This is a genomic window from Thalassotalea sp. Y01 (genome assembly GCF_012932945.1).
In the GTDB taxonomy this organism is placed as follows: Bacteria; Pseudomonadota; Gammaproteobacteria; order Enterobacterales; family Alteromonadaceae; genus Thalassotalea_A.
Genome location: NZ_JABBXG010000013.1, coordinates 1 through 57,671 on the forward strand (window position 1 = coordinate 1; position 57,671 = coordinate 57,671).

General features: G+C 43.7%; 48 protein-coding genes. 13 read left to right on the top strand and 35 right to left on the bottom strand.

Features of this window, described 5'->3' with window-relative positions; all coding sequences use genetic code 11:
- Positions 1 to 437: 437 nt before the first annotated feature.
- From gmhB to HII16_RS15525, 7 genes are all read right to left on the bottom strand, one after another.
- A complete protein-coding gene (gene gmhB / locus HII16_RS15495) occupies positions 438 to 971 on the bottom strand; it encodes a D-glycero-beta-D-manno-heptose 1,7-bisphosphate 7-phosphatase (RefSeq protein WP_169131573.1) in 534 nt (177 codons plus the stop codon).
- Positions 972 to 1,099: 128 nt separating this feature from the next.
- Positions 1,100 to 1,861: an SDR family oxidoreductase gene (locus HII16_RS15500; protein ID WP_135439735.1), complete on the bottom strand. Its 762-nt coding sequence runs from the start codon at positions 1,859 to 1,861 to the stop codon at positions 1,100 to 1,102.
- A gap of 15 nt (positions 1,862 to 1,876) precedes the next feature.
- A complete protein-coding gene (mmsB, locus tag HII16_RS15505) occupies positions 1,877 to 2,764 on the bottom strand; it encodes a 3-hydroxyisobutyrate dehydrogenase (RefSeq protein ID WP_169131575.1) in 888 nt (295 codons plus the stop codon).
- Between the two features lie 50 nt (positions 2,765 to 2,814).
- Positions 2,815 to 3,933 carry an enoyl-CoA hydratase/isomerase family protein gene (locus HII16_RS15510; protein ID WP_169131577.1) on the bottom strand — a complete coding sequence of 373 codons (1,119 nt, stop codon included), beginning with the start codon at positions 3,931 to 3,933 and terminating at the stop codon, positions 2,815 to 2,817.
- An 8-nt stretch (positions 3,934 to 3,941) separates the two neighbouring features.
- The gene (locus tag HII16_RS15515; RefSeq protein WP_169131579.1) at positions 3,942 to 4,718 is read right to left on the bottom strand and encodes an enoyl-CoA hydratase; all 777 of its coding nucleotides are present in this window, start codon (positions 4,716 to 4,718) and stop codon (positions 3,942 to 3,944) included.
- A gap of 8 nt (positions 4,719 to 4,726) precedes the next feature.
- On the bottom strand, positions 4,727 to 5,884 hold the full coding sequence (locus HII16_RS15520) for an acyl-CoA dehydrogenase family protein (RefSeq protein ID WP_169131582.1): 1,158 nt from the start codon (positions 5,882 to 5,884) through the stop codon (positions 4,727 to 4,729).
- 113 nt (positions 5,885 to 5,997) lie between these two features.
- The gene (locus HII16_RS15525; RefSeq protein WP_169131584.1) at positions 5,998 to 7,182 is read right to left on the bottom strand and encodes an acetyl-CoA C-acyltransferase; all 1,185 of its coding nucleotides are present in this window, start codon (positions 7,180 to 7,182) and stop codon (positions 5,998 to 6,000) included.
- 404 nt (positions 7,183 to 7,586) lie between these two features.
- Here HII16_RS15525 and HII16_RS15530 point away from each other — a divergent pair, with 404 nt between their 5' ends.
- The 6 genes from HII16_RS15530 (at position 7,587) to HII16_RS15555 (ending at position 14,788) form a co-directional block, all read left to right on the top strand.
- Positions 7,587 to 7,994: a MerR family DNA-binding transcriptional regulator gene (locus HII16_RS15530; protein WP_169131586.1), complete on the top strand. Its 408-nt coding sequence runs from the start codon at positions 7,587 to 7,589 to the stop codon at positions 7,992 to 7,994.
- A gap of 104 nt (positions 7,995 to 8,098) precedes the next feature.
- Positions 8,099 to 9,268 carry an isovaleryl-CoA dehydrogenase gene (locus tag HII16_RS15535; RefSeq protein WP_135439728.1) on the top strand — a complete coding sequence of 390 codons (1,170 nt, stop codon included), beginning with the start codon at positions 8,099 to 8,101 and terminating at the stop codon, positions 9,266 to 9,268.
- Between the two features lie 111 nt (positions 9,269 to 9,379).
- Positions 9,380 to 10,987: a carboxyl transferase domain-containing protein gene (locus HII16_RS15540; protein ID WP_169131589.1), complete on the top strand. Its 1,608-nt coding sequence runs from the start codon at positions 9,380 to 9,382 to the stop codon at positions 10,985 to 10,987.
- Between the two features lie 14 nt (positions 10,988 to 11,001).
- A complete protein-coding gene (locus tag HII16_RS15545) occupies positions 11,002 to 11,817 on the top strand; it encodes an enoyl-CoA hydratase/isomerase family protein (protein WP_169131591.1) in 816 nt (271 codons plus the stop codon).
- 20 nt (positions 11,818 to 11,837) lie between these two features.
- Entirely contained in the window at positions 11,838 to 13,844 is a 2,007-nt protein-coding gene (locus HII16_RS15550) for an acetyl/propionyl/methylcrotonyl-CoA carboxylase subunit alpha (protein ID WP_169131595.1), read from the top strand.
- 11 nt (positions 13,845 to 13,855) lie between these two features.
- Positions 13,856 to 14,788, top strand: coding sequence for a hydroxymethylglutaryl-CoA lyase (locus HII16_RS15555; protein ID WP_169131597.1), 933 nt, complete (start codon positions 13,856 to 13,858; stop codon positions 14,786 to 14,788).
- A 130-nt stretch (positions 14,789 to 14,918) separates the two neighbouring features.
- Here HII16_RS15555 and HII16_RS15560 read toward each other — a convergent pair whose 3' ends face one another.
- From HII16_RS15560 to HII16_RS15570, 3 genes are all read right to left on the bottom strand, one after another.
- Positions 14,919 to 15,584 carry an OmpA family protein gene (locus tag HII16_RS15560; protein WP_135439723.1) on the bottom strand — a complete coding sequence of 222 codons (666 nt, stop codon included), beginning with the start codon at positions 15,582 to 15,584 and terminating at the stop codon, positions 14,919 to 14,921.
- Between the two features lie 130 nt (positions 15,585 to 15,714).
- The gene (locus HII16_RS15565) at positions 15,715 to 18,747 is read right to left on the bottom strand and encodes an efflux RND transporter permease subunit (RefSeq protein WP_169131599.1); all 3,033 of its coding nucleotides are present in this window, start codon (positions 18,745 to 18,747) and stop codon (positions 15,715 to 15,717) included.
- On the bottom strand, positions 18,747 to 19,808 hold the full coding sequence (locus HII16_RS15570) for an efflux RND transporter periplasmic adaptor subunit (RefSeq protein WP_169131601.1): 1,062 nt from the start codon (positions 19,806 to 19,808) through the stop codon (positions 18,747 to 18,749). Before HII16_RS15570 ends, HII16_RS15565 begins: the two co-directional genes overlap by 1 nt.
- Before the next feature lie 220 nt (positions 19,809 to 20,028).
- Here HII16_RS15570 and HII16_RS15575 point away from each other — a divergent pair, with 220 nt between their 5' ends.
- A complete protein-coding gene (locus HII16_RS15575) occupies positions 20,029 to 20,601 on the top strand; it encodes a TetR/AcrR family transcriptional regulator (protein ID WP_169131603.1) in 573 nt (190 codons plus the stop codon).
- A 24-nt stretch (positions 20,602 to 20,625) separates the two neighbouring features.
- Here HII16_RS15575 and HII16_RS15580 read toward each other — a convergent pair whose 3' ends face one another.
- From HII16_RS15580 to HII16_RS15595, 4 genes are read right to left on the bottom strand one after another with little or no spacing between them, the layout of a single operon-like run.
- A complete protein-coding gene (locus tag HII16_RS15580; RefSeq protein ID WP_169131605.1) occupies positions 20,626 to 21,861 on the bottom strand; it encodes a HAMP domain-containing sensor histidine kinase in 1,236 nt (411 codons plus the stop codon).
- A gap of 32 nt (positions 21,862 to 21,893) precedes the next feature.
- Positions 21,894 to 22,598: a response regulator transcription factor gene (locus HII16_RS15585; protein ID WP_169131608.1), complete on the bottom strand. Its 705-nt coding sequence runs from the start codon at positions 22,596 to 22,598 to the stop codon at positions 21,894 to 21,896.
- The gene (locus HII16_RS15590) at positions 22,586 to 23,527 is read right to left on the bottom strand and encodes an alpha/beta fold hydrolase (RefSeq protein ID WP_169131610.1); all 942 of its coding nucleotides are present in this window, start codon (positions 23,525 to 23,527) and stop codon (positions 22,586 to 22,588) included. Before HII16_RS15590 ends, HII16_RS15585 begins: the two co-directional genes overlap by 13 nt.
- Positions 23,527 to 24,657, bottom strand: a complete 1,131-nt coding sequence (locus HII16_RS15595; protein WP_169131612.1) for a type 1 glutamine amidotransferase domain-containing protein — start codon at positions 24,655 to 24,657, stop codon at positions 23,527 to 23,529. Before HII16_RS15595 ends, HII16_RS15590 begins: the two co-directional genes overlap by 1 nt.
- A 203-nt stretch (positions 24,658 to 24,860) precedes the next feature.
- Between HII16_RS15595 and HII16_RS15600 the strand changes: the two genes are divergently transcribed.
- Complete coding sequence (locus HII16_RS15600; protein WP_169131614.1) at positions 24,861 to 26,018, top strand: patatin-like phospholipase family protein; 1,158 nt, start codon at positions 24,861 to 24,863, stop codon at positions 26,016 to 26,018.
- Positions 26,019 to 26,282: 264 nt separating this feature from the next.
- Here HII16_RS15600 and HII16_RS15605 read toward each other — a convergent pair whose 3' ends face one another.
- The 3 genes from HII16_RS15605 to HII16_RS15615 form a co-directional block, all read right to left on the bottom strand.
- Positions 26,283 to 26,489: a DUF4345 family protein gene (locus tag HII16_RS15605; RefSeq protein WP_169131616.1), complete on the bottom strand. Its 207-nt coding sequence runs from the start codon at positions 26,487 to 26,489 to the stop codon at positions 26,283 to 26,285.
- A 127-nt stretch (positions 26,490 to 26,616) separates the two neighbouring features.
- Positions 26,617 to 27,645: an RDD family protein gene (locus tag HII16_RS15610; RefSeq protein ID WP_169131618.1), complete on the bottom strand. Its 1,029-nt coding sequence runs from the start codon at positions 27,643 to 27,645 to the stop codon at positions 26,617 to 26,619.
- Positions 27,646 to 27,817: 172 nt separating this feature from the next.
- On the bottom strand, positions 27,818 to 29,785 hold the full coding sequence (locus tag HII16_RS15615) for a cation:proton antiporter (RefSeq protein ID WP_169131621.1): 1,968 nt from the start codon (positions 29,783 to 29,785) through the stop codon (positions 27,818 to 27,820).
- Positions 29,786 to 29,995: 210 nt separating this feature from the next.
- On the opposite strand from HII16_RS15615, the gene HII16_RS15620 reads away from it, so the two are divergent.
- Entirely contained in the window at positions 29,996 to 32,437 is a 2,442-nt protein-coding gene (locus HII16_RS15620) for a tetratricopeptide repeat protein (RefSeq protein WP_169131623.1), read from the top strand.
- Positions 32,438 to 32,539: 102 nt separating this feature from the next.
- Positions 32,540 to 33,037, top strand: coding sequence for a hypothetical protein (locus HII16_RS15625; protein WP_169131625.1), 498 nt, complete (start codon positions 32,540 to 32,542; stop codon positions 33,035 to 33,037).
- A gap of 1 nt (position 33,038) precedes the next feature.
- Here the strand turns inward: HII16_RS15625 and HII16_RS15630 are convergent, their stop codons facing one another.
- The 4 genes from HII16_RS15630 to HII16_RS15645 form a co-directional block, all read right to left on the bottom strand.
- Entirely contained in the window at positions 33,039 to 33,689 is a 651-nt protein-coding gene (locus HII16_RS15630) for a hypothetical protein (RefSeq protein ID WP_169131627.1), read from the bottom strand.
- A 17-nt stretch (positions 33,690 to 33,706) separates the two neighbouring features.
- Positions 33,707 to 34,999, bottom strand: coding sequence for a DEAD/DEAH box helicase (locus tag HII16_RS15635; RefSeq protein ID WP_169131629.1), 1,293 nt, complete (start codon positions 34,997 to 34,999; stop codon positions 33,707 to 33,709).
- A gap of 118 nt (positions 35,000 to 35,117) precedes the next feature.
- Positions 35,118 to 36,542, bottom strand: coding sequence for an alanine/glycine:cation symporter family protein (locus HII16_RS15640; protein ID WP_169131631.1), 1,425 nt, complete (start codon positions 36,540 to 36,542; stop codon positions 35,118 to 35,120).
- Between the two features lie 150 nt (positions 36,543 to 36,692).
- Positions 36,693 to 37,520 carry an ion transporter gene (locus HII16_RS15645; RefSeq protein WP_135439707.1) on the bottom strand — a complete coding sequence of 276 codons (828 nt, stop codon included), beginning with the start codon at positions 37,518 to 37,520 and terminating at the stop codon, positions 36,693 to 36,695.
- Positions 37,521 to 37,809: 289 nt separating this feature from the next.
- Here HII16_RS15645 and HII16_RS15650 point away from each other — a divergent pair, with 289 nt between their 5' ends.
- Positions 37,810 to 38,694: an EamA family transporter gene (locus HII16_RS15650; protein WP_169131633.1), complete on the top strand. Its 885-nt coding sequence runs from the start codon at positions 37,810 to 37,812 to the stop codon at positions 38,692 to 38,694.
- A gap of 8 nt (positions 38,695 to 38,702) precedes the next feature.
- Here the strand turns inward: HII16_RS15650 and HII16_RS15655 are convergent, their stop codons facing one another.
- Both HII16_RS15655 and HII16_RS15660 read right to left on the bottom strand, forming a co-directional pair.
- Complete coding sequence (locus HII16_RS15655; protein ID WP_169131635.1) at positions 38,703 to 39,866, bottom strand: GNAT family N-acetyltransferase; 1,164 nt, start codon at positions 39,864 to 39,866, stop codon at positions 38,703 to 38,705.
- Positions 39,838 to 41,133: an amidohydrolase family protein gene (locus tag HII16_RS15660; RefSeq protein WP_169131637.1), complete on the bottom strand. Its 1,296-nt coding sequence runs from the start codon at positions 41,131 to 41,133 to the stop codon at positions 39,838 to 39,840. Before HII16_RS15660 ends, HII16_RS15655 begins: the two co-directional genes overlap by 29 nt.
- Before the next feature lie 114 nt (positions 41,134 to 41,247).
- On the opposite strand from HII16_RS15660, the gene HII16_RS15665 reads away from it, so the two are divergent.
- Positions 41,248 to 41,922, top strand: a complete 675-nt coding sequence (locus HII16_RS15665; protein WP_169131639.1) for a porin family protein — start codon at positions 41,248 to 41,250, stop codon at positions 41,920 to 41,922.
- A 69-nt stretch (positions 41,923 to 41,991) separates the two neighbouring features.
- Here HII16_RS15665 and HII16_RS15670 read toward each other — a convergent pair whose 3' ends face one another.
- The 4 genes from HII16_RS15670 to HII16_RS15685 all read right to left on the bottom strand — a co-directional run bounded on the left by HII16_RS15670 (position 41,992) and on the right by HII16_RS15685 (position 46,406).
- A complete protein-coding gene (locus HII16_RS15670; RefSeq protein ID WP_169131642.1) occupies positions 41,992 to 42,474 on the bottom strand; it encodes a peptidylprolyl isomerase in 483 nt (160 codons plus the stop codon).
- Between the two features lie 37 nt (positions 42,475 to 42,511).
- Positions 42,512 to 43,345: a glutamate racemase gene (gene murI, locus HII16_RS15675; RefSeq protein WP_169131644.1), complete on the bottom strand. Its 834-nt coding sequence runs from the start codon at positions 43,343 to 43,345 to the stop codon at positions 42,512 to 42,514.
- 140 nt (positions 43,346 to 43,485) lie between these two features.
- Positions 43,486 to 44,862 (bottom strand): Re/Si-specific NAD(P)(+) transhydrogenase subunit beta, encoded by a 1,377-nt coding sequence (gene pntB / locus HII16_RS15680; RefSeq protein ID WP_135439700.1) that lies wholly within the window; start codon positions 44,860 to 44,862, stop codon positions 43,486 to 43,488.
- Between the two features lie 5 nt (positions 44,863 to 44,867).
- Positions 44,868 to 46,406, bottom strand: a complete 1,539-nt coding sequence (locus HII16_RS15685; RefSeq protein WP_169131647.1) for a Re/Si-specific NAD(P)(+) transhydrogenase subunit alpha — start codon at positions 46,404 to 46,406, stop codon at positions 44,868 to 44,870.
- A gap of 409 nt (positions 46,407 to 46,815) precedes the next feature.
- On the opposite strand from HII16_RS15685, the gene HII16_RS15690 reads away from it, so the two are divergent.
- On the top strand, positions 46,816 to 47,301 hold the full coding sequence (locus tag HII16_RS15690) for a hypothetical protein (protein WP_169131649.1): 486 nt from the start codon (positions 46,816 to 46,818) through the stop codon (positions 47,299 to 47,301).
- Between the two features lie 126 nt (positions 47,302 to 47,427).
- Here the strand turns inward: HII16_RS15690 and HII16_RS15695 are convergent, their stop codons facing one another.
- The 8 genes from HII16_RS15695 to HII16_RS15730 form a co-directional block, all read right to left on the bottom strand.
- Complete coding sequence (locus tag HII16_RS15695) at positions 47,428 to 47,712, bottom strand: hypothetical protein (RefSeq protein ID WP_169131652.1); 285 nt, start codon at positions 47,710 to 47,712, stop codon at positions 47,428 to 47,430.
- A 32-nt stretch (positions 47,713 to 47,744) separates the two neighbouring features.
- Complete coding sequence (locus tag HII16_RS15700; RefSeq protein ID WP_169131654.1) at positions 47,745 to 48,395, bottom strand: hypothetical protein; 651 nt, start codon at positions 48,393 to 48,395, stop codon at positions 47,745 to 47,747.
- Positions 48,396 to 48,620: 225 nt separating this feature from the next.
- On the bottom strand, positions 48,621 to 51,743 hold the full coding sequence (locus HII16_RS15705) for a multidrug efflux RND transporter permease subunit (RefSeq protein ID WP_169131656.1): 3,123 nt from the start codon (positions 51,741 to 51,743) through the stop codon (positions 48,621 to 48,623).
- An 8-nt stretch (positions 51,744 to 51,751) separates the two neighbouring features.
- Entirely contained in the window at positions 51,752 to 52,906 is a 1,155-nt protein-coding gene (locus tag HII16_RS15710) for an efflux RND transporter periplasmic adaptor subunit (RefSeq protein WP_169131659.1), read from the bottom strand.
- A gap of 228 nt (positions 52,907 to 53,134) precedes the next feature.
- Positions 53,135 to 54,445 (bottom strand): sugar MFS transporter, encoded by a 1,311-nt coding sequence (locus HII16_RS15715; RefSeq protein ID WP_169131661.1) that lies wholly within the window; start codon positions 54,443 to 54,445, stop codon positions 53,135 to 53,137.
- Positions 54,446 to 54,560: 115 nt separating this feature from the next.
- Positions 54,561 to 55,697, bottom strand: coding sequence for an N-acetylglucosamine-6-phosphate deacetylase (nagA, locus tag HII16_RS15720; RefSeq protein WP_169131663.1), 1,137 nt, complete (start codon positions 55,695 to 55,697; stop codon positions 54,561 to 54,563).
- A 22-nt stretch (positions 55,698 to 55,719) separates the two neighbouring features.
- Complete coding sequence (locus HII16_RS15725) at positions 55,720 to 56,727, bottom strand: SIS domain-containing protein (protein WP_169131699.1); 1,008 nt, start codon at positions 56,725 to 56,727, stop codon at positions 55,720 to 55,722.
- 16 nt (positions 56,728 to 56,743) lie between these two features.
- Positions 56,744 to 57,628: a BadF/BadG/BcrA/BcrD ATPase family protein gene (locus HII16_RS15730; RefSeq protein ID WP_169131666.1), complete on the bottom strand. Its 885-nt coding sequence runs from the start codon at positions 57,626 to 57,628 to the stop codon at positions 56,744 to 56,746.
- Between the last annotated feature and the right edge of the window lie 43 nt (positions 57,629 to 57,671).

The window sequence follows — 57,671 nt, forward strand, 5'->3', positions numbered from 1 at the left end:
ACTCATCAAGTAAAGTCTTAAAAAGACTTAATGGTAAAACCATCTTATCTTGTGAGTGCTCACACAAATTGCATGATAACTAATTGTTAAAGAACGTTCTGATTAAAGAACTAAGCAGTAGTCTCATTCGCTAGTGCTTGTTGCTCCAGGCCTTGCCTGAAGCGAGATGCGCATTCTACGCAACTCAGTTTCGATGTCAACAATTAAATTCAAAAATCTTCAAATTAATTGTTGTCGTTTGTAACCTTTAATATAAGGGTTGCAAACCTAAAACCGACCTTCCAAGTTATCGAAGATAACCTTTTGGTAACTTCGGCTAGTACCGCTGTTCCCGTGGAAGTGGATGCGCATTTTAGGGATTTTTTCGGAAGCGTCAACACGTTTTTTCAATTTTTAAAAAAAAAACGTTTAACCGTTCAAATTATAGACAAGAATAACTAAAAACGCTCAATAAATGCGCACAAGTTCGCAACTTTTATTGCGTCGATATCGTCGTCTTGATGATAACGACTTGAAACCAGAACTCGAGATTCTATACCTGCACGCTGTGCAGCCACCATATCTGAGGTTTTATCACCTATAAATATGCTGTTTTGTAAATCAATATTATGTTGCTGTGCGGCTTTTAATATCATTCCAGGTTCAGGTTTTCGACATTGACACTGCTTTTTATACGGGGCGTTGCCTTTTACTGGGTGATGTGGGCAAAAATAGACATCTTTAATAATGACGTCATGCTCGGCAAAGCGCTCGCTCATCCAACGACTCAACTCAAAAAAATCTTGTTCGCTGTACAAACCTCTGGCGATACCGGACTGATTGGTTATCACAAATATGTCATAGCCTTTTTCGTTTGCCTTTTGGCAAAGCGTAAAGATACCGTCAACAAACTCAAAGTCTGCGGCTTTATATACATAGCCATGATCGACATTGATAATGCCATCTCGATCGAGAAATAAGGCTTTGTTCATTTAATATCTGCCCTTTAATGCGCTACTAGTGTGCTAAATAAAAAGAGCGAATCATCATTCGCTCTTTTATCAATATGACATATTACTATGTTGTCGATAGTAAACAACAATACTATGACATTGATAAACTACATTGATAAGCCACCGTCGATTTCGACGACGCGACCAGTGAAAAATTCATTTTCAAAAATATACTTAGCGGTATGCGCAATCTCTTCTGGACTACCCAAACGACCAACCGGTTTCATTTTCTCTAAACGCTCACGCATTTCAGGTTTCATTGCATCGGTCATTGCGGTTCGAATAACACCTGGGGCGATTGCACCAACGCGAATACCAAAACGACCCAGTTCACGTGCCCAAGTAACTGTCATCGCAACGACACCGGCTTTAGACGCAGAGTAGTTGGTTTGTCCCATATTACCCTGGCGAGCAATAGACGACATATTGATGATCACACCTTTGCGCTTGTACTTGATCATTTGGGCTGCCGCTTCACGACCACATAAGAATACGCCAGTTAAGTTGACATCAATAACCGACTGAAACTGCTCCAGTGACATCTTCTTAACGATTTCACCGTCTTTAACTTTAATAAACATACCGTCACGTAAGATACCGGCATTGTTTACCAAACCATCAATGCCATCAAAGTCGGCTGCGATTTTCTCGAAAGTTGACTCAACACTTTGCTCATCAGTAACGTTGGCAATATATACCTTCGCTTGACCATTAACCGCCTCAACTTCAGCTAACGTCGCAGCAAGAGCGTCTTCACCAAGATCAACCAAGGCAAGTTTAGCGCCTTGCTTTGCAAAATCCACCGCCATAGAACGACCTAAACCGCCACCAGCACCGGTTATAACGATTACTTTATTCATGATATCCATGTGATTACCTTTCAATTATTCTTTATCAAACATCTTAAAGATGCTGCTAAAATCTTTTTTACCGTTGCCTTGACCGGCATGAATCGCAAATAAGCTGCGCGCTAACGCCCCCATAGGGGTTGATGATTGACTGTTAACAGCGGTATCTAATGCCAGACCTAAGTCTTTCGCCATTAAGTCAACCATAAAGCCACCCTCATAGTTATTGCTTGATGGTACATTCTCAAGAACATCTGGACACGGGTTATAAAGTTCTAGGGTCCAGTTACGACCAGAGCTTTGCAACATGATCTCGGACAATTTCTTAGGATCCAAGCCATTGGCAATACCAAGTTGCAATGCTTCCGATGTACCCGCCATTAAAATACCTAACAGCATGTTGTTACATACCTTGGCGATTTGGCCTGCACCGTAAGAGCCGGCATGGAATATATTTTTACCCATATTATCGAGTAATGGTTTCGCTGTAGCGAAATCAGCGTCTTCACCACCAACCATAAAGGATAACGTACCGGCAATCGCACCACCAACACCACCGGACACCGGCGCATCAACAAAGTTAATGCCCTTTTCGGCTAAAGCCGATGCCACATTAACAACGGTTGGCTTATCAATTGTAGAAGAGTCAATAACCAACGCGCCGGGCTTAATATAATTAATTAGACCATCTTCACCTAAATATAAACCTTCAACATGCTTACCCGCTGGTAGCATGGAAACGATGAAGTCTGCACCGTCAACCAATTGCTGATTTGAGCTTGCGGTGGTTGCTCCTTGCTCAAGCAACTGTTGTACTGCCTGATCATACAAATCAAACACTTTGACACTATGACCGGCCTTTACTAAGTTGGCAGCCATTGGGCCACCCATGTTACCTAAACCAAAGAAAGCTACATTTGCCATGTAATACTCCTAATATAATTCTTGTTTCGTTATATCTCGTCAGTGAACACTTATAAGTGCCCTAGAGGATGTGCGCTTTCAATGTAGTCACTGGTAAAGAACCAATCGATAACGTCTTGCTCAACGCTTGCAACATCTGGGTATTTCCACTGCGGATTATTATCTTTTTCTATTAATAAGGCGCGGACACCTTCTTTGAACTCACCAAACTCGCCACATTTTTTCGAGATGGTCAGCTCCATACGAAAACACTCAGCTAACGACATGTTTTTTGATTTTTGTATTTGGTTGTAAGTTAACTGCACACTCAATGCACTGCCGTGGGCAAGCGATTTCTGTGCTCTGTTAAACCATTTGTCTTCGATGTCAGCATTTTTAATATTGGCAACGATTTGGCTAATATTATCGGCTGCGGTTAATTCATCAATCAGCAACTGATGACCTTTTATATTAGATACCGGCGCCATTGTTTTACTTTGCTGCTCAAACGCTAATAACACATCACTAAGCTTATCTTCATTAAGCGCTTTGGTGCCGCCCCAATTAACCTCCGCTAATGCATTAAGTACGTCTTGCTTATGAGTGTGAGCAATAAAGTGATCGGCTAGTGATACATATTTGGCATCGGTAGCATTTATGGCAGCACCCGTTAAGCCTAAAAATAAACCGGTATTGTTCGGCATCTTATTAAGAAAATAACTGCCGCCTACATCCGGGTATAAACCAATGCTAATCTCTGGCATGGCAATACGGGTATTCTCGGTAGCGACACGATGGCTAGCACCCGCCATTAAACCAAGACCGCCGCCCATAACAATGCCATTACCCCAAACAATAAATGGTTTATTGTAGGTATGAATCATATGATCAAGCTCATACTCATCTAAAAAGAATTGCTCAATTTTAGGTGCCGGGTCACCATTAACATCTGGCAAATTATTATATAAATAAACAATGTCACCGCCAGCACAAAACGCCTTATCACCGGCACCTTGTAAAAACACAGCAACAATGTCATCGCGCTCTTGCCATGCTTTTAACTTTGGTTTGATCTCATTGACCATTGCATGACTTAACGCGTTTAGCGACTTTTCAGAATTTAATGTGATTAGCGCCAATTTTTTGTCATTACGACATTCCAGCTCGTCAAATAATACGATATCAGACATAACTTACCTTACTCATTACGCCATTGCGGCTTACGTTTTTCTATAAAGGCATTGACGCCTTCCGCCTGGTCTTTGCTATCGAATAGATCAACAAAGGCATCGCGCTCTTGCGGTAATGCCTCGGTAATAGGCATTGAACGGTTTTTCTGGATAAGCTGTTTACATGCCGCCACCGCAACAGGTGATTGCTTAGCAACTCTCGCGGCTAATTCAATGGCTTTATTCAGGCCTTCACCTTTACTAACGACGTCTTCAACAAGACCAATACGCAATGCCGTTGGCGCGTCAACACGCTCACCGCATAAAATCATACGTTTTGTCCAACCTTCGCCAACTAATATATGTAAGTTTTGCGTACCACCGGCACATGGCAATAAACCAACCGATGCTTCAGGTAGAGCCATTACCGCATGTTCTTCGGCAATACGGATATCACACGCTAATGCGACTTCTAGACCACCACCCATGGACCAACCATTGATTGCCGCAATTGAGACACCACGAAATGCTGATAAGGTTTCAAATGCTTGACCAAATACTTCCGCCATTTGACGAGCAACGGATTTGTCACCATCGGCAAATACATTCAAATCAGCACCGGCGGAGAAAAACTTCTCACCGCCGCCGGTTAACACCAGCGCATAAACGTCTTTATCTTGATTTAACTGCAAGACTAAATCGCGCAAACCGGCCAAACTTTGCTGGGTCCAAGTGTGAGCTGGTGGATTATTAAAGGTAATAATCGCGGTATTACCTTGTTTTTCTAATTTCAATAAATCTGTCATTGTCATTCCTACAGCAACTCTGCCGCACCTTCTGTTAATAGGCGGCGAGCGATAATCAAACGCATGATCTCGTTAGTACCTTCAAGAATTTGATGAACACGGACATCTCTAAAATGACGCTCAAGTGGATACTCTTTGATGTAGCCGTAGCCACCATGAATTTGCAGCGCAGCGTCACATACTTCAAAACCTACGTCGGTTGCAAATTGTTTGGCCATCGCACAATAGGCGGTTTTTTCTGGGTGATTAGTGTCTAGTTTATAGGCTGCTAAGCGAACCATTTGACGTGCAGCGACAAGTTTGGTCGCCATATCAGACAATTTAAATTGCATACCTTGGAATGCCGCAATTGGTTTACCAAATTGCTCACGCTCTTGCATATAGACCATGGCGGTATTCAGTGCTTGTTGCGCAGTACCGATAGAACAAGTGGCGATATTAATACGACCACCGTCTAAGCCTTTCATGGCAATTTTAAAGCCTTCACCTTCCGCGCCCAATAAATTCTCACATGGGATACGCACATCTTCAAAGGTGATCAATCGTGTTGGTTGAGCATTCCAGCCTAACTTCTCTTCGGCTTTGCCGTAAATAACGCCTTTAGCGTCAGCAGGGATAACAACCGCAGAAATGCCTTTTGCCCCCTCACCGCCAGTGCGCACCATAGCGACCAGTACGTCGGTATCACCAGCGCCAGAAATAAACATTTTTGAGCCGTTGATAACATATTCATCACCGTCTTTTTTTGCTGACGTACGCAAAGATGCAGCGTCAGAACCAGCACCAGGTTCAGTTAAACAGTAAGACGCCAATCGCTGGCCTGATATCAAACCGTCACACCAAGTTTGTTTAACTGACTCAGTCCCCCAAGTCGCGATCATCCAGGTTGCCATATTATGGATGGTGATCATCGCCGTCGTCGCGGTACACCCCATAGACAACTGCTCAAAGATAATTGATGAGTCCAAGCGAGAAAGGCCTAGACCACCAGCATCTTCAGGGCTGTAAAGACCACAAAAGCCTAACTCTCCGGCTTTAGCGATAACATCTTTTGGGAAAATATGTTCTGCATCCCAACGCGCAGCGTTTGGCGCGAACTCAGCTTGAGCAAACTGATTGGCCATATCAGCAAACATTTGCTGATCTTCGGTTAAATCAAAATTCATGTTGTATGGTCCCCATCAACAATACCTATATGTCATTTTTTATTGGTAACGTTTATATTGGTATCGTTTAAAAAGCAAAACCGCAGCGATGCTGCGGCTTTTTGATTATTTTATTAAAGCATTTCAACGGCAATGGCAGTTGCTTCACCACCACCAATACACAGACTGGCGACACCTTTACTTAGCCCTTTATTTTTCAGGGCATGGATAAGCGTAACCATGATACGAGCACCACTGGCACCAATCGGATGACCCAGTGCACACGCACCACCATTGACGTTCACCTTGGCGTGATCAAGTTGCAGCTCTTTAACAGCCAACATGGTTACCATGGCAAACGCTTCGTTGATTTCATATAAATCAACGTCATCTTTACTCCATTCAACTTTATTGAACAGTTTTTCCATTGCGCCAACAGGAGCAACGGTAAAATCACTAGGTTGTTGTGCATGAGTTGCATGACCAACCACTTTACAAAGCGGTGTTAAACCGCGTTTTTCGGCTTCAGACATACGCATCATAACCATAGCCGCTGCACCATCAGAGATTGAGCTAGAGTTCGCTGCGGTGATTGTTCCGTCGCGTTTGAATGCAGCGCGTAGGCTAGGAATCTTTTCAGGTCGGGCGTTGCCTGGTTGCTCATCAATAGCAAATGTAACGTCGCCTTTGCGTGTTTTGAATGTTACTGGAACAACTTCATTGTTAAAGGCGCCAGATTCAATGGCTGCATTAGCACGTGAAAGTGAGGTTAATGCAAACTCATCCATTTGTTCACGGCTGAACTCAACATCATCGGCAGTATCTTGCGCGAAACAGCCCATCGCCATACCATCGTAAGCATTTTCAAGACCGTCCATCATCATGTGATCTTTGATTTCACCATGGCCCATGCGCATACCACCACGTGCTTTAGGTAAAATGTATGGTGCATTACTCATGCTTTCCATACCACCAGCAACGGCAACATCAATACTACCTGCCGCCAATGAATCATAAGCAAACATGGCCGCTTTCATACCTGAACCACACACTTTGTTGATCGTGGTACAAACCGTTGATAAAGCCAATTCAGCACCTAATGCTGCTTGACGAGCTGGGGCTTGCTTTAAGCCAGCAGGCAATACACAGCCCATAATTAATTCGTCTACCTGATCGTTACCAATACCGGCATGTTCGACAGCGGCTTTAACCGCGGCACTGCCAAGTTCGGTTGCGGCAACTGCACTTAAGCCGCCCATAAATCCGCCCATTGGCGTGCGCATTGCGCTAACAATTACGATAGGATCATTTAAAGACATAATTTATTCCTGAAATTAGTGTTGTAATAGAGTGATACCAACTTTATCAGACCATCTCTATATCGAGATGTTCATTGGCATGCTATTAGAGTGTCTCAAGACTACCGCAAAATTTTAGTTTACGCCAACGTAAAGCAATTTTAAACAGAGAAAATTGTAATCTTAAATTGCCACTTCTATTTAGACATCCGTGCTATCGCTTAACGCCAAAGCGCTACAGGCAGAACTAGGTTATTACTGAGCTGGTTAATCGTCAGTTTTTGTGTACAGATAGATTCAAGCTTAACATTGCCCTAAACACACCAGCTTTACCTTTACGTAAACTTCCACTAAAGTGGTAACATAAAATAATCCATGGTTGGACCGATCTAGCCTAAACAGCGCAACCTTCGAATAGGAAAATAATGGATCAAATACAACAGCAATTTAGCATTAGCGAATTGGCAAGAGAGTTTGCTATCACTACCCGTAGTATCCGATTTTATGAGGATCAAGGGTTGATCACGCCAAAACGTAAAGGCCAAACCCGCATCTACAGTCGCCGTGATCGTGTGCGCTTGAAGCTGATATTGCGTGGCAAACGCTTAGGCTTTTCTCTTGCTGAAACCGGCCGCTTATTTGAGCTATACGATGCAGATAAAACCAGTACCAGTCAGCTTGATACCATCATGCAATTAATCGCTGAAAAGCAAAGCGCCCTGCATCAACAACTTGAAGATATTAAAGTGGTGTTAACCGAGTTAACCACCCTTGAACAACGTTGTGCACAGGCTCGTGACGAGCTAACCCATGCACAACAAATAAACGAATAAACGAATAAACGAATAAACGAATAAACGAATAAACGAATAAACGAATAAACGAATAAACGAATAAACGACTCATTTAAAACAAATTTTAAAGCAAAGGTAATATTATGATTTCTCAATTTTCTTCACTGAACTTTAACCTTGGCGAAACCGTTGACATGATCCGCGATCAAGTAAACGCCTTCGCCCGTGATGAAATTGCGCCTCGCGCAGAGCAAATTGATATCGACAACGAATTCCCAAGTGATTTATGGCGCAAGTTCGGTGACATGGGTTTGCTAGGAATGACCGTAGATGAGCAATACGGTGGTAGCGGTTTAGGTTACCTAGAGCACATGATTGCCATGCAGGAAATCAGCCGTGCATCGGCGTCTGTTGGTTTAAGTTACGGCGCTATGTCGAACTTATGTCTAAACCAATTAAACAAAAACGGTACGCACGAGCAAAAAGCTAAATATTTACCAAAGCTTTGTACTGGTGAACATATCGGTGCTTTGGCAATGAGTGAGCCAAATGCGGGTTCTGATGTTGTAAGCATGAAATTACGCGCCGACAAACAAGGTGACAAATACATTCTTAATGGCAACAAAATGTGGATCACCAATGGTCCAGACGCCCATGTATACGTGATTTATGCAAAAACCGACACCAGTGCAGGTTCAAAAGGGATTACTGCCTTTATCGTTGAACGTGATTACCCAGGTTTCTCGCGTCACCAAAAACTCGACAAATTAGGGATGCGTGGTTCTAACACCTGTGAATTGGTATTTGAAAACTGTGAAGTACCTGCCGAAAACATTTTAGGTGAAGAAGGCAAAGGCGTGCGCGTTCTAATGTCTGGTTTAGATTACGAACGTTTGGTTCTGTCTGGTGGTCCTTTAGGTATTATGGATGCGTGTATGGACTTAGTTGTTCCTTATATCCATGACCGTAAGCAATTTGGCCAGTCAATCGGTGAGTTCCAATTGGTTCAAGGCAAGATTGCTGACATGTACACACAAATGAATGCTGCAAAATCATACGCTTACATGGCGGCACAGGCCAGTGACCGTGGTGAAACGACTCGTAAAGACGCCGCAGGTGTTATTTTGTACTCTGCCGAACTGGCAACAAAAATGGCATTAGATACCATCCAATTGTTAGGCGGTAACGGTTATATCAATGAGTTCCCAGCAGGTCGTTTATTGCGTGATGCAAAACTATATGAGATCGGTGCTGGTACATCAGAGATTCGTCGTATGTTGATTGGTCGTGAGTTATTTAACGAGTCAAACTAAGCCGACGTTAAGGGCAGTTTACTGCCCTATTGCTATTGCAAAAAATTACAACTCAATGAATAGAACAACGTAGCAAAAACTTAGCAAAATTGCACAAATAGAGGACATCTTGTGGCGGTTATTAACAGTAAAATAAATACGCGCAGTCAAGAATTCAGTGAAAACGCTGAACATATGCAAGCGCAAGTGGATGATCTGAATAAACTTGTAGAAGAAATTAAATTAGGTGGTGGCGAGAAATCAAGAGAGCGCCACTTATCTCGGGGCAAACTATTACCTCGTGATCGTGTATATCACTTACTTGATCCTGGCTCACCATTTTTAGAAATGTCGCAATTAGCGGCACACGATGTATATAAAGATCATGTTCCTAGTGCCGGCATCATTACCGGTATTGGTCGTGTTAGCGGTCAAGAATGTGTGATTATCGCTAACGATGCGACGGTTAAAGGTGGTACATATTATCCACTAACGGTAAAGAAACACATTCGTGCGCAAACCATTGCAGAAGAAAACAACTTGCCTTGTATTTCATTGGTTGATTCTGGCGGTGCAAACCTACCAAATCAAGATGAGGTATTCCCAGATCGGGAACATTTTGGTCGCATATTCTTTAATCAAGCCAACATGTCAGCGCAAAATATTCCGCAAATTGCCGCGGTTATGGGTTCATGTACCGCAGGCGGTGCGTATGTACCGGCGATGGCAGATGAGTCGATCATCGTTAAAGACCAAGGTACCATTTTCTTAGCCGGTCCGCCGTTGGTCAAAGCCGCCACAGGTGAAGAAGTATCTGCTGAAGAACTTGGTGGTGCAGATGTTCATTGTCGTACCTCAGGTGTTGCCGATCATTACGCGCAAAATGACCAACATGCGTTAAAATTGGTGCGAGACTCTGTTGCCAATCTTAACCGCTTAAAGCCTAAACAACTTGCAACCAAAGACGTTGTTGAACCTAAATACGACAGCAAAGACATTTATGGCATTGTGCCAAAAGATTCACGTCAACCATTTGACGTTCGTGAAATTATTGCCCGTATTGTTGATGGCAGCGAATTCGATGAATTTAAAGCCCTATATGGCACCACGCTTGTCTGTGGTTTCGCTCATATCTTTGGTTACCCGGTGGGTATTGTCGCCAATAATGGTATTTTATTTGCTGAATCTGCGCAAAAAGGAGCTCACTTTATTGAGCTGTGTGCACAGCGCAAAATCCCTCTAATTTTCTTACAAAACATCACCGGCTTTATGGTTGGTAAGCAATACGAAGCTGGCGGTATCGCCAAGCACGGTGCGAAGATGGTAACCGCCGTTGCGACAGTAAAAGTACCTAAATTCACAGTATTGATAGGCGGCAGCTTTGGTGCCGGTAACTATGGTATGTGTGGCCGAGCTTATGATCCGCGTTTCCTGTTTATGTGGCCAAATTCTCGTATCTCCGTTATGGGCGGTGAACAAGCCGCAGGCGTATTAGCGCAAGTAAAACGTGACCAGAAAGACAAACGTGGCGAGCAATGGAGCAGCGAAGAAGAGCAAGCATTCAAGCAACCAATTGTTGATGTTTACGAAAAGCAAGGTCATCCATACTACGCCTCAGCAAGATTATGGGATGACGGTGTCATCGATCCGGCGCAAACTCGAAATGTGCTAGGCATGGCGATTTCCGCATCACTTAACAAAGACATCGAAGACACCAAGTTCGGTGTGTTTAGAATGTAATGGGGGTGGAAAACATGACGATTGAAATTCCTTTATCTGAACGGTTTGTTGACCTCGCGATTGACGCGCGTGGTGTTGCTACGGTAACCCTAAACAACCCAGAAAAGCACAATGCCTTTGACGATGCGGTGATAGCTCGACTAACGCAAGTCTTTACTTACTTGCATGGCCATGACAATGTTCGCGCGATGATTCTTGCCGCCAATGGCAAAAGCTTCAGTGCCGGTGCCAACCTTGGCTGGATGAAACGCATGGCAGATTACAGCTTTGACGAAAATCTGCACGACGCCAACGCCCTTGCCAACATGCTAAAAGCCCTGAACTTTATCAATAAACCGACCATCGCCAAAGTACAAGGTGCAGCATTTGGTGGTGCGGTAGGCTTGGTGAGCTGCTGTGATATCGCTATTGCCAGTGACAAAGCCAGCTTTTGTTTATCCGAAGTAAAATTAGGCCTTATTCCAGCAACGATCAGCCCTTATGTGGTTCAAGCTATAGGCGTTAAAGCCGCCCGTCGTTATTTTCAAACTGCTGAGCGATTTTTTGCCAACAAAGCATTAAACATCGGCTTAATTGATGAAGTGGTTGCCATTGATGAGCTGGATAATGCCACAGAGGCGATGGTTGACACAATACTAGCCAATAGCCCAGCAGCGGTAGAACAAGCAAAACAGTTGGTGTTTGATGTTGCATTTAAAGATGTCGATGAGGCATTACTGCAAGATACCAGTGAGCGTATTGCCAGCATTAGGGTAAGCGCTGAAGGTCAGGAAGGATTGCGTTCATTTTTTGAAAAGCGCCAGCCAGCCTGGATCACCAAACAACAATAATTGCCAACACAGGAATACTCATGTTTAAAAAGATACTAATTGCCAACCGAGGTGAAATTGCTTGTAGAGTGATCCGCACGGCAAGAGAAATGGGCATTTTAACGGTTGCAGTATATTCGGACGCCGACCGTGACAGCCTACACGTAAATATGGCGGATGAAGCAGTTTACATTGGTAATGCGCCGTCACGTGAATCGTATTTGCAAGCGGACAAAGTTATTGCTGCAGCAAAACAAACCGGTGCACAAGCAATCCATCCCGGTTATGGGTTTTTGTCTGAAAACAGTGAATTTTGCCGTATGTGTGATGACAATAACATCACCTTTATCGGCCCACCGGTAGCGGCTATTGAAGCCATGGGCTCTAAGTCAGCGGCTAAGCAAATCATGGAGAAGGCAAACGTGCCTTTAGTGCCAGGATATCATGGTGACGATCAATCGGAAGCGATAATCAAAGCAGCGTCCGATGATATGGGCTACCCAGTATTACTTAAAGCGACCGCTGGTGGCGGTGGCAAAGGCATGCGCCAAGTCTGGTCAGAATCAGAGTTTAGTGAAGGGTTAGCAGCAGCAAAACGTGAAGCCATGTCATCGTTTGGTGACGACACTATGTTGGTAGAGAAATACCTAACACAACCAAGACACGTTGAAATCCAGGTGTTCTGTGACAATCACGATAACGCGGTATATTTGTTTGAACGTGATTGTTCAGTACAACGTCGCCATCAAAAAGTGATCGAAGAAGCGCCAGCCCCTGGTATGAGCGAAGAGTTGCGTGCGCAAATGGGTGACGCTGCGATTCAAGCGGCTAAAGCCATTGGCTACCAAGGTGCCGGTACGGTTGAGTTTCTACTTGATGTTGATCATTCATTCTATTTTATGGAGATGAATACACGTTTGCAGGTTGAACACCCAGTGACTGAAAAAATCACCGGGCAGGATTTGGTGGAATGGCAATTACGTGTTGCCGCCAATGAACAGCTGCCGCTTACTCAGCAACAACTGCGCATCAACGGTCATTCTTTTGAGGCTCGTATTTATGCCGAAGATGCTGATAACGACTTTTTACCAGCAACAGGTCACTTGAGTTTTTTGCAAACACCATTAGAAAGCGAATACGTGCGTGTTGATACCGGTGTACGTCAAGGTGACGACGTTAGCGTGTTTTATGACCCAATGATCGCTAAGCTAATCGTTTGGGATGAAAACCGTGATAAAGCTCTACAACGTTTGCAAAAAGCGTTGATGGAATACCGCATTAAAGGTGTGACCACTAATATTGATTTCTTGTATAACCTTGCGACATGTAAGCCGTTTGTAGAACAAGATTTAGATACTGGGTTTATCGACAAGCACAGTGAGCTAATTTTTCACAAAAGTGATAGAGCCATTGAAAGCGAACTGCCTGTTGCGGCGTTATTTTTGCAATTACAGCAGCAACAATTAAGTCAGCAAAACAACAACCAAGACGATCCGACCTCACCATGGAATAACAGTAATGGTTGGCGTCTCAATGAAGCCAACATCAATCGTTTCTCGTTAGAATTTAATGAACAAAGTTATCCGGTTACGGTCGATATTCGCGGAGAAGGTCATGCTACACACTATGTAATCAAGGTAGCAGATCAACAAGTTGACGCACAAGGTTATATCGATAGTGACAGCTTACAAGTGATCATTAATGGTCACCGACGTCGCTTTAGCATTGCTGAAAATGACTCTCAATTCAGTCTTTACTTCGACGCCGGCGTGATTCACTTTTCTCGCACCCCCGTTGATTATGGCGACGCTGGTGACGATCAAGGTCAAGGCGGTCTAACGGCGCCAATGAATGGCACCATTGTGACATTATTAGTCGAACCAGGTGCCACGGTGAACAAAGATCAACCGTTATTGATTATGGAAGCGATGAAAATGGAACACACCATTAAAGCGCCTAGCGATGGCGTTGTTAATGAGTTCTATTTTACCGCCGGTGAAATGGTCGATGGTGGCGCTGAATTATTAGCGTTTAGTGCGACAGAATAAGGAGTAAGCTTATGACACTGGTTGCTAACCTAGGTCACAGCGACTTGCCCAAAGCGGTTAAAATCGTTGAGGTCGGTCCAAGAGATGGGCTGCAAAATGAAAAGCAGTTTATTTCTGCTCAGGACAAAATAGCCTTGATCAATAAACTTGCCGAGGCCGGCACAGGTTATATTGAAAGTGGTAGTTTCGTCTCTGCCAAATGGGTGCCGCAAATGGCGACGTCAAGCGAGATATTTGCGCAATTACAGCGCAAACCTGGCGTCACTTACACAGCTTTAACGCCAAACATGAAAGGCTTTGAAGCTGCACTTGCCGTTAAAGCTGATGAAGTTGCCATCTTTGGCGCTGCGTCGGAAAGCTTTAGCCAAAAAAATATTAACTGCTCAATTGATGAATCATTAGCGCGATTTGCACCGGTTATTGAAGCGGCAAACGCCAATAATCTAAAGGTGCGTGGTTATGTTTCTTGCGTTGTAGGTTGCCCTTATGAAGGTGATATTGCACCAGAACAAGTCGCCAAGGTTGCCAAGAAGCTGCTCGACATGGGCTGCTATGAAATCTCGTTAGGCGATACCATAGGTGTGGGCACGCCGGAAAGCGTACGACGCATGCTAGCCGCTGTCAGTCAATACGTGCCAGTGGAAAAATTGGCGGTACATTTTCATGACACGTATGGCCAAGCACTGGCCAATATATACGCCGCCCTACAAATGGGCGTTGCGGTGATCGACAGTGCCGTAGCAGGCCTTGGTGGTTGCCCGTATGCAAAAGGTGCATCTGGTAATGTCGCCAGTGAAGATGTGGTTTATATGCTCAATGGCCTTGGTATTGAACACGGTATTGATCTTGATAAGTTACTGCAAGCAGGTTGGTTTATCAGTGATTTACTTGAACGAGAACCGATCTCTAAAGTATCCAATGCGTTTCGCAGTCAATGCCAATAAACGTTAACTAACCCCGTATTTAAAGATAAAAACAAAGGATTAGTGATAAAAAACACCCTGCAAATACAAATTTGTAGGGTGTTTTTGTTGGCGATTACTGTAATCGTTACTTGTATCGACTAACCGAGTACTACGAAGTTGGTAGGATATTGATCTCTACACGACGATTACATTGACGCCCTTGTTCATTGATATTGTCACATACCGGTTGGCTTTCCCCTAAACCGACAGCGATCAAGCGGTCACGCGCCACACCGTTTTGGAAAAAGTAATTTAATACCGACGAGGCACGATTTTCAGACAAGGTTTGGTTTGCATTGACACTACCAATGCTGTCGGTATGTCCTTCAATTCGAATTTTTGATTCTGGAAATTCTCGTAGTACCTCTACAACCCCGTTAAGAGTTGAGGTAATTTGTGGCTGCAAGTAATACGAGCCAGTATCAAAGCCAATACCATTGGTCATCACTAACTGTAATTGGTTTTCATTGATGCGTTTTACCTGGACACCTGATTGTTGCATTTTATCGCGCAATAAGGCTTCTTGTTTGTCTAGGTGATTACCCACACCCGCACCGATAACCGCACCACCTACTAGGCCTTGCAAAGCGCCTTTTTTGCGATCACTTTTACTTGATGTTGCCGCGCCAACAATAGCACCACCAATTGCACCAGTGATGGCACCTATCGTTGTTGAGTTGGTTTCAGCTTCACCGGTGTGAGCATTTTCACGTGTGGTTTGACAGCCGCTTAGGAGAATGGAGGCAACAACGAATGCTGATAGAGATTTATTCATGAATATCTTCCCTTATTATTTTTAGGAATGGAAAAGTCATCGCGCATAATAGCGTCACGATGACTAAAAGAAAATGGCGCAAGCAAATTAAACAATTGATTGCGATAAATTTAATCAAATTTAATCAAATTTATCGATAGTTGATACGAAACAACAATGAATACAATACCGGTACGGCAAGCAAAGTAAGCACAGTTGCAAACGCCAAACCGCCCATAATGGTGACGGACATATCGGCAAAGAAGGCATCACTTAACAACGGCGCCATACCCAATATGGTAGTGATCGCAGCCAATGATACCGGGCGTAAACGACTGATACTGGCTTCGACAATAGCAACTTGATCAGTTTTACCTTCTTGTCGTTGTAAGTCGATTTCTTCCAACAAAACGATAGCATTTTTGATCAACATACCAAATAGGCTTAAAAAGCCCAACAACGCCATAAAGCCAAATGGTAAACCGGTAAAATATAAGCCGGTGACAACACCAACGACCGCCATTGGCACAATTAACCAGATAATCAATGGCTGACGTGCACGACCAAACAACAACACTGAAATAATAAACATCGCTAAAAAGCCAGCGGGTAAGCCTTTGCCAAGTGCTTGTTGCGCATCTTGCGAGGCTTCAAATTCGCCCCCCCACTCTAGTTGGTAACCGGGCGGTAGTTCGAGGGCTTCTATTTGCGGTCGAATTCGCGCTAATGCCGCGCCTGCGGTTTCATTAAATCCAGGATCGGCGAATACCGTAATGGTACGTAAACGATCACGACGCTGAATTTGCACCTCTTCGCTGACTAATTCTAAGCCATTTGATACTTGTCTAAATGGCACATATTGGCGCTGCTGTGAAGACCAGACCATGGCATTTTCAATCGCTTCAATAGGGTCATTATTAATATCGGCCATTTTCGCCATGATGGCATATGAATAATCACCATCTTGCAAGCGCCCAAGTTCAAGACCTGAGCTGGCATATTGCACCGCGTCGTTAAAGTCACTACGTGAAATACCCGCAACACCGGCGTTAATTTTATCGTAGTGGCCGTTTAACGCTTTGCCTTTTTCACGCCAGTTATGACGAATATCACGCACCCTATTATCAGCATATAAGATGGCTTTGGCCTGCTCAGCTAAAGCACGTAATTGCTCGGTGTCAGGGCCAGAGAAGCGCGCCGCCAATTTGGCGCCATTACTTGGTCCAAACTGCATACGTTCAAAATACACATCGGCATTTAAATCTAAAGTCGATAAATCAGCCAATAAGGTCTTACCAAGAGTATCGATGGTCGATGCTTGCTCGGTGCGGATCATTAACAAACCGTAGCTCTCATTCGGAGCCTGTGGGTTGTAGGTTAAGGTGTAACGCGCCGCGCCCTGACCAACGTAACTGGTCACCGACTCCACACCGTCTAGCGCTAACGCTATCTGCTCCGCCTTTTTAATGGTGGCATTGGTACTGCGAATGTCTTGATCTTGAGGGCCCCAATAATGAATAAAGAAAATCGGCGTATTCGATGGTGGAAAGAACCCTTGTTTTAATTTTCCAAAACTACCATACGCAGTAAAAGTCACCACCACCAAAGCCAAAATGGTGATTAAGCGATTACGTAAAACCCAAGCCAGTGCAGCTTGGTAAACACGCAATAACACGCCTTTGCTCGGTTGCTGCTCAGCACTGCCCTGCTGATAAAAATAAGAGCCGAATAATGGCGTTACAATAACCGCTAACACCCAACTCAATAACAACGAAATCATAATCACCGCAAACAGTGAATATAAGAACTCGCCAGTAGCATCATCAGATAACCCAATTCCCGAGAATGCGGCAATACCAATAACCGTCGCACCGAGCAATGGCCACTGCGTACGCTTAACGATAAAGCTAGCTGCCTCAACGGCATTTTTACCTTGGCGCATGCGCAGCATCATGCCTTCAGCAACGACGATAGCGTTATCAACTAACATCCCCATAGCGATCACCATCGCGCCGAGTGAAATGCGCTGCAATTGCAATTCCATCAACCACATGATCAAAATAGTTCCCATAACCGTGATCAACAATATTGAGCCAACAACGATGCCTGAGCGCCAGCCCATAAATAGACACAGTGTTATCACAACCACTGCAACGGACATAAATAAATTATTGATAAAGCCGCCGACCGCTTCATCGACAACGGTGGCTTGGTTATATATTGGTTGTAATTCAATGCCTAAAGGTAACTCGGCAAGAATGGCATTTATTTTCTGCTCAACACGGCTGCCAACATTAACAATATTAACGTCATTGACTGCGGCAACAGCTAAAGTAATCGCATCACGTCCTTGATGACGAATAATACTATTTTGAATATCCACCGGCTCAACTGTAATATGAGCAATATCTTGCAACTTTATGGAATTATTGGTGCCCGGCACAACCAAGGATAACTGGTTAATTTCATCCAATTGATTGGTTGGTTCTTCTACCAAGATACGCACCTTTTTATCGGCAACGCGCAATCTTGCACCAGCAGCGGGTTGCAAGTTATTGGCCAATAGGTTGACGACATCAGGAAAGGACAAGCCTAATCCGGCAATATGATTGGGATCCATATAGGCGACGATTTGCTCTTGCATCACACCCGAGATATCAACTTTACCAACGTCATCGACGGTTAATAAGTCACGGCGAATAATACGAGCAAATTCACGCATTTCCCGCGGACTAAAATCCGGCGCGGTTAACGCATAGTACATACCATAGACGTCGCCAAAGTCATCATATACTTTTGGTGTGCCACTGCCTTTAGGTAAACTCGGTTTTAAATCAACCAGACGCTTGCGCAACTCATCCCATATCTGTGGTAATTCATTGGAGTCATAGTTGGGTTTGATTTCAACCAGCACTTCAGAAATACCGGGCTTTGAGATCGATGTTAAGCGACGTAATTGCGGCATTTGTTGCAACGCAATCTCGACAGGTTCGGTAATTTCCTGCTCCACTTGCTTTGCACTTGCGCCTTTAAATGGGGTGATAACTTTCACCTGTTTAATGGTAAATGCAGGGTCTTCCAACCGACCAATTTCATTAAGGCCAATCAAACCACCAAGCATGCAAATGATGATCACCAGCCATACATTGACCGGTGTTTTTATGGCGTATTGAGCAATATTCATTAACGCTCACCTTTGTAAGCGCGTACTTTCATGCCATGACTCAAACGATTCGCACCGGCGGCAACCACCTCATCATCAACCTGCAATGAAGAATGAATCAAGGCGAAACCGTTAACCACACGAACCACAGAGACAGGCAATCTTGCAACGGTGCCATTTGATTCGAATTTAAATACCGCAAAGCCTTGCTCTGCTCCGCCAACTAGCGCAGAAAACGGTACCATTAAATCACCGCTTTGCAATGTGCTAGAGAATTCGATATCGACATTAGCGCGCGCACCTGGGGTAATGCTTCGCCCTTCGATTGGCTGCATAGCAAACACGACTTTGTATGTCTGGGTGATAGGATCAACAGCGGTGGAATGTTCAACATACTCTATGTCATAAGACAGTTGTTGATTGAGTAAGGTGGCTTTGGCTGACACCACGGGATTACCTTTGTAGTTAGTTAACAGTCGCTCAGGTACATTGAAGGTAAAATACACCTGCGACATGTCTTGCAATGTGGCGATGGTTTGGCCCGCACTAACCAGGTTATTATTGTCGACCAGTCGTTCTGATACCTGCGCATCAAAAGGCGCATACAAACGGGTATAGCTTAAATCCTGCTCGGCTTTTAACAGTTCAATATCAGCCAATTCCAAATCGGTTTTGGCGTTATCGAGTACCGATTGTGCGGTCAAATTTTTAGCAAACAAGGCTTTGATGCGACTTAGCTCTCGAGCGGCTTTATCACGTTTTGCTTTTTGCTCATTGACACGACGTTGAAACGGCACGCTATCGATAGATGCTAGCAAGGTACCCTTTTCTATCTGACTACCGTTGAGTAACTTTGCACTGGTAAGGCGACCTGAAACTTCAAAGCTAAGCTCCAATGTTTTCACTGCACTGACTTCTGCGGGAAATGAGTAGCGAGTCTTGTTTGGCGTATTAACCACCTTGGCTAGCTGCACAACTTTCTCTACAGCCTCGATATTTGCACTGGCCTGTTCATTGTCTGGGGAGCATGCGCTAAGTATGAATGTGCATACAAGTAACAGGTAGGTTTGGTGACGGTACATAAGGTTCCCTTTTAATCCGGACGTTGACGTGACAGAACCCATTTGCTGACATTATAGGTTTGGTGCTGAATACGCCATGTTAACTAACGGAACGAATGTTAACACATTTACACAAACTGTAAACATTGATTAATCTAACAAATATCGATATGCTATCACTCAAAAGTAATAATCAGGCGCAAACATAGCGCTATACAGCACGTATTGACACCAATTGACCATGCCAAAAAGTCGACAAACTATTTTAAATGCAGCAAAAACGTGTTTCCTACAACATGGTTATCAGGCGACTAATGTCTCGATGATCAGTCGTTATGCGGATATCTCCAGAGTAACCATCCATAAACAATTTGGTTCAAAGGAAGACTTGTTTCGTGCGGTAATAGAAGAACACTGTCATATGGAAAATATGCTCAGTGATGAATTGTTAGCACAAGACAGCAGTTGCTGGCAAAAACTGGCTCAGTTATTAAAAGCCTGGGCAAACCCGTTATTTAACGATATCGAGCAAGAATTGATCCGTAATGAATTGTTGTTTGCGGGGCGTAAATACTGTGAAGACCTGATCATCAAGCATCGCAATGACAACATTGCGCAAATTAGCGCGCTATTGAATGACGCGGTGCAAGGTGATGAAATTCAACTGCAAAGTCTGCAAATGACGATAACCGAATTTGCCGAGCTGATTGAGATCAACTTTAAAGGCTTGTTCATGGCCCATAACCAAGCACCAATTGACCTGCTTATCGATAACAATATTCGTTTATACGCGCGGGCAACCAAGATTAACTAAACGCTAAATAGCTTATAGAGTAACTCACCATTGCAGGCGAATCTTGGTGCCATTTTGGTCAGAATCAATGCCAAGGTCGATATCTAGCTTTTCACATAAGCGTTTAACCAAAGACAAGCCAATACCAAATCCTTCGCTGCCACTGCCTTTAACACCTGATTGAAAAATTTTCGGCAGTAATTCACGGTCGATGCCTGGCCCTGAGTCGGCAATAATAAGGCAATTATTAGTAAAGTCGATATTGATACCACCTTGCTGACAATGATTAAACGCGTTGCCGATAAGGTTACTTATGATGATTTTTAGCGCCTGTTTGTTACTTTTCACCTGCGCCGCATCATTGACCTGTAATGATAATTCGATGTCCTTTTGCTCTAGCAATTGATGGTGCTCTACAACGCAGGACTCAATTAACGGCATCAAAGTTACCGGCTCTTCACTGAACTCAGTCTCTCTCGCTAATGCCAATAAGCCTTCAATGCATTGTTGCATTTGCTGTTGCGCATCACCGATACGACGGCTCAGCAGTTGTTGTTTTGCGCTTAACGGCGTGTCATTTAGTAAAGTTAATGCCCCTTGGCTAATGGCGATTGGGGTGCGCAATTCATGGGAAACATCACGAGTGAAATGTTGCTCTCGCTCAATAAATAGACGCACACGCTGCATAGCGCGCTCCAGCTCTCTAGCAAACACACCAATTTCATCTTTAGCAAAGGGTTTAGAAAAGTTTTCAGGTAATTCTTGGCCTTTAACAGAGCTAATGACCTGCATCAAATTATCTATCGGCTTTATCAGTCTTTTTGCCAAAGACCAGGACAAAAACGCAACGAACAATGAAATGATAAACATAAATATCAAGGTTGTTTTTGCCATGTTGCCCTTAATTTTACGGACAATCAGGTATTCACTTACTTCCGCCAACAAATAACCTTGTTCACTGCGTTTTAAGTGATAATGCTTACCATCCTCCGCATAAAATTCGTGTCGGTTAGGCTCTTCTGCTAGTGTGTCTTTTACTGATTTAGGTAGCTGTTCAGCATGTTGATAAAAACGCACAAATGATAAGTTAGTATCCGGTTGTTGGCCTTGCTCAATTTGCGCTTGCACTTGCGCCATTTCATCGTTGAGCAACTGCGAAAACATCGCATCCTCAATATAATAAGAAAACAGCAAACCTAATGCGGCAAACAACACGCTGATAAACAACGCCATGGCAATAAAGTACGCGACAATACGGGTGCGAATCTGACTAAATATCATAATATTCTTCTTATTTACGGATACGACATACGTTAAAGCGATAAGCTAAAACCAATACCGTGTATGGTTTTTATTATCGGCTCGGCAAACGGTTTATCGAGCACTTTTCTAAGCTGATAAAAATGTGAGCGCAAGGCATCTGATGAGGTCGGTTCGTCGCCCCAAATCTTCTCACAGAGCTCACTACGGGTCATAGCCCGTGGATACGCTTCCATCAGCAATTGTAAAATGGCAAAGGGAATCGGCTGTAAATGCACTTGCTGCTCATTTCGCAACACTTGTTTGCTGGTGATATCTAAACTCACCTGCTTTTCACCTTCGCCCATTGTTAGTACTTTCGGCTGATTCAAGGTATGACGCTGTGCCAAGGCAATACAGCGAGCATACAACTCCTCAAGAGCAAAGGGTTTGGTTAAGTAATCATCGGCGCCTTGAGAAAAACCAACCAGCTTGTCATCTAGCGTATCTCGAGCTGTGAGCATAATTATGGGGATATGACGTGACGCCTTTTGTCGCAATAGGTCACAGACCTGCAAGCCATCCATTTTAGGCATCGCGATATCAAGGACCACACAATCATAATATTCGCTTAGCGCTAATTCACAGGCTTGTACCCCATCATAAGCAAAATCTAAAATCGTCTGATGTTTTTCAAAGTAGCTGGCGATGTTTTGACTTATCGCCAGGTTATCTTCGACTATCAACAATTTTAATTTAGCTGACTTCACTCGTACCATCCTATCAGTTGGTTAAAATAGCCCTCAGGCAATATATGGCCACCATCAAGTTGAATATGCTTTTTCTGATTTGCCTTAATCAAATTAAACAAGGTTTCATTGTTTTCGACTGTGGCATACTCATCATCTTTGGCCGTTACTAACCATACTTTATCAACATTTAAGCGCTTAGCGACATTTTTTGGTGCCACCATCGCGGTTTTATCATCAAGATGAGGCGGTACGATTGATAACACGTTCTCAATTCGACCATCGATACCCGCCAATAATAAGGCGACTTGGCCGCCAAGGCTGTAGCCAGCGACAGAGATATTATCTTGGTCAAACTGCGATTGCTGTTCAATCCAATCAAGCAATACACGATAATCTTTTACGGTATCCGTGACCATGGCTTCATAAGGTTCGCGTTCACCCCATAAATGCAGATCGAGCATCATATCTCTGACCGAGTAATCAAGATCTTTGCGCTTACCATGATTACGACCATCGATAGCAATAACCGCATACCCTGCTGCTAATGCTTGCTTAGTGATTTCATCGGTTTGCTCTAATGTTGGGCGCTCTTTAAAGCTTTCCATCCACCAACGGTTTTCACTTCGTCCCATCGCATGCACACCAACCAAAACAGGCATACGCGTACTGGCGTTATCAATGGCGTCAATATCATCAGGGTAAGCTAAGCGCCCATTAACGGTAGCACCATCAAATGTTTGATAGGTAAACGCAAAGTTACGCCCAGTAACTTGCTCTATTTGCATATTCATCGCTGGCTTTTTATAGGCGTAATGGCTTTGCATCATATACTCATCAACCTGGTATGGCGTGAGTGAAAAAAACGCGTACCACAAGGCGGCTAAGCCTGCGACGACACCAGCTAAACTGATCATGATTTTCTTCCCATTTTTCTTTAATTTGCTTAATACACTCATTAGTCTGCCAACTTATTTAATAAACCACTGATTTGTTCATTTTCTGGAAATTTCAGCTGTGATGCTTTCAACAATGAAATGGCTTTGTCTTGCTCGTTTTGGACGATAAAGGTTTTTGCCATGGTGATATCCAACATGGGATGATTAATGATGTCTTGGGTTTGCTGCATCACTTTAAGCGCCACGTTTCGCTCTACTTCAGATTGCGCATGCTTAGCTTGATAAACGCCAATCATAGCCAGCAACATTGGGTTATATTGCTCCGGTTGTGCTTTAAATGTGGAGCTAGCGTTATCGATATCGGCATAAAATTGTTCCATCAATTTAATGGTGTTGTCGTCTTTAAATCGAGGTAAGTCTTTGCTATCTAAACCAAGTTTTTCAACTACGGCAACGGCGCTATCGGCGGTTGAAAAAGGGTTTTGACCGGTAATGATACGACCATCGATGCTGACCTGATTAAGCATTAACCCGTCTTGTTGGTAATTTGCGCCTTGGCCTTGTAATTTATCCTGCAAAGAAAAAGGTAGCTGCCACTTTTTGGTAAACACCGATTCTTCCAAGTTGGTAAAGGCAGAGATCCTTTTACCGTCGACTAAATAGCTGTTATCGGATAATTTCACGTCTAACAATGCCGCTGGTCCGTGGCAAACTGCAGCAACGATACCATTATCTTCGTATACATCTTTGATGATGGTTTTTACTTGTGGGTCAGTGGCCAAATCATACATAGGTCCCTTGCCGCCAACGATATATACCGCATCAAATTCATCGGCGTTAACATCGGTTAATTTAAGGCTTGATGACAAGGCTTTTACCGCACTTTCATCAGCTAAAAACTCGGCGTTATAGGCTTTTTTAGCGTCGTATTTATCAGTGACGAGTTCACCGCCTTTTGGTGAGGCAAAGGTAACGTGCGTGCCTGCCGCTTTAAACACCAAATAAGATTTACTCATCTCATCAAATTCATAGCCAGGTTTAACAAGTTCACCATCGCTATTTTTTTCGCCATAGCTACTTAACACCATAAGTATTTTGGGCGCATCGTTTGCTACTTGATTGGCGTTAGATATAAATGGTGTCGCCATAATAGCTAATATAGGTAACAGGCTGGTAATTGATTGTTTCATCGTCTTTCTCCTTGTGATTATGACCGCTACTTTATCAACGAGGTTGTGAAGAGGATGTGAAGACAATATGAGAAATTTTCACAAATTGGCTCGAGCGAGCATAAGATATTCACTTTTGCCGGTTTAAAGAGCTTAAATAGCGCTTTACAGCGCGCTAAAGATTGCACATAGTTAACCTATAAAGGACAAACCTACAGGGCGATATGGCGGGTAATAACAAGAAAAGTTACAAGGGGTATAAAACCGGGTTGCTACTAACCGGCGGCGGCGCGACCGCGGCTTATCAAGTTGGCGTATTAAAGGCCATTTCTAAGTTTATGCCGCGAAATCATGGTATTCCTTTTCCAATTATCAGTGGCTCCTCCGCTGGTGCCATCAACGCCACGACCATTGCATGTTATGCATCTTGTTATCATTTAGGAATTCGCAAGCTCGAATATGTTTGGAATAATCTGCATACCTCAAAGATTTACCATTCCAATGCCCGTAAAGTGTTTAGCCATATTATCAGTGGTATTGTCGGCTCCTACCGAGCTGGTTATGCACCGAAAAAAGCAATGAGTTTGCTCAACAATGAACCATTGCGACAATTGCTTAATCAAGTGGTCGACTTTCGCCGTATTGATGACAACATTGCTCGTGGCTATCTATCGTCTGTCGCGCTTACCGCGTCCAGTTACAGCACAGGCGATTCCATCAGCTTTTATCAGGCAGATAAATCTATTTCACCATGGATGCGAGCCAAGCGCCGCGGTGTACAAACGAACTTGCATACCGATCACTTGATGGCCTCAAGTGCGATTCCATTGATATTTCCATCGGTAAAAATTAAAAAGCAACACTATGGTGATGGTTCCATCAGTCAACTATCTCCATTAAGCACGCCTATTCACTTAGGTGCCGAACGCATTTTTATTGTTGGTGTTAGCCAGCCACAGCAAAACATTCATCAAGCAGTTGATTTTAATCAGCCACCAACCAGCGCTGAGATTGCCGGTCATTTGATGGATACCGTATTTACCGAAGCGCTAAATAGTGACCTTGAACGGTTGCAACGCATCAATCGTACCTTGTCTTTGATCGAGGAAAGTAAGCGCAGTTTGCAGTCACCGCTAAAGCATATTGATACCTTTATGCTCAGCCCAAGTAAAAACTTCCATGTCATTGCCAACGAGCATTACGAAGAACTGAAGTGGGCGTTACGGTTTATTTTGCGTCTGATGGGCAGTGGTAAAGATTCTGATTCGAGTTTGATGTCGTATATTCTATTCGAACAAAATTACTGTAAACGATTGATTCAGGTAGGTTATGAAGATGCCATGATGCAAGAGCAAAACATTCGAGAATTTTTGCAATTGTAACTTGCCGAGCATGCTGTTAATACGCTAGTTTTGAAGCCATAAACGTGTTTACGGCAAGGCTGATTATTGATTATCTACGCAAAGAGAGACCGCCTTATTACGGCGCAATAACCAACTGGCGGTTAATGCCGCAGCGACTTCAAGAATAAAATAAACATACATACTGATTGCAGCTTCAGGCATTAAGAGTCAACCGATAAGTCGTGTTGCAGCCATTGCCAGCATGAGAGTCAACACGGCAACTAAGGCAATAGGTAACAACTGTTACTTCGCAAGTAGCCAAAATAACAGTATCGCAATCGCCAAAAATAAACCGCCATAGGTAGCACGCAAATCAACAATCGCCGTCACACTATTTAATGTTTGCTCGGTTGTCAGCGTCAAGGCGTATTCAGGGGTAACGATAAACACAATAGCAAACAATAAGAATGCCAACGCCACTATCATAACAAACGCTTTATCTAACGCCATAGCCCCCTCATTGAATAAACGCCGCGCTCACTTTGGTGATAATTAAGGTAATGATTACTACGGCGTTTGCTATTTTATTTTTTATTATTTGTATATTACTTTTTACTGTTTATTATCGGTGCTTGTACTATTTAGCTGCGTCGTTATCTTGCTCCAACTGTGACACAATATCTATTGGATTAAAGCTGTGGGTATAATTGTACCAGCTAGACCAAATACCTATATCGTAGCCATAAGACATGGTAACTCGAATAACGTCTTTATCTCTCGACTCAGGGTATGATGCGACCAACGACTTAGCCAATTGTTGCGCAATATAATTATCTTCTACAATATTCTCAAACATGTATGCTTGACTATCAATGTAATGACTGGTTCTTTCGCCACTTTCTGATGAGGTAAACGTTGAACTGCCTGAAAAAACACTGGCGTAGCGTACATGTTTATTACTGTTTATGGCATTTTGAGCAACCGTCAAATTGTCAAACTCTTGCATATCAACCATGCTGGTCACCATCGCAGGCACGAGGAGACTTAATACGCCAATGCACAGTAGCGCATAATAGTGAGGTCGCCAAACAGTTTGCACTGATGCCTGTTGAACTTCACAATTTACCACGTAACTACCCACCACAAGGTCATGCAGAGTTTGCCGTGTACGACGATTAAATAGATATAAATAGACGATGGTAAACATGCCACCAATGACGATAAGTGACAATGGGTAAATAATGAAAGAGGAGGCATCATCCCCTCCTATTGGTAAACCATTTAAGTAGGCCGGTATGCCCAAAGGTAAATATCTTAACATGGCACGTGGTAACGATAAGGTTTGGTTGCTCTCGTCGACTACGCGAATATTCATCGCTTGCTTGCCTAATGTTTGTCCAGCAAAAAGACGTGAATTCATTACCGAAAAATAGCCAAACGAGACAACGAAACCGAGAAGCATTGCCCAACTTCCCCACTGCACAAATTGCTCTTTAAAAAACAAAGCTAATCCGGCACCGAATATGGCGAGAATGATGGCATCAATAAATAATGCCGCAATGCGGCGCCAGAACCCAGCTATCCATGGTTGTTGTGATGCTTGTTGCATAGGTTGTGGCGAAGATTGTTCAGGTGCTTGCTCTGCAGGCTGTTGTGAAGTTTGCAAAATAACTCCTTTGCGGCAACACCTGTGGCACAACAAGTCGTCATTGTTGATTTACACGGCCGGTATTGCTGTGATTTTTATTTTATTAAGTGACAATAAATTATTGCACAAATCAACAATAAAAATAAACGTAGTTTTACATTGTTACAGCGAGATTTTTACCGCATTACTGCTATAAGCCTTGTTGCAACAATCTTTCGAGTCGTTCAACGCGCCTCGGTTTACCTTGTAATATCAGGGTATCCTGCGCTTGCATAACAAACTCACAGTCAAAGTCGGTGATTTCGTCATTACCACGACGAATGGCAAGGATATCGACTCGACGCCTCGGCAAGTCCAGCTCAGCGACACATTTGCCATTGGCCCAGGCATCATCAAGCAATAACGTTGGGTGAACAAATTCAAGGCGCTCAATAGCGTCAGAGCTCATATTGGTATCGACACCAGGGTAAAATCCGTGCAAGCGATTGTAATGGTTTTTCCGTTCTGTGCGCACACTACGAACAATTCGAGTAAATGGCACACCAGATAAATTAAGGACTTGGGATACCAACATTAAACTGCCCTCAAGTGATTCAGGGACCACTTCATTCGCGCCTGCGTCTTTAAGCAAGGTTAGCGAATCATCATTGCGTGTTCTTACTAAAATTTGTACATCTTTTGCAATAGAGCGCACCTTGTGCACCACTTCAAGTGATTGGTCAACCGCACCATAAGAGACAACGACCAATCTAGCTTTATGAATACTGGCAGCTTCAAGTACCTCTGTTTGTCTGGCAGAGCCAAACAAAACATGCTCACCGGATTCCCTTGCCTCATTGACCCGCAAAGGATCGATATCAATGGCGATACACGGTATTTTTTCTTGCTTAAGAAATCTGCTTACGGTTTGACCAACACGGCCGAAACCACAAATAACAACATGATTAGCCATATCTTTGGCATGTTGCTTTTGTTGCTCATCCTGATCATCTTGTTTGCCATCATAAGCCAAAGCAACCGACCATTTACGAGCATTTTTGATCATATACGGCGTGATACCCATTGAGATAATACCAGCACCGAGTAAAATCGAAATTTGCTCTTGGCTCAATACGCCATGAGTTGCCGCCAAAGAAATCAACACAAAACCAAACTCGCCCATTTGCGCCAGCATAAACGCCGACGCCCACGCATCTTTTGTGGACTCGCCCGCTTTTGCCGCCAAATAACGAACAATAACGATTTTAACCGCCATAAAGCCAATCACCAGAAACAAAATGGTAAACGGTTGGGTGAGCAAAGTTATCGGATTGAGCTTCATACCAACGGTAACGAAAAATAAGCCCATTAATATGTCACGAAACGGCCTAATATCCGCCTCTAATTGGTATTTATACTGACTTTCACCAAGCATCATACCTGCCAAGAACGCTCCCAAGGCCATCGACAAGCCAAAGGCTTGAGTAAGACCTGCGGTAAATAAGGTGACGAATAAGGTGGTCAGTACAAACAATTCATCGGTACGCACCGACGCCACTTGATTGTAAACCCGTGGCAATATCCACTTACCAACAATCATCAATAAGCCGATGACAAATACGCCTTTTAATAAGGCAAACAGTAAAGCGACAATCATCGAGTTGCCACTTTGATCCGATAATAGAGGAATGATGATTAACAATGGAACGACGGCAATATCTTGGAATAGCAATACTGCGACGGATATTTGCCCAGACTTGCGCTTAATAGAGCCGGTTTCACTTAACTGACGGATAACGATTGCGGTAGACGATAAGGCGATAATGCCGCCAATGACCATCGCCGATTCAAAAGAAATGCCGAGCAACAAAGCAATCAGCATAAACACCAACAGCGATAAACCAACTTGCTTGGAACCAACGCCGATAACCAAATGCCGCATGGCCATAAGTTTTGGTAAGGAAAACTCCAAACCCAAGGTAAACAATAAAAAGACGATGCCTATTTCGGCGATGTGGTCGTAATCAATGCTGTTGCCTGTGGCGCCTATGACATGCTCCCCCACCAAGGTACCGGCAACAAGATAGGCAAGTATCGCCGGCAAGTTAAGGCGCCTGAATATCCAAACGCAAATCACCGCGGCGACTAAAATAGCTAAGATTTCAGACAAATGCCCCACATTAGTTCCTTTAACAACAGATTAACAAAGCAACTTTACCATTAATCGCTGGCAATTGCAGATCAAAGTTGGCTAGGGCTTATTGTTTACCAAAATATTGAGAGAGGCAATGAAGATGAAATAATTTCAATCACTTATAAATTGCAAATCACTAAGCAAATACCATAATTACTTAGTGCCAAACAAAAATTGCACGGATGAACTAAATAATTGTCTGACGAATTAACGCCATCTAATAAAACTAATACGCCCGAAACGTCTGCTGATGTGTCGCAGGATCCTGCGACCTTACAAAAGCTGCATCAAGGTTTTTGCTTGGGCAACGTTATTGTTGAGCCCGACTCAGGGGTCATTATCCGCGATGGCGCTCGCTACCATCTTGCACCTAAAGCGATGGAAATATTACTGTTTCTATCAAGCCAGCAGTGCCAAGTTGTAAGCCGTGAAGATATTCTCAACTTTGGCTGGGGTGAAGGCGGGACCACCAGTACCAATGTCACCCATGTGATCAGCGAAATTCGTCATGCCTTGGGTGATCATAAAGAATGCCCTACATTTATTCAGACTATTCCTCGTCGTGGTTATCGCATGATGTTACCGGCTGAGGATAAACCGTTAACCAGTCTATTTAACTTAACAGAAGATAATGAACCCGCAGCGCGCAAGCGCAAATGGAGCCTTACCTTTTCGATTCTAAAAAGTAGTCGGTTATTTAAAGCCAGTGTTGCTTACGTTATTTTTAGTTGGGTAATGCTACAGGTATTGTCTATTGTCTTACCTATCTTTCATGCCCCGCAGTGGGCATTAAAATTATCGACTCTGTTACTGATCATTTGTTTTCCGGTACTCATTAGCTTTCATTGGTTTAAAGAGCTGCGAAAACGGCGGCGCAGCGTTGCCGAACAACAACGGCGTACGCGTTTTTTCTATCAACAACTGGCGGTTGACTCATTGTTCGTTGCCATTGTTTTGGTGGTGATCTACTTTCTGTCGACCTATCTCATCGCCTATATCGACTTAGAGCAAGAGAATGAGTCGAAAAAATTAGCCGAGACCATCATAAGTAAACCGTTGACCAACAACGCCATCGCTGTGATGACGTTTCGTATGCCACCGACTGTTAATAGAGAACACGACTATTTGGTCAACCAAATACAAGATGAGATGATAAACATCATTGCCAACAAACCTGAATTTAAAGTTGCCTCTCTTAGAGCGACCATGGGCATTAAAACCAACGCCTCGATTAACGATATAAAAGATACGTTAGGAGTACGTTATATCGTTGAAGGCCGAGCGCAAATCATCAAACAGCAAATCGTTGTTGAAGCACAGTTAATTGATACGGTGTCGGGTTTTCAAGTGTGGGGGGCGAAAATAGAAGCGCAAGTTGATCAAGGTTTAGACTTGTATCAAAAATTGAGCCGAAAAGTGATCAACGCCCTACATTTATTACTGCCTAGTCATTATGAGCCGAGTCAGAGTACCAATATACCAACCAAAAATTTCGAAGCGTTTGACGCCTATTTACAAGGTAAGGATAAACTCAGTACCAGCAAAAGCATTGCGACTTTGGTTGAAGCCATAGCCTTTTTAAAGCAAGCGGTGAATGCCGATCCAAACTTTATCGAAGCCTCAGCATCTTTGTGCCAAGCGTATATGGAAGCTTACTTGCTGAGCAGTGAAATCAGTCATTATCAAAATGGCGTGCAAGTCTGTGAAATGACCGCCAACGTAGAGCGGACCAGTGTCAATTCGCATTGGTCATTAGGGAAACTTTATTTGACCGATGGTCGCCTGATGCAAGCCAAGCAAGAACTGCGTAAAGCATTGTCCATTAACCCTGAATCAGCGCCCGTTTTGATCACCTTAGCCGGCGTACTGGAACAGCAAAAGCACTTTACTCAAGCGGAAGTCGTCTACCAGCAAGCACTGGCATTGGAACCAACATTTTGGAAAAATTATTACGATTATGGTCGCTTTCTTTACAACCATGGTAAATACCAGCAAGCCATCGAACAATTCAAAAAGTCGGTGTTACTTAAGGATGACGTCGCTATTGTCCAAAATGCCCTGGGCGGTACCTATTATTTATTAATGGACTGGGAAAATGCCAGCGTCAGTTGGTCAAAAGCCATGGCAATTGAGCCAACGGGTATGTTGTATTCTAATTTGGCGACCAGTTTGTTTTTCAATAAACAATTTGATGATGCCGCAGAATTGTATCAGCAGAGCCTGAAGCTTTCGCCAGAGGACGATTTAATGTGGGCTAACCTTGGCGATGCCTATAAATACTCGCCAACCCAACATAATCGTGCCAAGCCGTCATTTGAGAAGGCTTTGTCACTGGCGAAAAAACAGGAAATCATCAACCCGAAAGACTTATCGTTGCAATCGCAAATTGGTCGTTATCATTCTGAACTTGGCGATTGTCAGGCAGCGAACTCATACCGGGTTAATATTCTTGAGGCGACAGTCTCTGACCCCTATATTTACTACTACTTAGCGCTGTTATCACTTAACTGTCGCGATATTATTTTAGCGGAGCAATATCTCATTAAATCAATAGAATTAGGCTACCCTAAACCGCTTATACTGGCGGATCCTCAATTTATAGCCTATAAAGAACAACTTAGCGAAGTTTTTAATTAACCCAAACTCTGCGGTATCGAGTTTTAATCCCGATAAACTGATACCCTCCACCAGGGAATGGCAACTGTGGCAGTTTATTAATAATAACCCTAGGAAACTGTTATGAGTCATTCATTCGCTGTAATCTTGCGTTTTATCGTCGTTATCATCAGCATTCTTGGTGCGTCATGGGCGCTGATCAATGTTGCCGATGCTGCCGATGCCAATCAAGCAGAGCAAATCGACAAAATGAAGAGCACAACCATCACCATAAATCTTGATGCCGACAATTGCGTCATCGAACCACTCGAGCCTGATGTTGACAATTGTGCATTGCAATTTGGTGCGGAAAATAGCCCGTGTAAGGGTAAGAAAGATTGCATCTGTTCTAAGCAAGAAAAACGCATAGTCTGGAAAACATCACCAGGTAAAGAGTTTGAAATACTGTTTACCGCATCAACCAATGACAAACATAAAAAACCATTTCACAACTGTGACCTAAAAGCCGGTGGTGATGATATTGTCGACTGTAAAGTCAAACATAAAGGTACTTATACTTATGATGTTGCGGTTAAGGATTGTGCGGGTTCAAACTACGATCCAGTGATCATCATTCAATAATTTAATCTTGCTGATTAGCGGTAAGTTTATTTAGCAGCTGCTGGCGCTCTTGTGGGGTAAAACCAACACAAGTTCGCGCCAGTCGTATCGCTTTGGCAAATTGCTCAGTACCGATAATGTTAAGCACAGCGAGAATAAACGGGTTATTCAGATCATAGGTCTTGGCGAAAAAATCAACCGCATGATAGATATCAGGATAAGTCACGCCATCAAATTGAAAGCTCATGCCTTGATAAATACTGTCGATTTGTTGTCCCGACACCACTAACGGCCAGGCTTTAAAATTAATTCTATCGCGAGCCACTTCAAACATAAACCACGCACTTTTGGCAAATCCGGCAAAGTTACCATCTTCAAAACCGGCGTCAGCTAACTCTTGCTTGGTCCAGTTTTGTCCTATCGCTAAATCTTTTTGATGGGCTTTTAATAACGCCTGTTTAACTTCTTGGCGCACGGAAAAAATAGTATGGCCTTTAGCTTTTTTGGCAAACTTGGCACATTCACTACAAGCGTTAACGTTCAAGTGTGGGTGCGGGCAATTAAGGTGCTCACTATGAGTTGGCGGAAAGGAAAATACTTGCGCATAAGGTTCGCCGCAAAACCAGCATAAATGCCGAAAATGAAACGGTACTTCGATATCTTGGTAGTCCATTGCCAACTTAAATCCGCTTATTTGCTTGAATAACGACTGCGTTTTTTCGGTTTAACCGCTTTTTTCGTGGTCTTTTTGCTTTGCTTTTGCGCAACAGAGCGATTTTTCAATTGCTGTGATTGATAGCGATTCTTGCTCGACTTTTCAGGGGCTTGCGTCTCGGTCTGATAATCCGTTGGATCGAAATCATAGCCAGGTAACTTAACCTGCACAATTTTTTGGTCTATGGTCTGTTCTATATTGGCAAGGAATTTATTGTCTTTTGGTGACAATAAAGAAATCGCCGTTCCTGTTTTACCGGCACGCCCTGTACGACCAATACGATGTACATAATCTTCTGGTAAAAATGGTAAGTGGTAGTTAACCACATACTGTAAATCAGCGATATCGATACCACGAGCAGCGACATCCGTAGCCACCATAACTCGCGCTCTACCTTCACTAAAGTCCAGCAATGCTTTATTGCGTGCACCTTGTGATTTTTCACCATGACACAGCACCGCTTTGATGCCATCTAACTTGAGCTCTTTGGCGATTTGATTGGCACTTTCTCGAGTCCCCGCAAACACCATCACTTGTTGCCAGTTGTTAACACCAATTAACTCCGCCAGCATTTCACTCTTACGCTTTTCTTCTACCGGATAAACAAAGTGTTTTATCTTGGCGTTCGTCGCATTTTGCTTGGCAGTTTCAACGATACGTGGGTTCTGCAAAATTTGCTTAGTCAGTGTTTTTACTTTATTTGAAAAGGTCGCTGAGAATAAGCAGGTTTGATACTGATGCTTAAGAGACGCTAATAACTTTTCAATATCAGCGAAAAAGCCCATATCCAACATACGATCGGCTTCATCGAGTACCACATGTTTAACTTGTGCCAAATTAACGTTGCGCATTTGCACATGCTCTAATAAGCGACCCGGTGTGGCGACCAAGATATCTGCGCCAGCCTTAAGTTTTTTCTCTTGCCCTGCAGAGCCAACGCCACCAAAAACCACCAAGGTTTTTAATTGCGTGTAACGACAATAACTTTCAATATTGTCGGCAACTTGCTGCGCAAGTTCTCGTGTCGGCGTTAAGATCAAGGCTTTAACCACTGGGGTTGACGATGTATTCGTTTGCAATAGTTGCTCAATGATAGGCAATGCAAAGGCCGCGGTTTTACCGGTACCGGTTTGGGCACTGGCTAACACATCCTGACCACTTCGCACCGCTGGGATCGCCCGTTGCTGCACTGCCGTCATGTTTTTATATCCGCATTCCTTTACCGCTTTTAATACGGGTTCAGGTAAGCCTATGGTATCAAAGCTCATTGAGATCCTTGTCTATCGTCAAATTTCGGGGCAAGCATAGCAAAAACCCCCAATATAATAAAACAATAAAGCCGGCTTCTTACCGGCTTTATTACGATTGTATAGCCTAGTACGTACCTTACTTAGGCAAACGGGTATTTTCTTCGCTCCAGATACCAGCCGTTAAGTTCATGTCTTTAACTTGCTCGTCACTGGCGACAAAGCGCGGTATATCGCCTTTATCAATATGTTCATTATAGTCTTTGGCTAAGGTAACTAAATGCTTACTCAAAAACATAATGGCGATAACGTTAATCACCGTCATCAAGGCCATAGCCAAATCAGCGAGACCAAGTACCTCGCCTAACGTGGCCACAGAGCCATAAAAAATCATGCCTAAAAACACCGCTAAAAAGATGGCTCGGCCAATCTTATTGTTCATTTTTAAGAACGGCAGCGAATTTTCTGCATAGGCGTAGTTGGCGACCATTGAAGTAAAGCCGAAAAAGAATATCGCTAAGGCAATAAAGTCACTCCCCCAAGAACCGACCTGATTTGCCAATGCTTGCTGGGTAAGCTGAATACCAAAGGTTTGGCCTAATTCAATACCGCTTAAAAGAATAATCATCGCCGTACAGGTACATAGTATGATGGTGTCAAAGAATACGCCTGACATTTGCACATAACCTTGCGATGCAGGGTGTGGTGGATACGGCGTTGCTGCAGCGGCAGCATGTGGTACCGAACCCATACCGGCTTCATTTGAATACAAGCCGCGTTTAATGCCTTGCATCATAGCGACACCAAGCATACCTGCACCGGCTTCTTGTAATCCAAACGCTGAGTATATGATTTGTTTAAAAACGCCAGGGATTTCAGGCAAACTGGTTAAGATCACCCACAGCGCAACAAGGAAATACGCTACCCCCATAAATGGCACAACCATTTCGGAGAAACGAGCGATTTTTTTCATCCCGCCCATAACAATGATACCCGCCAAAATGGTGATTATCACACCGGTAATATACGGGTCTACGCCATAGGAGTAGTCGAGAGCTTCAGCAATCGAAAATGCTTGCGGAGCTGAAAAGACCATGCCGTAACCGATAAACAAACAGACAGAGAATATCAACGCCATAGCGGGGCTTTTTAGACCTTTAAGCATGTAAAATGCCGGGCCACCACGGTAGTTACCGCTGCTATTTTCTTCTTTGTACAACTGACCTAAGGTGCTTTCCGCAAACGCGGTGGCCATGCCGACCAAGGCAATCATCCACATCCAGAATATTGCCCCTGGACCACCTAAGGAAATTGCCACTGCAACGCCCATCAAATTACCGGTACCAACACGTGCCGCTAAGGACGTACACAAAGCCTGAAAAGATGAGATACCATGGCCGTCAGTATTACGACTATGTCGCATAACACTAAACATGTGGCCAAAGTGGCGAAACTGAATTGCTTTTAAGCGGATGGTAAACCACACACCAGCGATCAATAGAAGTGGTACTAAAATCTGACCCCAAAGTAAGCCATTAAGAAAATTTACAACGTCAGTAAACAAAACCGAGCCCTTATAATTTAATGAGTGCCATAGGGCGTCATTTTGCTACCGACAACCACAGACAAAGCACCTGTCGCTACAGCTCAGGTGCAAGATTATGAGATTTAAACTTTGTTAATGATAGTGGTTGTTAATGTAAAATGATATAAATCAATTGTGCTTTTCTGTTATTAATTTTTGTAAGTCACTGATTTGGTTCTGTAACTGTTCTATTTGTGCACGAGAGGCAGGTTCTCCGCCATCGCCACTTTCGCCATGTGCGCGAGCCCTTTCTAACTCGTGCTCTTCTGCCATTACCTCTAGGATCGTCCCCACCATCATATTAAGAAAAATAAACGCAGTGAAAAAGATAAAGCTAATATAGAAAATCCAACTTAGTGGGTACACTTCCATTGTTTCGTACATAACGTCGGTCCAATCTTCAAAAGTGGCAACCCGAAACAAGGTAAGCAGTGCGATGCTAACGTCCCCCCACAGCACGTCATTAATGCTGGCAAACATGATGCTGCCAATCGCCGCATAAATATAAAAGATAACGAACATTAATAAGGCGATGTAGCCCATTTTGGGGATGGCTTTAAGCAGTGCGTTTATCAAGGACCTTAATTCAGGGATCATCGATACCAAGCGCAACACACGGAACACTCGAAGTAAACGCGCCAACAGCACACCAGAACCACCGGCGGGAATTAAACTGCCAATAACAATCAATGTATCGAAGATGTTCCAGCCATTCTTAAAAAACTCTTTATTTGAGTCCGTTGCTAAATAACGAATAACAATTTCGATAGCAAAGAATACCGTAATCGCCATATCCAGAATCAGTAAAAATGAAATGACTTGGCTTGGTAGATCATGAGTTTTGGCACCAATCAATAATGCAGACAACACAATGACAGAAATGACAATGCCTTGAAACAGCTTGCTCGAATCAATGCGTTTTAGTTTGGTTTGTAAAAGAGAAAGACTAATGACCATGAGTTAACTTTGTTTTTCGTTATTGAATTTAATTGATTGTGAATCTAATCATTTGTGAAAATAAATAATTCTCGGCGATGATATAGGTGCTTGAGGTGTTTTTTCAATAGGCAAAATGTAAATAATGTTGTGTACAGGCCTAATAAATCAAAATTGTTGCTTACAAACCTAACCTAGACTCTATAATATCCCCACCCTAACGTTTTATCCTTGGTCAATGCAGGTGTCACTTTATAGTGACGAGTGCTTGCCAATGATGACACCATAACATCACCATTACGACATTTTCATGACTCTCAATCAAACATTGCTGTTGATACTACTGGCCGCCATATGGGGCGCTTCCTTTATGTTTATGAGGGTTGCAACGCCTGAAATGGGCCCGATTGCATTGATTGGTTTTCGAGCACTGATCGGTTTTGCCACGTTATTACCCTTTTTATTGTTTCGGCGCGGTTTTGCCGATTTACGTCGGCATTGGCAAGGTATTTTTATTGTCGGTATGACCAATACTGCCATACCGTTTGTGTTATTGGCTTATGCCACGTTAACTTTATCCGCTGGCTTAACCTCAATTTTAAATGCCACCGCGCCTATATTTGCCGCTTTGGTCGGCTTTGTTTGGTTGCAACAACGACTGACCATCAACAAGACGACCGGTCTGATGTTGGGCTTTATTGGTATTTTGACCTTATTCGCTGGCAAAGGTGATTTTGCCATTGATGCCACCGCCATCGCTATTTTTGCCGGATTAGTCGCTGGCCTTAATTACGGTTTTGCTGCCTGTTATACCGGAAAATACCTTAGCAAGGTAAACTCTTTGTCGGTCGCCGTTGGCAGCCAGTTTTTTGCGGCATTGGTGTATTTACCTATTTTGCCATTTTTTATGCCTGAGCAGGCGGTTAGTGAACAAGCGATAATCGCCACCATTGTGCTTGGCGCGATTTGCACAGCCCTTGCCTATATCATCTATTTTTATTTGATCAAAGAAGTAGGTCCAGATAAAAGCATCTCGGTAGCCTACCTTATTCCGGTATTTGGTGTTTTCTGGGGAATGATTTTCCTAGATGAGCAATTGACCATGTCAATGCTTATCGGCGCGGTGTTGATTCTTGCCGGTGTCGGCATGACCACAGGCGTGCTTAAGCGAAAGTCGAAGAAAGTGCTTGATTAAGCACAGCGTTAACCGTCCTTGCGATACGGCAAATATTGTTTAGCGCGCTCGAGTGCCATTTGGATATGACGATTTTGTTGGCTTAGGTGCTCTGTTATTGCCGCAGCAAACGGCTGCTGTGTAAATAAATAATTGCCATAACTTAATTTAGGTTCGAAGCCGCGGATTAATTTATGTTCGCCTTGAACACCGGCATCGAAAAACGCTAGCTGGTGCTTAATGGCGTATTCAATGCCTTGGTAATAACAGACTTCAAAGTGCAGAAAATCATCCCCTGCCTCACCCCCCCAATAGCGCCCATACAAGGTATCATCACTGACAACAAATAAGGCCCCAGCGACGAACTCTCCGGTTTGATCTGCGACCATCAACAAACGCACATGTTGGCGTAACACGGTCGATAAGCTTTGAAAGAAAGGCAGATTTAAATAGCCATCGTGACCTGAGTGATAACGGTAGGTATTGACGTAAAACCTATAAAACTGCTGCCAAAGGTCATCATTTATCTGTGCCCCATATAACCATTGAAAGGTGAAATGTTGCTGAGCGATTTTGGCCCGTTCTTTTTTGATGTTTTTGCGTTTACGTGAAGTGAGCTGCGCTAGGAAGTCGTCAAAGTCCTGATAATTTCTATTATGCCAAAGGTAATGCAAATCAATACGTTGCGGGCAAGTCGTTGCCAATATGTCGGAGGTTGGCTTATCAATATACAACCACTGGCTATTGGATAGTTGCAATTTATCTTGCAGATATTGGCAGCCTTTAATAACCGCCGAAATGATTTGCTCGCTGTGCTGCTGATGACTTGCCGCAATGGCGATGCGACGGCTGCTGACTGGCGTAAACGGAATAGCACTGACGTACTTAGGGTAATAGTCTTGACCAGTTTGTTGATAAGCGTCAGCCCAGTTCCAATCAAACATGTATTCGCCATAGGAGTGCGTTTTGATGTAACCAGGCATGGCAGCTACTATGTCGCTACCATCAAAGACTAAGATATGTTGTGGATACCACCCGCTGCCTTGACCTAAACAATGTTGCTCAAGGGACAATAAGAACTCGCAGTGGCAGAACGGATTGTCCGCAAACAAAGCCTGCCACTGTTGTTTATCAACCTTACTTAGGCTGTCAACAAACTCGAGTTTAAAGGTTGTGTTTGAACACTTTGCCATCTTTCATCACAAAGCTAACACGTTGCAAAGCACTGATATCTTTTAGTGGGTTATCATCCATAGCAATGATATCGGCAAATTTACCTTGCTCTAACGTGCCCAGCTGGCTGCTTTTATCGATTAAGTCAGCGGCATTTATTGTCGCCGATTTCAAAATATCCATAGGCGCCATACCGGCGTTATACATAAGCACCGCTTCATAGGCATTATTGCCATGCGAGGACACGCCAGAATCGGTACCAAAAGCAATGTTTACGCCATTCTCATAAGCACGAGAAAAGTTGGCAATCATATCGGCGCCGACCCTACGGGCTTTGGCTCTAATGGCATCAGACATAAAGTCACTGGTCTCTGCCATTTTTAATACTGTGTCGCCCGCCAATAACGTAGGTACTAAATACGCCCCTGAGTATTTGAATAGTTGAATAGAGTCTTCGTCGGCATAGCTACCATGTTCAATTGAATCAACACCAGCACGCAACGCAGCATTGATACCAGCTGCGGCATGGGCATGGCTAGCAATTTTACGACCGAGTGCGTGAGCGGCATCAACAATTTCTTTGATTTCATCGTCAGCCATTTGTTGTCCGGTTCCGGTATTGGTATCAGACAAGACACCACCCGTTGAGGTAATCTTGATAACGTCAGCACCATACTTAATGGCATTGCGCGTTGCCCCTCGGCAATCGTACGGACCGTCACAGATGGTCTTGCTGGTGTATTTTTCTAACAAATCATGACGCATGCCATCGACATCACCATGACCACCGGTCACCGATACACCACCTGAGGCGACAATACGTGGGCCTTCTACCCAACCTTTGTTAATGCCATCGCGTAACGCATATAGCGGTTGTGGGTTAGCGCCAAGATCGCGTACCGTTGTGAACCCTGATTGCAATGTTTTCTCAGCAAAATAAACACTGCGCATAGCGACATCTTCGGCTGACAATTTCAAGGTTTCACTATCGTTATTTGGGCCTAATTCAAATTGAATATGCACGTGCATATCCATAAGCCCAGGCATAATAAACTTATCCTTTAAATCAATAACTTCGGCATCTTTATCGACTTCTGACTTGGTGATATATCCAGGCAGTATAGCTTCAATTTGATTGTCCTTTATGACAATCGATTGCTGACTTAACACCGTTTTCCCTGGCACAGGTAATACCTTACCAGCATGCAGTATCTTATAATCGGCGGCCATTGCTGATAATGGCATTAAAGCGAATAGCGCCAGCAGTTTTTTATTGTTAATTGGCATTGCAGGATTTCTCCAAAGTTGCAGGGGGAATAATTACTCTATTCCATCTTATTGAACTATTATTAACATAACAGCCTAACAAACTCAGTCGTCTAAGTTCAAGGATGCATAACAATGAAAACAGCCAGTGCCGTATTTCTCAAAGTTTTCGTATTTATAATGCTGATCTTTTTAAGCTTTCAAGCGCTTTCATCACAAGGCGACTGGTACTTAAAACCGAAAATAGGCATTACCTACATTGATGGCACCGATGCCGAGGGCGAGGCATCAATCGACTTAGAAGATAAAATTCCAATTGAACCAGACACAGGTTATGTTGCCGGTTTAGGTATTGGTTATTTTGTCTCTGATAATGTCTCTTTAGAACTTAGCTACAGCTACTTCGACAGCGATGCCGATGTCACCTTTGATGAATTCGACACCCTAGACGACCCTAAACTAGATGCTAACTTTAGTGTTTCTGTGATTTCGCTAAATGCCTATTGGCACGTGCAATTTAAAGGAAATATGCGTCCATACCTTGGCATTGGTATAGGTGCGACAACCGATACAGAACTGGAAATCGAAAACGACAATGACTCGATTACCTTAGAAAATGACTCTGACATTGCCTTTTCGATAATGGCGGGTATGGATTTTCGCATGAGCGAAAACTTATCGTTACTGGCTGAGCTAAAATATACCAATTTAGAACTCACCGATTTAGAGCAAAATTCTGCCTCTGTGCGTCTTGACACTATCGACTTTACCCCGGTCAGTGCCGAAATTGGGCTGCAATACAGCTTTTAAATAGGCTTTTAATTAGACTTTCAATCAGCCAATTAAGCTTAGCCGCATTACCAACCCTTTGTTTGTATGCTAGTGCTGATGACCGCCTATGCCATGAGCGTGGCCGTGAGATATTTCACTCTCATCTGCTGCTCTAACATCCAGCACGTCAATATCAAAACTCAACGATTGGCCAGCATACGGGTGGTTAGTGTCGACGGTAATCATAAAACGGCCTACTTTTAACACAGTTACTTGACGTTGACCTTGGTCTGTTTCGACCACAGCCACCATACCAGGTTTCCACTTCTTGGCACCTTGTAAATGTTTGGCTGGTACTCGTTGCTCAGCGCCGTCAATATACTCACCATAGGCATCTTCCGGCGCTACGGTGACACTAAAGCTTTCGCCAGCTTGCTTACCTAACAAGGCGTTTTCAACGCCTTTGATCATATTGCGGTGGCCCATCAAAATGGCAATCGCCTCACTTTGATTTGAGTTTTCAATTACCTCACCTTGTTCATTCTTAAGCACGTAGTGAAATTGTACGACGGTATTTTTGTCTATTTTCATAGCCTCTGTCCCTACCCCCAATTAGATCATTAATTGGTTAGATAATTAATTGTTTAACTTTAGTTGATTTATTTAATAGCCTTGAGAAAATCTGTTCGCCAAAGGCCGCATCGCCGCTGGTTAAGAACACATCTTCAAGCGAATGTGTTTGCGGCGCTAATCCGTCGACTTGTTGCAATCGACGTTGTAGCTGCCGTGCTACTGCCTGTGCGGTATCATAAATGTCGATGTGCTTTGGTAATATGTGGCGCAGTTGATGTTTGATAAATGGATAGTGAGTACACCCTAACACCAGAGCATCAATGTTATGTGATAATACCTGTGCGCTAAAATCGTTTAACAGTCGCTGAATGTGATTGTCATCATGTGGCATGGTTTCGATTGCTTCAACCAAACCGCGACAAGCTACGGTATGAAAACAAGCGAATTGGGTAAGGTCTGCCATCAATTGATTGAAGCTACGACTGGCTAATGTCGCCCGCGTAGCAAACACGCCAACGTGGCCGGTTTTACTGTGCAAAGCCGCAGGTTTTACCGCCGGCTCCACCCCGATAATGGGCAGACTAAATTGTGCTCGCAAACTGTCTATCACTGACACGGTTGCGGTATTACAGGCGACAACAATGGCTTTTACCCCTTGTCGTTGTAAATACTGGCAAATTTTATGGCAGCGCTGAAGAATAAACTCAGCGGACTTTTCCCCATAAGGAGAATGCGCCATGTCACCGACATACACCACTCGCTCATTGATAAGTAAATTTTTGACACCTTGATAAATGGATAAACCACCAACGCCAGAGTCAAAAATGCCAATACTGCCATTAAACTCAGTTTGCGATTGCGGTGATTGTGTAGCAGGTAATGTAGACAACAATATGCGACATGAATTAGCGATAAGTACAAGGATTATAAACTGGCAAGAGATAAAAACAATCCCCAACAGAATGAATCTGTTGGGGATTGTTTTATTGAAGACTCGCACCTACTAGAAGTGCGTAGCGACACATACTGCTACAGTGCTTTAGAAATTTTCTCGACACTGTCTTTGGCATCACCAAATAACATGTCGGTATTTTCTTTAAAGAACAGCGGATTTTGCACACCAGCATAGCCGGTATTCATCGAACGCTTAAAGACAATAACTTGCTTTGCGTGCCACACTTCACATACTGGCATACCTGCTATCGGACTGGTTGGGTCTTCCGCCGCCGCGGGGTTTACCGTATCGTTAGCACCAATAACCAATACCACGTCAGTGTCGGCGAAATCATCGTTAATTTCTTCCATACCCAAGACAATGTCGTAAGGTACTTTAGCCTCAGCTAACAGTACGTTCATATGCCCCGGTAAACGGCCAGCAACCGGATGAATCGCAAAGCGAACTTTAATGCCCTTTTGCTGCAGCGCTTGGGTAATTTCATATACAGGATACTGCGCTTGTGCCACAGCCATGCCATAACCCGGCGTTATGATCACAGATTTGGCCTGCGATAATAATTCAGCGGTTGCTTCAGCACTGATCTCTCTGTGCTCACCGTAATCAACATCGCTGCTGGTTTGAACATCGGTTCCGAAACCACCGGCAATCACGCTAATAAATGAGCGATTCATGGCTTTACACATGATGTAAGACAGAATAGCACCTGAGCTGCCCACTAATGCGCCGGTAATAATCAATAAGTCATTACCTAACATAAAGCCCGCCGATGCGGCGGCCCAACCCGAGTACGAATTAAGCATGGAGACGACAACCGGCATGTCCGCACCGCCAATAGATGCGACCAAATGATAACCAAATACAAAGGCGATTAACGTCATAACGATAAGTGGGAAGGCGATACCGCCGCCACCGACAAACTCGACCATTAGGTATATAGAAAATAACACCATGGCAAGATTTAACTTATGGCGATGCGGAAGCATTAACGCCGCGCTATTTACAAGACCACGCAATTTCGCAAACGCGACGACAGAGCCGGTAAAGGTTACCGCACCAATAAACACGCCTAAAAACACTTCAACATTATGAATGGTTAAACTTGCGCCTATCATCAACGGGTCATGCTCTAAAAAGCTATTAAAGCCAACAAATACCGCAGCCAGGCCAACAAAGCTGTGCAAAATGGCGACCAACTCTGGCATTTCGGTCATCTCGACCTTTTTGGCAAAGTGCAAACCGATAGCGCCACCTATCACCATACAGACAATGATAATGGCAACACCACTGACCTGCGGTGCAGCAATGGTCGCGACCAGAGCGATGGTCATACCGATGATACCGTACCAGTTACCTGCTTCGGCAGTTTCCTGCTTGCTTAAACCAGCAAGCGATAAAATAAACAACACAGCGGCAATGATATACGCTGCACTGATAATTCCTTCAGACATCGTCATTACCCCTCTTTACGAAACATTTTCAACATACGCTTGGTGACAAAAAATCCACCGGCTATATTGATGGTGGCTATTAACACCGCCACCCCAGCCAGTATTTGCACCAGTAGATTGTCACTGCTGACTTGCAATAATGCGCCGACAATAATAATGCCTGAAATGGCATTGGTGACACTCATTAATGGCGTATGGAGTGCATGGGTAACGTTCCAAACCAAGTGATAGCCGACCACACAAGCAAGAACAAATACCGTAAAGTGCGATAAAAACTCCGCCGGAGCGACGTTTGCGACCCAGGTAAAACCAACGGCACCTAGCAACATAGCGAGGTATTTGCCAACACCGGGTTTACTTGGTTGCTCAACAACCTCTTTTACCGGTTCGGGTTTTGCCACAGGCGGCGCGGCTGAAACTTGAATAGGCGGTGGTGGAAAGGTAACTTCGCCGTCTTTTACCACGGTCATATTACGTAACACCTGATCGTCAAAATCGATGTCGATAGTGCCGTCTTTGTCCTTACATAATAACTTCATCAAATTGACTAAGTTATTGGCGTACAATTGACTGGATTGATTCGGTAAGCGAGACACAAAGTCGGTATAACCAATGATTTTCACTTGGTTAATTTCTATCATTTCACCGGGTTTGGTCAATTCACAGTTACCGCCACCGGGTGCAGCTAAATCAACAATAATAGAACCAGGCTTCATCAAATACACCATGTCTTCAAGAATCAACTTAGGTGCAGGACGACCAGGGATCATTGCTGTTGTGATGATAATATCAACGTCTTTCGCTTGTTCACGAAACAATGCCATTTCAGCATCAATAAAGGCTTGGCTCATTTCTTTGGCATAGCCATCGCCTGCACCGGTGTCCTCTTCTTCCTCGTAATCGAGTTCAAGGAATTCGGCACCCATACTTTCTATTTGCTCTTTTACTTCAGGTCGAGTGTCAAAAGCACGAACAATCGCCCCTAAACTACCTGCCGTACCTATCGCTGCAAGACCTGCGACACCAGCGCCAATAATCATCACTTTCGCCGGTGGAATTTTACCGGCGGCGGTAATTTGGCCAGTAAGAAAACGACCAAAATGATTGGTTGCTTCGACTACCGCGCGGTAACCGGCAATATTTGCCATAGAGCTTAATGCATCCATGGATTGCGAGCGAGTCATCCTCGGCACCATTTCCATGGCCAGAGTATCAACCTGTTTATCTTTTAATTTGCTCAGTAATGCGTCGTTTTGTGCTGGCGCTATAAAACTAATTAAGGTGGTGCCATCTTTGAGCATATCGACTTCAGCATCGTTAGGTGGATTCACCTTCAATACTAAATCCGCTTGCCAAGCTAGGTTTGCATCAACAATGCCCGCTCCGGCTTCGCCATATACCGTATCATTGAAACTTGCTTTATCACCGGCTCCGCTTTCGACAACAACATCAAACCCTAACTTAGCCAGTGCTTGAATAGATGCGGGGGAAACAGCGACTCGGTTTTCACCCTCGAGTGACTCCTTTGGAATGCCAATTTGCATAGAATGAACCTTTATTATTGTTACCCTGAAAGTTCAGGTTTTGTTTACTCGTATGTCAGGCCGTAAGCCTATGTAAGTAAACAATTAAATGGACATAATTGTTGTTTTTCCTGCACAAAAAAACGCTTAAGCGCACAGAGTATCTTGCAGCACCCTAGATAATGCCAAGGTTTAAATCTGTAACCGCTTGAATTTATTAGTAACACTATTTTGTTGAAAAAAGAATCAAAGGCGTCAATTTTTTGTTAATTTAAGGGCATAAATTATGCAAATTTTAAATAAAACTGGCTTTTTAAATAAAAAGTACGTTATCTTTATTAATGTAAGCATATATTGATAACAAAAATATACATCCCTGATACCGGAGAAGTTAAGTAGCACTCGCCATACTGTGACTTGGGAAGTGAACATGGACATTCACTTTGTGCTAATGGATGCGTTTAATGAGCTAGGTATGAGAAAATTTGTTTTATTGCTTATGATAATGGTCAGTTATCCATCTCTAGCGTTTGCCTTAGATGAGTTAACCGAAGACAGTATTAATCATATAGCACAACAGTTTATAGATTTTCACCGCACTGAAGATGAAACCCTACTACAAAGCGTTATGTCTAATGACGTTCAAGTTACGGTTAATCAAGGTTCCAGCGGTTTTGGTTTCGTATTGCAATACGATCGTGGTGAGTATCTTGACTATCTTAAAAAAGGACATCGTAGTAAGACGCGAGTCGGTACCGATGTATCTTTCATTTCCTCTGAATTTTTAGGCAATAGAGAAGCCAAAATAATCATTCGTTACCGTTCTAAAAAGCTAAACAAATACGTTTGGATGGAAGGACTTATCGAATTGATTAATGGTGAACCTAGAGTTATTTCGGTCGACGAATATAACTAGAACACCAGGTGTTTTAGCCAAACGACAGAGGCAATAAAGATAGTTAGTAAGACCATTATCGATTTTATCGTTAATGGTCTTTGTCTGTTCTAGAATTTGTCGGTTCTCGTAAAGGTTAGCTTAGTATCAGCTGTGCTTAGTGTCAGTAAACCAATTCGACATAGACAACAGCAAGTAACTCACTGCCGCCGTTATCACAAACTGGCCAGCCATCAACAACACCAGTTTAAGCCCCATATCTAGCTCTTCTGTGAACAACTTCATAAACAAAATACCAGGTGATAGTGCGATTCGATAGCCCGGCATATTGTGGTCAAACACAAACCAACTGAGCGCAAAAAATAACGCGCCAATTAGCATCGCCACAGCGCCTATGACAAGCGCCAAATGCTTTTTACGATAATGATTCATAACAACAGATATGCGCCTTGTGTTGATGCCAATTAGACATTAAATACGTTCTCTACAAGCACAAAGAACTCGATTTGATCACTGTCACCGTCAAACGTCGATAGACGATAACTGTAATCAGACTGCTTGCCTATTTTGATCCAATGCCAACCTGCCGCCGGTATGTTTATATCATGCTCAAACTGGTCTCTACCAATCGTAAATTGCCCGCTTATATGTGCTGATTTTGAGAAATACACCAGCAACATAAAGTCACCGCTTGGTTTGTGAATAAAGCCACCGCCGCCAACGTTGTCTCGCATTGATGGAAATACATGAAACGTGCCCAAGCGCAGTACTTTAGTATCTGCCGGGGTGATCATTAAACCTCCCCCTGTCAACCTCGAGGCGAGCGCATCCATGTCATTGGGTAAGGTTAATTCAAAGGTTAAATCATTATTGACCGAGCTAATATGCACCAACTCTGGTGACGGCATACCAAAAATAGAGCCGGGTATCGCCGGAAACAATAGATTCAAATCAGCTTCTGCGGGGTAATTGTCAATTTTCTCATAGGTGTACGAATAGAAGCCGTAATCGAGTTGATAAGACTCGCTTTCCGGTTCGACAGAGTCTTTAGAGTTTGGTTGCACGGTGCAAGCCGAAACCAATACACACGCAATAAGCCACAACGTAAATCGCATCTTCTCTCCTGGCGCTTTAATAAAGCTTCTATGGTGCTAACGCGGTTAGCAGTCTTTGTTATGCTTGTTCGGCAGCAAACGTGTCGACATAAATACAAACTATCAATACCTTAATGAAAGCGCAAAGATTGCTGCAAGTAAATATAGCGACTATCAAAAAAGTGATAAACATAAAAAAGCGCCACATTGTCAATGACAACATGGCGCGATTACAGCGACTAAAGCTTACTTGCTTGTCTGCTCACCTTTGAGTTTTTCCCTAACGCTTTGCACAACAACATAACATACAGGAATGATCACCGTACCGACCACTAGGGCCATCGTCATACCACCAAAGATGGTAAAACCAAGGGATTTTTGGCTAAACATACCAGCACCTGTGGCGATAACAAGCGGTATGATACCAACAATGAAAGACACACCTGTCATACATACTGCACGGAATCGGAGAATACCCGCCTGATAACCGGCATTATGAATGGTCTCTCCTTCTTCACGCAGATTCTTCGCAAATTCAACGATCAAAATAGCATTCTTAGCCGCCATACCTATAAGCAATATTAAGCCCACTTGTGCAAACAAGTTTAATGGCAAGCCGACGGCATTGAGCGCCCCTATCGCACCAAGCAGCGCTAATGGTACAACCAAGATAATCGCAATAGGCACCGACCAACTTTCATATTGGCCGACCAAGAACAGGTAAATAAACACTAACGCTAACGCATAAGCGTAAATCGCCATGTTACCCGCTTCAATCTCTTGATAGGTCATGCCGGTCCATTCATATTGGAAGTTCTGTGGCAGAATATCTTTGGCAACCTGCTCCATCGCCGCGATGCCGTCACCAGAACTGTAACCAGGTGATGCTGAGGCGCGAATACTCAGTGAATTAAATAAGTTATAACGTTCACTGATGTCCGGTCCGTGAATATCTTCTACATCAGCAATGGTTGACATAGAGACCATCTCACCACGCTGGTTACGAACATACAGATTGCGAATATCGCTGATGTTTTGTCGACTATCCGTCTTGGCTTGCATAATGACTTTGTAGGTTTGTCCAAACTTATTAAAGTCATTGATATAAAATGAGCCAAGTTGCGATTGTAATGTCACAAACACTTCATCAAGATTAATACCTAAGGTTTTTGCTTTGGTACGATCAATATCCACCAAATATTGCGGCACATTAGCTCGATACGTACTGTAGACATTGGTTAATGCTGGATGCTGGTTCGCTTCAATAATAAACATATTAAGCACACGTGCCATTTCAGCATTTGACGCACCGAGTTTATCCTGAAGAATAAATTCAAGGCCACCAACGGCGCCCATTCCCGGTACAGCTGGAGGCGGAATAGCAAACACTTGCGCCTCAGGTATCTCTTTAAATGCGAGGAAGTTCACCTTCTGTGTTATAGCAAAGACGATATCGGATCGCTCAGGTCGTTCATCCCAATGTCTAAGAACAATAAACATAACACCAGCATTATTTTGCGCAGCACCTGATAAGATACTGTAGCCTGCGGCAGAAGTAATACTTTCTACCCGATCATCTTGTTGCAACTGTCCGGTGAGTTTATCTAATACCTTTTGCGTTCGAGCCAAAGAGCTGGCATCAGGCAACTGCACACTGACGATAAAAATACCTTTATCTTCTGGTGGTACAAACCCCGTCGGAGTCTTGGCAAACCCCCAGCCTAACAACGCTAACATTGCACCCAAGGCAATCACGACAATAATGCTCTTGCGGATAAAAAATGCGACACCCGCACCGTATTTATCGCGGATAAAGTCGAACACCTTATTAAACTTCTTAAACCAACCTGCCTGTTGCTCTTGTCGCTTCAACAACAATTTACACAAAGCTGGTGACAAGGTAAGTGCGTTAAGTGAACTAAACAAAACCGCCACACAAATGGTCAACGCAAATTGACGATACATAATCCCCGTTAAACCAGGCAACATGGCGACAGGAATAAACACCGCCAGCAATACCAAGGTTGTCGCAACGATAGGTCCGCTGACCTCTTCCATGGTTCGTGTCACCGCCATTTCAGGGGTGATGTTAGGATCTTCATCGAGATGCCGCTCGGTGTTTTCGACCACTAAGATCGCGTCATCGACAACCACCCCGATGGCGAGTATCAAACCAAATAAAGTTATGGTATTTATCGTCATGCCGGACAGCAGCATTACCGAAAACGTCGCGATTAATGAAACCGGTATCGCCACAGTCGGAACCATGGCTGCGCGTACACTGCCAAGGAAGACGTAGGTGATGATGATTACCAAACCAACCGCTTGCAACAAAGAAGAAACCACTTTGGCGATCGACGTAGCAACATATCGTGTCGTGTCATAACCTATCGAGTAAACCAACCCTTTTGGAAACGATGGCGCTGCTTGTGCCATCATTTCTTTGACTTTTCGCCCTGTCTCTAATGCGTTGGCACCAGGTAACAGATACAAGGCAACCATACTTGCTGGATTACCATCCACTTTAGTATCTATCGAGTAGTCTTCTTGGCCCAACTCAATTCTAGCGACGTCTTTTAACGTGACTAAAGAGCCATCGGAATCAGCTCTTAAAATAATGTCCTCAAACTCATCTACTTCAGTCAACTTACCCTTAACTTGTAAGGTGTAACTGGTTTGTACGTCTGAATCATAAGGTGGTGAGCCGACGGAACCAGCTGCTACCTGAATATTTTGTTCGCTTAATGCTGCCTTAATATCCGACGGCGTGACTTTTAAACCCGCCATTTTCAGAGGATCTAACCAAATACGCATCGAATAGGCGGCCTCGCCCATGATGGTTGCATCGGAAATACCATCAACCCGCTTTAATGCGCTGAGAATATTAATTTTTACATAATTGGAAATAAATGGTCGATCGAACTCGCCATTTTCAGAATAAACATTGACCAAAAACAACATATCAGGCGATTGTTTTTTCACTGAGATGCCGACCAGACGTACATCTTGCGGCAACTTTGGCTCGGCCATAGCAACCAAGTTTTGTACACGAACTTGCGCCATATCAGGATCGGTACCGGTCGCAAACGTCACCGTTAGCTGATAACTGCCGTCATTTGAGCTCTTTGACTGCATATAAATCATGCCTTCAACACCATTGACCTGATCTTCAATGGGTTGTGCTACGGTTTCTTTAACTACAGACGACGAAGCGCCGGTATAGTTAGCATTAACAACCACTTGCGGCGGTGCGACATTTGGATATTCAGACACAGGTAAGTTGATACCGGCAATGGTACCGCACAGGGTAAGTACGACCGCGATGACAAGCGCAAGCTTGGGGCGGTTAATAAACGTTTTACTAAACATTGAGCACCTTATGATTCAATAACAGATACAGAAGATGCGGCTTGTTCGATGTCATCCATGTGAATGGCCTTAACTTGCAGCCCATCCCTGACACGCTGCACACCACGAATAATCACTTGGTCGCCAATTTTAAGGCCCGTTTCAACAATCACTAAGGTATCGACACGACGGCCTAATTTCACGTTAACACGGTTAACAACACCTTTATTGTCAACCACCAAGACATAATCGCCTTGTTGATCAGACTGCACTGCCATTTGCGATATCATCGGCGTATCAACCGCGACAGGCACCTTAATATTGACAGTTACGTATTGCCCCGGCTTTAGAATGCCATCAGGATTTGGTACCGATGCTCTGACTTCCATAGAGCCGGTTTCTGGGTTAACACGGTTTGAGACAAAATTGATGGTGCCTTGATGTTCGTATATATCGTTTGCTGAAAAGGCGATTTCGACAATGGCTTTTTGCGCGCTTTTGCTTACTTCACCACGTTGCATTTTACGAACCATGCTCCAATACACTTTTTCGCTGACTTGAAACGGAATTTCCATAGTGTCTTCAGCAACAATGGAGGTTAATGAACCAACTTCAGGACCAACTAAGTCACCAGAAGTGAATTTAGAGCGGTCAATCTTACCGCCTATTGGCGCGTGAATTTCGGTATAATCGAGGTTTACCTGAGCATTTCGTAAACTTGCCTTAGTTGCCTCTAACTGTGCGTTTGTTTCGGAAACTTTTGATTCTAATTGATCCAATTCAGACCCTGATATATAGCCATCAGGTGCCAGTTCTAAACCACGGTTATAGTTCTTGCGAGCGATATCAAGCGCGGATGATGCTTTACCAACTTCCGCCTGTGCTTGGTCGTATTGAGCCTTCAACTCATCTTGATTCAAGGTGTAGAGTACTTCACCTTCGGTGACCATTGCCCCCTGCTTAAAATGTACTTTTTCGATCGGTGCTTTTACACGGGCAATAATTTCAACATCACTGACCGCTTCAAGTCGGCCAACAAACTCTTCCCCGCCTTGATATGGATAGGTTTTAACGTCTTGCACGACCACCTCAATCTGCTGTTGGGCCCGTTGTTTTTGATCACAAGCAGATAATGACAGCACGAGGGATGCAGAAATACATAACACAGAGATAGCTTTCTTCATTGTTATTCCTGATAACTATTGGATTACAAATAATTAGTATAGATGACAATGATACATTGACGAGAATCAAATTCACCTTTGTTTAGTGTAACGTTTTGTTATCAGAAGGAAAATATAATTCAGTAAAGTCGTTAAACAATTTTAATAGACATAAAAAAAGGACTTGGGACTAAGCGTTTTTACTTAGCCCAAGCCCTTTACGAGGGAGGAGGGGATGTTATTTAAGGGTTACCAGCTACGCTTTTTATGGCCTTTGACGGCGTAATAAAGGATAAACAGGTAACAAGGTAAACCTACCCAATAAGCAAATTGGGTACTGCCACCTTCAGCAACAAGGCCAAACAACAATGGTAATAATGCACCACCGGCGATACCCATAATCAACAACGCAGAGCCTTGAGCCGTGTATTTACCAAGACCTTCTAAAGCCAATGGCCAAATTGACGGCCATACCATGGCGTGCGCCAGTCCCATCAAGGCAACAAAGGTTACGGCATCAGGGATCACTGGAATACCACTCCAGCCCCATAACACATCTGCAATAGCGCTACTTTGAGTGGACGCGGTTGTGGCGCCAATAACACATAAAATACCAGCGATAGACGATACCACTAGGGCCTTTTCTTGAGAGGCATACTTTGGAATAGCGATGATACCTAAGATGTAGCCGATAACCATACAGACCATGGTATATGAGGTTAAGCTGGCAAAGTGTTCAACGCCAATACCAGAACCAAATAAGCCAATGGTGTCTGCGGCGATTACTTCAATACCCACGTATGCGAATAAAGCAAGGGCACCAAGAATGGCTTGTGGATATTGTAAAATGCCAGACTTGTCTTCTACGTCATTGTCACTTTCCTCAAATTCAATCTCAGGTAGTGATGAAAACTTAACTAGCGCAATCAGACCCGCCAAGACAATAGCCATATAAATGTAAGGTGTGATAAGACGATTTGATAGTGCCTCAATTTGGTCAGCACGGGTTTGTGCGTCGAGACTTGCCATGTACTCTTCAGAAAATTCACCCATGCCTGACAAGATCAATGCGGTGAATAAAATCGGCACGATAACACCAGCGCATTTATTGACAATGCCCATGATTGAAATACGCACTGCTGCGGTCTCTTTCGGGCCGATATGAACCAGATAAGGATTTGATGCGGTTTGCAGTATGGTTAAGCCAGTACCTAAAACGAACAAGGCCGTTAGGAAGATAAAATAATGACCTGTTTTTGCCGCAGGGATAAATAAAATGGCACCGACAGCCATAATCGCCAGACCAACGGCCATACCATTTTTATAACCGGTGCGACGCAATATACCGGACATAGGCAGCGCCATAACGGTATAGGCGATATAGAACGCAAAGGTGACAAATAATGCCTGAAATTCATTTAAATCACAGATGATTTTTAAAAATGGGATAAGTGAGCCGTTAAGCCAGGTAACAAAGCCGAAGATAAAAAACAGCACGCCAATGATTACCATCGGCAGCAAGCTGTTCGCCTGTTGTTGAGTCGCAACTTTTGAAGTCATAGATTCGCCTATTTAGTGTACCGGGATTTTCTGAGCCCTATGCCCTGTCCCTTTTTATTGTTATGAATATGTTTTATTTAAATTCTTTACACGCTAGTTTTGTTTGTATCCATGCTCAAGATTGAGCTGCACCGGTGAATATTTGCTCACCCGCAATATATGTTTCTAACACGTTTAAATTATCGTCGAGGATAACCAAGTCAGCTCGCATACCAACTTTCAAGCTGCCGTATTGCGCTGCCTTGCCTAAAAACTCTGCAGGATAACGTGACGCCATATTTAATGCCTCACCAAGCTCTATGCCGACGTTATTAACGGTATTTGCTACCGCTGATGCCATATCAAGACATGAGCCAGCCAATTCGCCAGTCGGCGCATTTAAGCGATCATCGGTACGAATAATATCAACACCGAAGAACGGAAAGCTTTGTTCGTCTGTGCCTACCACCGACATAGCATCGGTAACTAACATCATTTTACCTTGCGCTTTAGCACGGATAGCTATCGCTGCGGACTGATAATGCACATGATGTCCATCGACAATCAGACCGCACCAGGTCGAGTCATTTAGTAATGCAGCGCCAACCATACCCGGTTGACGAGAAGTAAATGCGGACATGGCATTAAACAAATGGGTGAAGCCAGTCGCTCCTGCATCAATGGCTGCTTGCACGGTGTTAAAGTCAGCGTTAGAGTGACCAAGACAGACTTTAACGCCTGCCTTCACCAGAGTTTCGATATCACTGGTTGCAACATTTTCAGGTGCAAGGGTAACAATAACCTGCCCCAAATCCTGACGAGTAAAAATGGCCATTTCTTGCTCGCTAATAGGACGGATAAATTCGGGGCTATGCACCCCTTTTTTAGCAACCGATAAGTGCGGCCCTTCAAAGTGAACGCCCAACACACCTGCCGCTTGAGTGGCGATCGCTTCGGCTATTGCATCAGCAGCATCCGCCATAATAGTTACATCGTCAGTAATTAAGGTCGGTAAGAAGCCCGTGGTACCATATTGGGCATGGGCTTTGCCTATGGTGATGATGCTGTTAACATCGGTGCTGCTATTAAATAATGCGCCACCGCCACCATTGACTTGCACATCAATAAAACCAGCCACCATAGTGCCACTCTTAAGCGCTTCGGATTCATTAGCGGCTTCAACAGTGACAATTTGGCCATTTTCGATAACGACAACAACGTCTTGATGAAATTGTTCACCGTCGTAGAATTTTTCAATGGCAATACGCTGCATGATGGCTATATCCTTATTTGCGTTACAGAGTTTGGGTAACTTTTTTCAAGCCTTTCGGCTCATCAGGATTAAAACCTTTGCTCACGGCAACGTGCTCTACATCCAAATAAAAACGTTGTAATACTAACAATGGTGCCAGTCTTGGGTGCATATCGGCAACAATCTGGTTTAAGTGAATAACATCGGCCCCACGACTTTTCACTTCAGCAACTTGCTGTTGATGCGCGTCTTTTGATTCATCATTTACCAAACAATCAACAATGGTTAGTTGCTGCTCAACTAAGGTAACTGGACCGTGTAAAAACTCCGCACTTGAGAAAGCTTCGGCATGAATCGAACAAACTTCTTTTAATTTCAGCGCAATCTCTTTAGATACCGCATAACCTAAACCACGCCCTAGCACGACTAAGTTACGAGTGTTTTGCAAAGACTCGGAGGTCAATTGTACTTGGCTATCAACCGCTGCTTGCAAACCTGTTGGTAATTGCTCTAAAGCGTCGACTAAAGACGTATTATCAGTCCAGTGCGCCGTCAGTTGCAATAATGCCGATAAAGTTGCTAAGTAACTTTTCGTGGCCGCGACAGATTTTTCAGGACCGGCTCTAAGCGGTAAAACATCGTCGACCAACTCCGCCAATGGTGAGCTTTCATCATTAACCAAAGCGACAACATAAGCGCCAGCGTCTTTGGCCATTTGTGCTTGTGAAAGGATGTCTGGGCTGCGACCGGATTGAGAGATAACGATGACAAAGGCGTTGGCAAGCTGTAACGTTTTGCCATAAACAGAGGCAACCGATGGCGCAGCTGCAAATGTTGGAATACCGGCTTCAATTTCAATCAAGTACTTGGCGAATACACCTGCATGATCTGACGAGCCACGACCAATGATCATCACCATCTTTGGCGCAAACTCAGTTAATTTGGCGCCTATTTTTGCAGCGATAGGTGCGTTTTCTTGAATTTGTTGCTTTATAACGTCTGGTGCTTGTTTTGCTTCTTGTTGCATTAAAGAGATCATAGTGTCTTCCATAAAGTAATGAAATTGATTAGCTGTTAACTTGTTTAATCGCAAACAAAACGGCGCCGTATTCCGGAGGATTGACCGGTTCTATAACTTGTTCGTGAATTCGGCTTGGTAAATACGGCATTAGGCGAGTTTTGATTCCACCTATTAAGGCTACTTTGCCTTGTTGGAATGCAATGAGTCGATTGAATACCTGGCAGAAATAAGCGGCGCCTTGTTCAATGATTTGCAGTGCTATGGCGTCACCCGCTTCAGCACAATCAAATACATCGATAGCAAACTGACCATAAAAGGTCGCACCTTGACCAGCAATCGCTTCAATTAACGTATTCGCGTCCTTCACCGCCAGCTTTTTGAACAACTTATCGGTTAATAATGTGTCTTCAACTAGCTTATCGTCACTTAGTAACACTTGCTCAACAGCACGAAAACCTAACCATGCACCAGAGCAAATATCGCCATGTGGGAAGCCATGACCACCAATAACCAGAGATTCAACACCACTTGTAACATAACCTACCGAGCCCGTACCATTGATCATGATTGCGCCTTTCGCTTCACCATGAGCACCTAGGCAGGCAATATGCAGATCTGTTGCCAAATGCATTTGCTTAAATGGATGTTGCCATTCTTGCATTAACTGAAAGTATTTCGGCAGATTAACACCTGCTAAGCCGACACCTGCAATTAGCGTGTGCATAGCGCTGCGTTCTAAACCAGCATCAGATAATGCCAATACACAGGCATCGATTATCGACTGTTGGGCACGCTCTAAATTATGAAACGGGTTTGCTGCCCCTGCGATCCCCTCGCCTAGAATCTGCATATCGGTATTCATGATCACAGCTTTACACTTGCTGCCACCACCATCGATACCCAAATATAATTGTTGATTCTTGCTATCCATTCTTGCCTCATTCTACAAAGTGCCAAACCATCTGTGATCAGCA

Excerpts from the sequence above, each read along its gene's own strand:
- HII16_RS15600 (WP_169131614.1), top strand. The coding sequence starts at position 24,861 with ATGGCGGGTAATAACAAGAAAAGTTACAAGGGGTATAAAACCGGGTTG.
- nagA (WP_169131663.1), bottom strand. The coding sequence starts at position 55,697 with ATGCAGCGTATTGCCATTGAAAAATTCTACGACGGTGAACAATTTCAT.
- HII16_RS15645 (WP_135439707.1), bottom strand. The coding sequence starts at position 37,520 with ATGGTCATTAGTCTTTCTCTTTTACAAACCAAACTAAAACGCATTGAT.
- HII16_RS15580 (WP_169131605.1), bottom strand. The coding sequence starts at position 21,861 with ATGATATTTAGTCAGATTCGCACCCGTATTGTCGCGTACTTTATTGCC.
- HII16_RS15585 (WP_169131608.1), bottom strand. The coding sequence starts at position 22,598 with ATGGTACGAGTGAAGTCAGCTAAATTAAAATTGTTGATAGTCGAAGAT.
- HII16_RS15650 (WP_169131633.1), top strand. The coding sequence starts at position 37,810 with ATGACTCTCAATCAAACATTGCTGTTGATACTACTGGCCGCCATATGG.
- HII16_RS15590 (WP_169131610.1), bottom strand. The coding sequence starts at position 23,527 with ATGAGTGTATTAAGCAAATTAAAGAAAAATGGGAAGAAAATCATGATC.
- mmsB (WP_169131575.1), bottom strand. The coding sequence starts at position 2,764 with ATGGCAAATGTAGCTTTCTTTGGTTTAGGTAACATGGGTGGCCCAATG.
- HII16_RS15690 (WP_169131649.1), top strand. The coding sequence starts at position 46,816 with ATGGACATTCACTTTGTGCTAATGGATGCGTTTAATGAGCTAGGTATG.
- HII16_RS15535 (WP_135439728.1), top strand. The coding sequence starts at position 8,099 with ATGATTTCTCAATTTTCTTCACTGAACTTTAACCTTGGCGAAACCGTT.
- HII16_RS15500 (WP_135439735.1), bottom strand. The coding sequence starts at position 1,861 with ATGGATATCATGAATAAAGTAATCGTTATAACCGGTGCTGGTGGCGGT.
- HII16_RS15530 (WP_169131586.1), top strand. The coding sequence starts at position 7,587 with ATGGATCAAATACAACAGCAATTTAGCATTAGCGAATTGGCAAGAGAG.
- HII16_RS15575 (WP_169131603.1), top strand. The coding sequence starts at position 20,029 with ATGCCAAAAAGTCGACAAACTATTTTAAATGCAGCAAAAACGTGTTTC.
- HII16_RS15550 (WP_169131595.1), top strand. The coding sequence starts at position 11,838 with ATGTTTAAAAAGATACTAATTGCCAACCGAGGTGAAATTGCTTGTAGA.
- HII16_RS15525 (WP_169131584.1), bottom strand. The coding sequence starts at position 7,182 with ATGTCTTTAAATGATCCTATCGTAATTGTTAGCGCAATGCGCACGCCA.
- HII16_RS15560 (WP_135439723.1), bottom strand. The coding sequence starts at position 15,584 with ATGAATAAATCTCTATCAGCATTCGTTGTTGCCTCCATTCTCCTAAGC.
- HII16_RS15515 (WP_169131579.1), bottom strand. The coding sequence starts at position 4,718 with ATGACAGATTTATTGAAATTAGAAAAACAAGGTAATACCGCGATTATT.
- HII16_RS15715 (WP_169131661.1), bottom strand. The coding sequence starts at position 54,445 with ATGACTTCAAAAGTTGCGACTCAACAACAGGCGAACAGCTTGCTGCCG.
- HII16_RS15710 (WP_169131659.1), bottom strand. The coding sequence starts at position 52,906 with ATGAAGAAAGCTATCTCTGTGTTATGTATTTCTGCATCCCTCGTGCTG.
- HII16_RS15605 (WP_169131616.1), bottom strand. The coding sequence starts at position 26,489 with ATGGCGTTAGATAAAGCGTTTGTTATGATAGTGGCGTTGGCATTCTTA.
- HII16_RS15630 (WP_169131627.1), bottom strand. The coding sequence starts at position 33,689 with ATGGACTACCAAGATATCGAAGTACCGTTTCATTTTCGGCATTTATGC.
- HII16_RS15655 (WP_169131635.1), bottom strand. The coding sequence starts at position 39,866 with ATGGCAAAGTGTTCAAACACAACCTTTAAACTCGAGTTTGTTGACAGC.
- gmhB (WP_169131573.1), bottom strand. The coding sequence starts at position 971 with ATGAACAAAGCCTTATTTCTCGATCGAGATGGCATTATCAATGTCGAT.
- HII16_RS15625 (WP_169131625.1), top strand. The coding sequence starts at position 32,540 with ATGAGTCATTCATTCGCTGTAATCTTGCGTTTTATCGTCGTTATCATC.
- HII16_RS15545 (WP_169131591.1), top strand. The coding sequence starts at position 11,002 with ATGACGATTGAAATTCCTTTATCTGAACGGTTTGTTGACCTCGCGATT.
- HII16_RS15565 (WP_169131599.1), bottom strand. The coding sequence starts at position 18,747 with ATGAATATTGCTCAATACGCCATAAAAACACCGGTCAATGTATGGCTG.
- HII16_RS15705 (WP_169131656.1), bottom strand. The coding sequence starts at position 51,743 with ATGTTTAGTAAAACGTTTATTAACCGCCCCAAGCTTGCGCTTGTCATC.
- HII16_RS15595 (WP_169131612.1), bottom strand. The coding sequence starts at position 24,657 with ATGAAACAATCAATTACCAGCCTGTTACCTATATTAGCTATTATGGCG.
- HII16_RS15520 (WP_169131582.1), bottom strand. The coding sequence starts at position 5,884 with ATGAATTTTGATTTAACCGAAGATCAGCAAATGTTTGCTGATATGGCC.
- HII16_RS15670 (WP_169131642.1), bottom strand. The coding sequence starts at position 42,474 with ATGAAAATAGACAAAAATACCGTCGTACAATTTCACTACGTGCTTAAG.
- pntB (WP_135439700.1), bottom strand. The coding sequence starts at position 44,862 with ATGTCTGAAGGAATTATCAGTGCAGCGTATATCATTGCCGCTGTGTTG.
- HII16_RS15685 (WP_169131647.1), bottom strand. The coding sequence starts at position 46,406 with ATGCAAATTGGCATTCCAAAGGAGTCACTCGAGGGTGAAAACCGAGTC.
- HII16_RS15555 (WP_169131597.1), top strand. The coding sequence starts at position 13,856 with ATGACACTGGTTGCTAACCTAGGTCACAGCGACTTGCCCAAAGCGGTT.
- HII16_RS15510 (WP_169131577.1), bottom strand. The coding sequence starts at position 3,933 with ATGTCTGATATCGTATTATTTGACGAGCTGGAATGTCGTAATGACAAA.
- HII16_RS15665 (WP_169131639.1), top strand. The coding sequence starts at position 41,248 with ATGAAAACAGCCAGTGCCGTATTTCTCAAAGTTTTCGTATTTATAATG.
- HII16_RS15635 (WP_169131629.1), bottom strand. The coding sequence starts at position 34,999 with ATGAGCTTTGATACCATAGGCTTACCTGAACCCGTATTAAAAGCGGTA.
- HII16_RS15570 (WP_169131601.1), bottom strand. The coding sequence starts at position 19,808 with ATGTACCGTCACCAAACCTACCTGTTACTTGTATGCACATTCATACTT.
- HII16_RS15730 (WP_169131666.1), bottom strand. The coding sequence starts at position 57,628 with ATGGATAGCAAGAATCAACAATTATATTTGGGTATCGATGGTGGTGGC.
- HII16_RS15700 (WP_169131654.1), bottom strand. The coding sequence starts at position 48,395 with ATGCGATTTACGTTGTGGCTTATTGCGTGTGTATTGGTTTCGGCTTGC.
- HII16_RS15725 (WP_169131699.1), bottom strand. The coding sequence starts at position 56,727 with ATGGAAGACACTATGATCTCTTTAATGCAACAAGAAGCAAAACAAGCA.
- HII16_RS15660 (WP_169131637.1), bottom strand. The coding sequence starts at position 41,133 with ATGCCAATTAACAATAAAAAACTGCTGGCGCTATTCGCTTTAATGCCA.
- HII16_RS15695 (WP_169131652.1), bottom strand. The coding sequence starts at position 47,712 with ATGAATCATTATCGTAAAAAGCATTTGGCGCTTGTCATAGGCGCTGTG.